The following is a 53,766-nucleotide window of genomic DNA, read 5'->3' on the forward strand; positions in this document are numbered from 1 at the left end:
AGGCCCTTCAGGTCCAGCGGGGGAACATCCTCCTCGCGCACATTCTCGATGAAGCGGGTGGCGAGATAGACCCCGAGCACGCCGATGGGCACGTTGATGAAGAAGATGAGCCGCCAGTCGAAATAGGTGGTGATGAAGCCGCCGATGGGCGGGCCGAACACCGGCCCGAGCAGGGCGGGAATGGTGAGCCACGCCAGCGCCGAGACCAGCTGCGACTTGGGCACCGAACGCAGGATGACGAGCCGGCCCACCGGCACCATCATGGCGCCGCCCATGCCCTGGATGATGCGGTAGAGCACGAAATCGACAAGGGAGGTGGAGAGCCCGCACAGCACCGAGCCCACCGTGAAGATGACGATGGCGGAGCGGAACACCGTGCGCGCGCCATAGCGATCCGCCGCCCAGCCGCTGGCCGGGATGAACACGGCAAGGGACAGAAGATAGGAGGTCAGCGCCAGCTTGAGCGCCACCGGGTCCTCGTGGAGATCGGCGGCGATGGCCGGCAGCGAGGTGGAGATGACGGTCGAATCCACCTGCTCCATGAACAGGGCGCAGGCGACGATGAGGGGGATGAGCACTTGCTGCGGCATTGCCCGAAAAGGCATGGCGTGTCCCGGAAGGCGCGCGCCGGGGCAGGAAAGCGCGTTCGGCCGTGCCCTGACTTACGTGCTCGCACCGCCGCAATCAACCGGATGCCCGTCAACCCGGCGGCACCACGGCGGCCGCTTGAAGCGCGAGGCGGCCTCCCCATATGAATTTGCGGGCCTCAAGGAGGGCTCGCAAAGCCATGGTCTACATTCTCGCCGCCTTGCTCCCGCCGCTCGGCCTCCTGGTGAACGGACAGCCGATTTCGGCGCTGGTGAATCTGGTGATGATCGTGCCGTGCGTGCTGCTCGGCCTGATCTTTCCGCTGTTCTTCCTGGTGCCCTCGGCCCATGCGGTGATTGCCGTGCACATGAAGCGCAGCGATCGGCGCCAGCGGGAGATCGTGGACGCCATCGAGCGCAGCGGCGCCCCGCCGCCGAACTGGCGGCCGTGAGGCCGTGCAACCGGCCGCGCGTCTGACGCCGCCGGTTGCGGAATGATGACGGCGCTCCCAAGGGGGCCGGCCGGAGAGGGCGGCCCTATGCCTGCTCCGGCACCGTGAGCACGATCTTGCCCACATGCGCGCTTGCATCCATCCGGGCATGGGCCGCCGGCGCCTCCGCAAGGGGGAAGGTGGTGTCCATCACCGGGCGGAAGCGGCCGGCCGTCACCAGGGGCCACACCTTTTCCACGATGGCGGCGGCGATGGCCGCCTTTTCCGCCACCGGGCGCGAGCGCAGGGTGGACCCGGTGTGGGTGAGGCGCTTCAGCATGAGGCGCATGAAGTCCACTTCGGCCTTCGCGCCTTCCTGGAAGGCGATCTGCACGATCCGCCCGTCCACCGCCGCGGCTTCGTAATTCTTCTGGATGTAGCGTCCGCCGATCACGTCGAGAATCACGTCGGCGCCCTTGCCGCCGGTGGCGCTCTTCACCTCGGCCACGAAATCCTGGGTGCGGTAGTTTACCGCCACGTCGGCGCCGAGGGCGCGGCAGGCCTCGCACTTCTCGTCCGATCCGGCGGTCACCACCACCCGGGCGCCGAACGCCTTGGCAAGCTGGATGGCGGTGGTGCCGATGCCGCCGGCCCCGCCGTGCAGCAGCAGGGTCTCGCCCGCCTGGAGGCGGCCGCGCTCGAACACGTTGCTCCACACCGTGAACACGGTCTCCGGCAGGGCCGCGGCCTCGGCGGCGGAAAGTCCGTCGGGAATGGGCAGGGCGGTGGATTCGTGGGTGGTGCAATATTGCGCATAGCCACCGCCGGTGACGAGGGCGCACACCCTGTCGCCGATGGCGAAGCGGCTCGCGCCGGTACCCAGCGCCACCACCGTCCCGGCGATTTCAAGGCCGGGAATGTCGGAGGCCCCGGGCGGGGGCGGATAAAGGCCCTTGCGCTGCATCACGTCCGGGCGGTTCACCCCGGCCGCCTCCACCTTCACCAGCAGTTCGCCCGGCGCGGGGACAGGAACGGGGCGTTCGCCCGGCACCAGAACGTCCGGCCCGCCGGGTGCGCTGATGAGGATGGCGGTCATGGTGGCGGGCAGGGCGGGGGAGGGCAACATGGAGGTCTCCGGAACGGGACAGCCAAAGGCGCCTTGAAGGCAGCCGGGCGTGGGTCTTTAAACCTTGGCCGGAACGCGCAAGATAGGGGCGGTGACCGCCCGCCGTGCGTGCCGTCCCCGGCGGTGGCGCCGGGTGCGCAATGGCGCGGGCAAGAATAAGGACAGGGACGGGAGAAGCCAATGGACGAGGAGCCGCCACCCCCACCGCGCGACGAGATCGCGCAAGCCGATCTCTCGCGCCTTTCCGTGGACGAGATCGAACACCGGATCGGCCGGCTGAAAGCGGAGATCGAGCGGCTGGAAACCGCGCTGGCGCAAAAACGTGCCTCCCGCGCGGCTGCGGACGCCGCCTTCAAGCTGTGAGCCTGGCCGCGGAGGTATGGCGTAACCCATTGATTTTACCGGGGCGGAATGGGGCGCCTAGCGTGCTTGCGTTAATGCGGCGTTAATATTTGCCTGCCACACTGCATGTGTCCGTCGGATTCGTTTCCTCCCCCGGACTTCTGGCAACTCTCCCTGTCGGACTTCGAGCCGCCGCAAGGCGGCTCTTTCTTGGGTCCCCGGGTGCCGTGCGCCTTTCCCGCTATCCCCAGCCCGATCCCGGCCCGGGCCCTTTACGGGCCGGCCCAAGGTCCGCTTCATGCGTCGCGGCGACAGGAGCGGGGCGTTGAGCGAGCACGGGGCAAGGGAGCGCGATTTCCATCTTCGCTTCCAGGACGCGATGGACACCCTGGCGGGGGCCGAGGCGCGCCTGTTCACGGCGCCGGCCGGCCTTGCGCCGCCGGAGCGGGAGGTTCTCGCCAGCCTGATTCTGGATGCGACTTCCGCCCTGCTGATGCTGCGCGCCCGGGCGGCGGGCGACATGGACCACGCCACATTCCAGCGGGAAGCCGGCCGCCTGCGCCTTGATCCGGTGCTGGAGCCGCAGCTTCTGGCCCGGCTGCCGCAGCCCGCGCGGATCGGCGCCCTCGCGCTCCATGACCTCGCATCGCGGCTGTCGGCCGGACTTGCTGCCTGCCTCGCGGCAGCGGACCAGGAGGGCAGGGCGTCGGCAGGGCGCACGCACGAAAAGCCGCGACGGCGGCAGGGCCGCCCGCGGCTGCATCTCGTGGCGCGGGGTGTTGCAGACAATCCTGCGTGATGGGACGGTGCCCGCCGCGCAACCTCTCCGCCGCCCTGCGACCGAGGCGCGCAGGGCCCACAGCGTCAGGCGCGGGCGCTCAGCCCTTCAGCAGCGCGCCGAACTTGTTCTTGAAGCGCGAAACGCGGCCACCGCGGTCCATGAGCTGCTGGCTGCCGCCAGTCCAGGCCGGATGGGTGCGCGGGTCGATATCGAGCTGGAGGGTGTCGCCCTCCTTGCCGTAGGTTGAGCGGGTCGTGTACTCCGAACCGTCCGTCATCAGCACCTTGATGAAGTGGTAATCGGGGTGAATGTCGCTCTTCATTGGTTCAATCCTTTTTCGCCACGCCAGCCCGGATCCCGGGACGGCAGCGCCAATTTCGGTTCCTGACGGAAGTGGCGGGTCTATAGCCGAGAGCATGCTTTGACACAAGCCGACACCTCATCTGCCCCCACCGCGCCGGCCGCCGGCCGCAAGCCGCGCCGCTCCCTTGCGCCTCTGCGGGGTCTCGCCCCCCATGTCGCGCGTTATCGCGGGCGGGTCGCTGCCGCCCTCGGTGCCATTCTCCTCGCCGCCCTGGCCACGCTGGCCCTGCCGGTGGCGGTGCGGCGCATGATCGATTTCGGCTTCGCCGCCGATCAATCCGCCCTCATCGACCGCTATTTCGCGGTGCTGGTGGGGGTGGTGGCGGTGCTCGCGCTGGCGTCCGCCGCGCGCTATTATCTGGTCACCACCCTCGGTGAGCGGATCGTGTCCGACCTGCGGAGCGCGGTTTTCGCCCGGCTGGTGACGCTGGATGGCGCCTTCTACGATTCGGCGCGCTCGGGCGAGCTCACCTCGCGGCTCACGGCCGATACCACCCAGATCAAGTCGGCGGTAGGCGCTTCCGCCTCCACGGCGCTGCGCAATCTCGTTTTGTGCGTCGGCGCCATCGCCATGATGGTGGTGACCAGCCCGCGCCTGTCCGGCCTGGTGCTGGTGGCCATTCCCCTCATCGTGCTGCCGCTGGTGGCCTCCGGCCGGCGGGTGCGCAGCCGCTCCCGCCATGCACAGGATACGCTGGCCGATGCGTCGGCCTATGCCGCGGAAGCCCTCAACGCCATGCGCGCGCTGCAGGCCTCCAGCGCCGAGGGGGCCGCGCGGGCGCGCTTCGACGGAGCGGTGGAGGATGCCTTCACCGCCGCGCGCGACGCCACCCGGGCGCGGGCGCTGCTCACCGGCGTTGCCATTTTCCTGGTGTTTGCCAGCATTGTCGCGGTGCTGTGGGCGGGTGCCCAGTCGGTGCTTTCCGGCACCATGAGTTCGGGCGCCCTCAGCCAGTTCGTGCTCTATGCGGTGCTGGCCGCCGCCTCCCTCGGCAATCTCTCGGAAACCTGGGGAGAGGTGTCGGCCGCCGCCGGCGCGGCGGAGCGGATCGGCGAGCTGCTCAAGGCCGAACCGCAGGTGCGCGTGCCGTCCCGCCCGGTGGCGCTGGCGGCGCGGGTGTCGGGCGCCATCCGGTTCGAGGAGGTGAGCTTCGCCTACCCGACCCGCGGCGACACCGCCGCCCTGCATGCGGTTTCCTTCGCCATCCGCCCCGGCGAGCGCGTGGCCCTGGTGGGCCCCTCCGGCGCCGGCAAGAGCACCGTCTTCCAACTGCTGGAGCGCTTCTACGATCCGCAGGCGGGGAGCATCCGCCTGGACGACGTGGACATCATGGGCGTGGACCCGGTGGACGTGCGCCGCCAGATCGCCCTCGTGCCGCAGGATGTCTCCATCTTCGCCGACACGGTGCGCGCCAACATCCGCCTCGGCCGGCCGGACGCCAGCGATGCGGAGGTGGAGGCGGCGGGCCGCGCTGCGCTGGTGGACGAGTTCGTCGCCCGCCTGCCCCAGGGGTGGGATACGCCGGTGGGCGAGCGGGGCGTCACCCTCTCGGGCGGGCAGCGCCAGCGCGTGGTCATTGCCCGCGCCATCCTGCGCGCGGCCCCCATCCTGCTGCTCGACGAGGCGACCAGCGCGCTGGATGCGGAGAGTGAAACCCTGGTGCAGACCGCGCTGGAGCGCTCCATGGAGGGCCGCACCACCCTCGTCATCGCCCACCGGCTGGCCACGGTGCTGGAGGCGGACCGCATTCTGGTGATGGAGGCGGGGCGCATCGTGGACGAGGGCACCCATGCGGAGCTGGTGGCGAAGGGCGGCCTTTATGCCCGCCTCGCCCAGCTGCAGTTCAGCCACGCGGCGTAGGGCCAAGGCAGCGTTTGCATCTTGCCAAGTGGAAGGTCTCAGGCAGGATGCGAGCGCGCGGATGGACCGCGCCTGTCTGGGGGGTGGGGTATGACGATCACCAAGGTGATCCTGTTCGCGTCCGCGCTGCTGTTCGCGGTGCCTGTGTCCGCCGGCGCTGCGGGTCTGGTCTGGCAGCCGGCAGAGGGCCGGCCATGCGACCAGGTGTGCGCCGGCCTCGGGCTGAAGCCTCTTTCGTCCGGTGTCCACGCGCCCGGCGGCAAGCCGACGCGGGATCCCTTCTACATCTGCGCGGCCAACTACAATGGCTTCCGGCCCGGCTACAATCTCCAGCCGAGCTGGAGCAAGGCGTGCTTCATCCCCTATGGCGGCAAGGAAGTGGCCGCCAAGGACTATCGCTGCGCCTGCCAGTGAGGGCCGGCGGCGCGACGACAGGTGCCTAGGGGTTCGACCGCGACAGATGGAACCCGTCTGTCGCGACCATGTCGAACCACAACGCCTTGCCACAACGCCTTGATCTGGTGGATCAACTTTTCGAAACGGATGGGAATCATCCGTTTCGGTTGATCCACTAGGGCCGCCATTCCATGCGGAAGGTGCGGCGGCCGGACATGGGGTTCTCGCCCTCGGAGACGATGGCGAGGCCCATCTTCTGGTAGAAGCGCACGGCGCGCGGATTGTCCTGGTTCACGTCCAGGGCCACGAGGGCCGGCGAAAGCCGGCGCGCCTCCGCCATCAGGGCCTCGGCCGCGCCCTTGCCCCAGAAGGCGGGGGCGACGGCAAGCTGGTCCAGATAGCCGGTTTGCGGGTGGATGACGACGAAGCCGGCCACCTCGCCCTCCGGCGCCAGCGCGACGCGCAGCTGCGCCCCGCCCGCCGCCAACTGGTCCAGATGGTTCTCCAGCCACGGCAACCGCGCTGCGAAGTCGATCTCCGGCAGCGTCTTCACCCAGCTTGCCACCCACAGCCCCGCCATGGCGGGGCGGTGGTCGGGCCGGGCGGGGGCGAGCGTGTAGGCGAGGGGCATGGCGTCGGGGCTCAGCGCTCGGTCAGCTTCAGCTCGATGCGCCGGTTGCGGGCGCGGGCCTCGTCGGTGATGCCGGTGTCGATGGGCTGGTACTCGCCGAAGCCGGCGGCGATGAGGTGGGCGGGGCTCACCCCCTTGGCGATGAGATATTGCACCACGGCAATGGCGCGCGCCGCCGAAAGCTCCCAGTTGGAGGGAAACTGCGCGGTGGCGATGGGCCGGCTGTCGGTGTGGCCGTCGATGCGCAGGGCCCAGGAGATGTCCGGCGGAATGTTCTTCTCCAGCTCCAGGATGGCGGCGGCGAGCTTGTCCAGCTCGGCCCTGGCCTCCGGGCGCGGGGTGGCCGAGCCGGGATCGAAGAACACTTCCGACTGGAACACGAAGCGGTCGCCGACCACCCGGATGTCCGGCCGGTTGCCGAGGATGTCGCGCAGGCGGCCGAAGAATTCGGAGCGGAACCGGGTCAGTTCCTGCACCCGCTGGGCCAGCGCCACGTTCAGCCGCCGGCCGAGGTCGGAGATCTTGGCCTGGCTTTCCACATCGCGCTTCTCGGACACGTTGAGGGCTTCCTCCAACGCCGCCATCTGCCGGCGCAGGGCTGCGATCTGCTGGTTGAGCAGCTCGATCTGGGCCGCGGCGCGGGCGGCGATGTCCTTCTGCAGGTCCATCTCGCGGGACAGGGCCTGGGCCTGTCCCCGGTCCGGGGCGACGGGGACGGCGGCGAGGTTGCCGCTGAGGCGCGTGCGCTCCGCCTCGCTCGCTTCCAGGGAGGCGCGCATGGCCAGAAGCTCCCCCTCGGTGGTCTGGCTGGTGGCCCGCTCCAGGGAAAGCAGCTCGGTGAGCTGGCGGATCTGGGCCTGCAGCCGCTGCATCACGTCATCCTTGCCCGACATCTCCTGGGTGAGGAAGAACTGGGTCAGCATGAACACGGAGAGCAGGAAGACGAAGACGAGCAGCAGCGTGGACAGGGCGTCCACGAAGCCGGGCCAGTAGTCGATGTGGCGGTCGCGGCCGCGCCTGCCGAGGGCCATGGGTCGATCGCTCCTGCTTGTGGGCGCTCAGATCTTGCGCTGGCCGCGCCCGTCCGACGCCTCGGTGCCGTCTTCCAGGCGCTTCAGGAGACGGCGCAATTCCTCCTGCTGGATGCCCTGGGCCTCGATCATCTGCTTCATCAGGGCCTGTTCCGAGCGCATGTGGGTGACGAGGCCCTGCAGGCTTTCCGCCAGTTGCGCCATGGCCGTGGTGACGCGCTGGGAGCCGGCCTCGGTCATGGATTTCTCCAGCCGCCCCATGGCGGCCACCAGCGGCGCGGTGTCGAGGGTGGGGGCCGGCGGCGGCAGGGCGAGGGGGGCGCTGGCCGGAACCGCCGGCGGCGGGGCGACGCGGGTCGCGCTCTCCCGCGGATCGCGCGCCGAGAGGCCGGCGCGGTCCTGGGCCGGCTGGTCGAGGTCGCGGACGGTGGTGGAGAGCCAGTCTTCCAGGTCGGTATAAAATCGATTCTGCGCCTGGCCCGCCTGCAGATCGAGGAAGCCGAGCACCAGCGAGCCGGACAGGCCGAAGAGCGAGGAGGAAAACGCCGTGCCCATGCCGCCCAGCGGCGCGGCAAGGCCGCTCTTCATGTCGTCGAAGATGGAGCCGGCATCCGGCCCCACCTGCAGCGAGCCGATGACGGTGCCGATGGAGGAGACGGTTTCCAGCAGGCCCCAGAAGGTGCCGAGCAGGCCGAGGAACACCAGCAGGCCGGTGAGATAGCGCCCCATGTCGCGGCTCTCGTCCAGGCGGGTGCCGATGGAATCAAGGATGGAGCGCATGGTGGCCTGCGAGATGGACATGCGGCCCACCCGGTCGCCCAGCAGCGCCGCCATGGGCGCCAGCAGGGTGGGCGGGCGCGACACGGCAAGTCCGGGATCGGCCAGGCGGAACGAATTCACCCAGTCCACCTCGGGGAACAGCCGCGCCACCTGCCGGATGGCGAGGATGATTCCCACCGCCAGCACCCCGAAGATGACGCCGTTGAGCCCTGGATTGTTGAGGAAGGCGCTCCAGATCTGCCGGTAGAGCACGGCCGCGAGCGCCGTGCACAAGGCCAGGAACACCATCATCCGCACCAGGAAGATGCGGGGGGACGACACCTTGAGGAAAGGATCGACGACGCGCGCCATGGATGCTCCTGAGGGTGTGCTTCCGGGGGACGAGGCGCCTCCACAATCCCCGGGCGGCTGCCGGAACGGACTATGGCACAGCCCCGCTGCCGGGCGAAGCCGTTCCGGCCTTGCGGAACACCACGGAGAGGTTGTTGGCCGGCATCTCCAGCACCTGCGCGCGGGCCAGCCCGCTGGCAGCGGCGCAGGCTTCCACGTCGGCGAGGTTGCGCAACCCCCAGCGCGGGTTGCTGCGCTTCAGCTCGGCGTCGAATGCCTCGTTGCTGGGGGCGGTGGGCACATGGTCCTGCCGGAAGGGGCCGTAGATGAACAGCAATCCCCCCTCCGGCAGCCGCGCCGCCGCGCCGCGCATGAGGCCGAGCGTCGCCTCCCAGGGGCTGATGTGGATCATGTTGACGCAGAGCACGGCATCCACCTGGCCGATGGGCCAGTCCTCGGCCGCGGCGTCGAGCGCCAGGGGCGGGCGCAGGTTGGGCAGGTGCTCGGCGGCGATCCAGGCGGCAATGGAGGCGCGCGCTTCCGGGGTGGGGTCGGAGGGCTGCCAGGTGAGGCGCGGGGTCTGGCGGGCGAAATGGACCGCATGCTCGCCGGTGCCGCTGGCGATCTCCAGCACCAGGCCGGAGGCCGGCAGCAGCGGCAGAAGCAATTCGCCGATGGGGCCGCGGTTGCGCGCGACGGCCGGAGCCGAGCGTCGCGCCTCAAGGGAGGGGGCAGGCACGTGAGTTTCTCCGAACACGCGGACAGGTCAGCGCCGGGGCGCAGGGCGGACGATCTTGAACCGCAGCCGGCATGGGCTCAACCATCGGCATCCCGCCGACGGGCGCAGGCGTCTTGATCCGGCAACAAAAGTGCCGCAAGCCTATGTGCGGCGCCGCATGGACGGCGATATAAGTGCGCACGCACCAGCCGAGACCGGACCAGACCGCAGATGACATCCACCCGAGACGCCGCCTTCCGCGAAGGTGCCTTTGCCAAGGCGCGGCCGGCGGCGCCCGACCGCGGCGCCCTGGTGCGGGCCTTCGACGACCTCTCCGCCTACATGAACGCCTGCATTCTCGGCCAGCCCGCCTTCGTGGAGCTGCTGCTCATCGCGGTGCTGGCGGACGGGCACCTTCTGGTGGAAGGCGCGCCGGGCCTCGCCAAGACCAAGGCCATCAAGGCGCTGGCCCGCGCCATCGACTGCAGCGACCAGCGCATCCAGTTCACGCCGGACCTCCTGCCGTCCGACCTCACCGGAACCGACGTGTTCCGCCCGGAGGACGGTTCCTTCCGCTTCCAGGCCGGCCCGGTGTTCCACAATTTCATCCTCGCCGACGAGATCAACCGCGCGCCCGCCAAGGTCCAGGCTGCGCTGCTGGAGGCCATGGCCGAGCGGCAGGTGACGGTGGGCGGGAAGACCTATCCGCTGCCCGAGCTGTTCCTCGTCATGGCGACGCAAAACCCCATCGAGCAGGAAGGCACCTATCCCCTGCCGGAAGCCCAGCTCGACCGTTTCCTGCTGCACGTGGCCATCGACTTTCCCGACATGGCCGCGGAGCGGGAGATCCTGCGGCTGGTGCGCGGCGAGGCGCAGGGCGAGGCCATCGACTTCGGCGCGCCGCTGCCGCAGGCGGTGGTGTTCGCCGCGCGGCGGGAGGCGCTTGCCGTCCATATGTCGGACGCGGTGGAGGAGTACCTGCTCCAGCTGGTCCAGGCCACGCGCCATCCCGAGCTCTACGGCGACGACCTCGTGGGGCTCGTCACCTACGGCGCCAGCCCGCGCGGCACCATCGCCCTCGACCGCTGCGCCCGGGCCCATGCCTGGCGGCGTAAGCGCGCCTATGTGGTGCCGGAGGACGTGCAGGTGATCGCCAAGGCGGTGCTGCGGCACCGCATCGTCATGACCTTCGAGGCGGAGGCGGACGGGGTGACCAGCGACGACTTCATCGAGCTGCTGCTGGCCCGGGTGCCGGTGGGGTGAGGCACGCCGGCACCATGGCCGAAGCGGACCCGATGAAGGGCGTCGTCGCCCGCCTCGACGAGCTGGTGGCGATCCGGCCGCGGGCCGGAGGCGGATTTGCGCCCGGCGGCAAGGTGCGCACCCACCAACTGGGCGGCCATCGCTCCGGCTTCCGCGGGCGCGGCATGGAATTCGACGAGGTGCGCGCCTATCAGCCCGGCGACGACATCCGCACCATCGACTGGCGGGTGACCGCCCGCACCGGACGCGCCCATACCAAACTGTTCCAGGAGGAGCGCGAACGCCCCGTCCTGGTGCTTGCGGACGCCCGCGCGGCCATGCGCTTCGGCACCCGCGGCTGCTTCAAGTCGGTGCTGGCGGCGCAGGCGGCGGCCATCCTCTCCTGGGTGGGCATCGCCGGCGGCGACCGGGTCGGCGGAGTGGTGATCGGCCCTGCCGGTGTGGCGACCTTCCGTCCCGAGCGCAGCCGGCGGCGCATCCTGAGCTTCGTCAAGTCCATCGCCGATGCCACGGCGGATGCCCCGCGGGCGGGCGAGCCCCCGCTCGCCGCCGCCATCGCCCACATCCGGGCGCTGGCCCGGCCGGGGTCGCTGATCTTCCTGGTGAGCGACTTCTTCGACCTCGACGACCACGCGGTGCGCGAGGTGGAGCGGCTGGCGCTGCAGAGCCACGTGACCAATCTGTTCGTCTTCGATCCGCTGGAGGCGGCCCTGCCGGGCGCGGGGAGCTTCCCCGTCACCGACGGGCGCATCGTGGCCCGGCTCGATGTGGACCGCCCCGCCGCCCGCGCCGTCTACGCCCAGCGCTTCCAGGCGCGGCGGGACGCGGTGGAGCGGATGTCGCGCGAGCGGGGCATGACCTTCCTGCCCCTGGACACCGGGCAGAACCCGGTGGACATCCTCCACCCCGAGCGGCTGGGCGCGAAGCCTTCCGCCGCCGCGCGGTCCGCCCGATGACGGAGCCTGAAACGGTGCCGGGCGATCCCCTCGCCGGCCTCGCCGACATCCGCCTGCCGCCCGACGTGCCCCTCTGGCCGCTGGCCCCGGGCTGGATCGGCCTCGCCGGCCTCCTGCTCCTTGTGCTTCTGGTGCTGGCGGTGCGCGAATGGCGCTGGCGGCGCACCGTGGCCTACCAGGCGTTGTGCGAGTTCGACACCCTCGCCCGCGACCCGCGCCACGGCGACGCGCAGGCCCTGGCGGCGGCGTGTGGCGGCCTGCTGCGCCGGCTTGCCCAGATGAAGCAGGCGACGGCGCCGGCCGGCGCTGCCCCCGCAGGGGTGGCGGTGATGACCGGCGATGCGTGGGCGGCCTACCTCGCCAGCGGCAAGGTTGCCTTCGAGGCACCGGTGGCGAGCTTCCTCGCCTGGGCGCCCTACCTGCCGCCGGGCACGGCGGAGGAGATGGACCGCGCCCGCATGGTCGCCGCGGTGCGCCGCTGGATCAGGGCGCAGGCATGATCACCCTCCAATGGCCGGCGATGCTCGGCCTCATCCCCCTGCCGCTGATCGTGTACCTGCTGCTGCCGCGCGTGCCGGAGCGGCGGGCGGGCGCCCTCACCTTGCCGTTCTTCGCGGCCCTTGCCGGGGCCGGGCTGGTGGCCGGCAGCCGGCCGCGCCGGCTCTGGGGCCGGCTGGCGGCGCTTGGCGCGATCTGGCTTCTGCTGGTGCTGGCTGCGGCCCGCCCGGTCCATGAGGGCGTGCCGGTGCCGGTCGCCGTCGAGGGGCGCGACGTGATGCTGGCGGTGGATCTCTCCGGCTCCATGACGCAGAAGGACATGCTTGAGAACGGCCGTCCCACCGACCGGATCGAGATGCTGAAGGCGGTGGTGAACCGTTTCATCGCCGGGCGGGCCGGCGACCGGGTGGGGCTGGTGCTGTTCGGCGCCGCCGCTTTCCTCCAGGCCCCGCTCACCCTCGACCACGACACCGTGCGGGCATTGCTCGACGAGGCGACGCCCAACAAGCGGGACCGCGGCAACGCCATTGGCGATGCCATCGCCCTCGGGGTGAAGGCGCTGCGGGTGCGCCCATCGGAGCAGCGCGTCCTGGTCCTCGCGGCCGACGGTGCCAGCAATTCCGGCATTCTGCGCCCGCTGCTGGCGGCGGAGGTGGCGCGCAACGAGCAGGTGCGGATTCATGCCATCGGCGTCGGCCCCGAGGCGCCGGGGGGCACATCCGACGGGATGCCGGGCGCATCGGCCCCCCTCGACGAGGAAACCCTGAAGGCCGTGGCGGCGCTGACCGGCGGACAGTATTTCCGCGCCCGCGACGGGGCGGAGCTGAAGGCGGCCTATGCGGCCATCGGACAGCTGGAGCCGGCCGCCGGCGCGCCCCTGTCGTTCCGCCCGGTGACGGTGCTGTTCCAGTGGCCCCTGGGCGCCGCGCTGGTGCTGAGCCTGCTTGTCGCTGCCATCCTCCTGCGACCACGCCGGATGCCGCCGCTGGAACCGGGGGAGGCGCCGTGATGCCCGCCGGCTTCCATTTCCTGCGCCCGGAATGGCTCCTCGCCTTCCTGCCCGCATGTCTGCTGTGCGCGATGCTGTGGCGGCGCCTGCGCACCGGCGGTTCGGACTGGGCGCGGGTGGTGGAACCCCACCTGCTGCGCCACCTTGCGGCCACCGGCGGGCAGCGGGGCGCGCGCTGGCCGGTGCCGGTGCTGCTCGCCGGCTGGGCGGCCGCCATCCTCGCCATGGCGGGTCCCGCCTATGAGCGGCTGCCGCAACCGGATGCCGGCCGCGCCGACCCGGTAGTGGCGGTGGTGAGCCTCTCGTCCTCCATGGCGGCGAAGGATGAAAGCCCGAGCCGCCTGGGCGCCGCGACCTTGAAGGTGGAAGACCTCGTGGAGCGGATGCGCGGCGTGGAGGTGGGGCTGGTGGTCTATGCCGACGTGCCCTTCGTCGCCACGCCGCTCACGGTGGACGGGCGCACCACGGCCCAGCTGCTGACCGATCTCGACACCGATCTCGTGCGCGCCGTCGCGGTACGGCCGGCCCCGGCGCTGCGCAAGGCGGTGGAGCTGATGAGGAATACCGGGGCGGTGCGCGGCCGCATCCTGCTGTTCGCCGATGAGCCGGGGGATGCCGCCGCGGCCGCCCATGCGGCGGCGGATGCCGCCGCCGCCGGCTTCACCGTGAGCGTGGTGGGCGTCGGCCGGGCCGACGGCGCGGCGGCGGGCTCGCCCCTGGATGCGGCGGGGCTTGCCGCCATCGCCGCCTCCGGCGGGGGCACCTACACCCACCTTTCCGCCGACGGCTCCGACCTCGATGCGGTGCTGGCCGCCACGCCGGTGCCTGCGGCGGAGGCCGGGGGAACCCTTCCCGCCGACATCTGGGCGGACCTCGGACCCGTCGTGCTGCTGGTCGCGCTGCTGCTGGCGCCGCTGGCGTTCCGCCGGGGCTGGATCATCATCCTGCTGCTGGCGGCCGTTCCGGGCCTCCTGCCGCCAAATCCCGCCGCGGCCGCTTCCCTCGGGCCGGTCGAGAGCTGGGCCGACCTGTGGGCGCGGCCGGACCAGCAGGGCGCCTCGGCCTTCGGCGAAGGGCGCTACGAGGCGGCGGCACAGCAATTCGAGGACCCCGCCTGGCGTGCCGCGGCGCTCTACCGGGCCGGGGACTATGCGGCGGCGGCGGAAGCCTTCGCCGCCATTGCCGGGGCGGATTACAATCGTGGCAACGCCCTGGCGCGGGCGGGGCAGCTTGAGGCGGCGGTCAGCGCCTATGACGCGGCCCTTGCCGCCGATCCCGGCGCTGCCGATGCGCGGGCCAACCGCGATCTCGTCCAGGGGCTGATCGACCGCCGCAAGGCGCAGGAGGAGCAGAAGAAGAAGGAGGCGGAGAAGAACGCCCCGGGTGGGGGCGGCGGCAATCCGCCCGGCGGCGACGACGGTGGCGGGACCCCACCGCCGGGTGGCGGCGATCAGGCGCCCGACAGCCGGAATGCGCCGCCGCCCCCGGCCAGCCCTTCCGCGGACACCGCGCAGCGCCCGCCGCCCGGCCCCGCGCCGCTGCCGCCCCGCCGTCCGCCCGAACTCGCCGCCGCGCCTGCCGCGCCGCCGCCGGCTGCACTTCCCCCCGCCGCTCCGCCGCCCGCGGCGCCGGCCGCCAAGGAGCCGCCTGCGCCGCCGCCATCCTCCAGCCCGCCGCCGGAGGAGCCGCGGCCGCCGCCATCGCGCATTGCACCCACCCAGTCGCTTGCGCCGCAGGCCGACAACACGCCCGACGTGACGCCGCCGCCATCCCTGAGCGAGGATGCGCAGAGCCGGGAGCAATTGCTGCGCTCCGTGCCCGATGCGCCCGGGGCATTGCTGGGGGCCCGAATCCGGTCGCATTATCGCGGCATGCCGGAACGGATGCTGGATGAAAAGTGAAGCCGTGCGCCGCCTGATCCCGACCCTTGCCCGCGTCCTCGCGCTCGCTTCCGGGCTGCTTTTCGCCATGGCCGGGCCGGCCGCCGCCGGGGCCCTGGTGGCGCGGGTGGAGCAGCCGCCGGTGACGCAGGGCGACACGTTCGACCTCGTGCTCTCCCTCGTCGGCCGCGACAGCCTGGAGCCGCCCAACGTCGCCGCGCTCAGCAAGGATTTCGACATTCTCGACCGCAGCAAGCGCAGCGGATCGGCAATGGCGGCCGGGCGCCCCGTGGAGGTGGCGGAATGGCTGCTGACACTGGCCCCGAAGCGGGCCGGGCGCCTCACCATTCCCGCCTTCACCGTGGCTGGGGAGACCTCTTCCCCCATCACCCTCGATGTGGCGCCGGGCACCTCCAGCGGCCCGCCGGACGACGGCCCCTTCTCCATCGACCTGAGCCTGGGCGGCAACCCGCCCTATTTCATGCACAGCGACGTGCCCATGCGGCTGCGCATCTTCGATCGGGTGGGCGCAACCCGGGTCAGCGACGAGCAGGGGGCGATCGCGGACGGGGCCCGCTTCACTCCCGATGGGGCGCCCCGCACCTATTGGCGCACCTTCGGCAACCAGCGCTACCTGGTGCGCGAGATCCGCTTTATGGTGCAGCCGCAGCGGCCCGGCACCATCTCCATGTCGCCGCTGGTGCTGACGGCCACCATCCCCGATCCTGCGTCGCCGGGCGGACGGCGCATCGAGGTGCGGTCCAATGGGGCGGAAGCCGTGGTGCGGCCGCGCCCCGAGGGGGTGGATGGCTGGTTCCTGCCGGCGCGCGCGGTGACGCTGACTCAGGCCTGGTCCGGTTCGCCCGCCGCGGCGAAGGTGGGCGTGGCGCTCACCCGCACGGTGCGCATCGAAGCCCGTGGCGCCGGCGCCAACCAGCTCCCGCCTTTGTCCCCGCCCGAGGCCGACGGCGTGCGCCAATATGCCGGCGAGGCCATGCCGCAGCGGGCGCTGGTGGATGGCGCGCCGGGCGCGATCCTGGAAACCGCCATCACCATCGTGCCCACGCGGGCCGGGACGCTCACCCTGCCGGCCATCTCGGTGCCGTGGTGGAACATGGCCACCGAGCAGCAGGACGTGGCCATCCTGCCAGCCGTGACGCTCACGGTCGCCCCGGCGGGCCGGCCGGCTCCCGCGCCGGCGGACGCCCGGCCGGTGGCGGCGGGCGCACCGGCCCGCAACGACGTGTCCGAGGTTTCCGGTGCGATGCGGCAGGTCCTGTCCGCCCTTCAGGAGCACGGCTGGATGGCGGGCATGGCGCTGGCCATTCTGGCCGTGGGGGCGGCGCTCATCGCCCTGCGCCCTCGCAATGGCCCGGCGGGCGCGATGGGCGGGCTGGGGCCGCAGCTCGCGGTGCCGGGGGGCGCCGGCGTGGCGCGTCCCAAGCGGCGTGGCACGGGTGCGGCCGGCGCGGCGCGCAGGCCCTCGAACGCGAAGGAAAAGCGCGCGGCCGCAGCCGGCAAGGCCGGACCGGCACGCGCCAGGGACGCCCGGGGGGAAGCGGCCGCCGTGCGGGCGCTCGATGCCGCCTGCCGCGGCGGTGATCCGCGGGCGGCCCACCGGGCCTATCTGGCCTGGAGCCGCACCACAGGCGCAGGGGCGCCCGCCGCGCCGGACATGGTGCGCGCCGTCGCCGATCTCGGCCGGCATCTTTATGCGGGCGGGGCGAAGGACTGGGACAGCCGCGCCTTCCGCAAGGCCTTCGCCGCCGAACAGCGCGCCCGCAAGCGCGGCAAGGCCGCCTCCGCCGCCCCCCGCCTCGCCCCCCTCTACCCAGGCGCACGTTGACGCAGGCTGCCGCCCGGACGACGCCGGGGGATGGCATGGCGGGGCAAAGGCCGGGGTAGATGGTTTCGTCGGGCGGACGCATTCCCTCACCCCCGCCACCGGGCGCCCGTGCGGCGTCTTGCTGGATCTGTCGGGATGAAGGGTGGAGCCGGGCGAAAATGCCGAAGGCCGGCGCCTTGCGTAGGAGAACCGGCGCGGCATCGGTCGAAGACACGAGGCCGATGGTTCAAGTGGCGCGGCGGCTATGGGCCAAAGGACACGACGATGTGTCCTGCGCCGTTCATGTTTTCAGGATGTTGATTGACTTCATTGGTGGAGCCGAGGTCCACCTAACTGATGGTCGCCGAGGTTCGCGGACGTTCGAATAGTTCGTTGTTTGTCAGTGCATTGCTTGGATTGTGTGTTGCCGGAGTTCGCCCAAATTCGCTACAATCCGCGTCGCCTGCTAGGGCAGATGCTGGGGCAGCGCTGGGGCAGAGATGGGACGCGAGACCAAGAGGCTGACCGCTCGCACGGTCGCGACACTGACGAAGCCGGGCCGCCACGCGGACGGCGGCAATCTCTATTTGTCCATCTCCGCGAATGGCGGGCGCCGGTGGATATTTCTCTTCCGCTGGGAAGGGAAGCAGCTGGAGATGGGGCTGGGCTCGGCCCGAGACGTGTCACTCGCCCGCGCCCGCGAGTTGGCTGACGCCGCGCGCGCGCGGCTTGCCGAGGGGATCAGCCCGCTGGATGCTCGCCGGGCCGAGCGTGTCACCATTCCGACCTTCGGGGATTTCGCAGACGGCCTCGTGCAGGACATCCAATCCGGGTTCCGCAATGAGAAGCACCGCTGGCAATGGCAGCACACCTTGGAGGTCTACGCGGCGGCGCTACGGCCTATTCAAATCGATCACGTAACTACCGAGGACGTGCTCGGCATCCTTCAACCCTTGTGGCAGACGAAGCAGGAAACGGCCTCCCGGCTGCGCGGGCGCATCGAGCGCGTGCTCGACGCAGCTAAGGCGAAGGGGCTGCGGAGTGGCGAGAACCCCGCCCGGTGGCGCGGCCACCTCGACGCCCTATTGCCCAAGCGCCAGAAGCTGCAACGCGGGCACCATCCGGCCTTGCCTCATGACAAAGTGCCAGCGTTCGTAGCAGATCTGCGAAAGCGCCAGGCAACCGCCGCGCTCGCCCTCGAATTTGCAATCCTGACGGCCGCGCGCAGTGGCGAGGTGCTGGGCGCGACATGGACGGAGATTGATCGATTCCGTTGAAAAAGTCGGCGTTGCTGTTGGGCCGAAGTCCTGATTCAGTTGTCCTTGCGGATGGAGGGACGAGGCGATGATGGGCGAGCGGACCGGGGTGCAGGAGGCTCTGTTCTACGAGTTCAGCCTGGAGCGCCATGTCCCTGCCGGCCACCTCGTGCGGGCCATCGACAGGTTTGTCGACCTTTGCGGCATCCGGGCGCACCTCAAGCCTTTCTACAGCGAGACCGGTCGGCCCTCGATCGACCCGGAACTGATGATCCGGATGCTCCTCGTCGGCTATTGCTTCGGCATCCGCTCGGAACGGCGGCTGTGCGAGGAAGTCCACCTGAACCTTGCTTATCGCTGGTTCTGTCGCCTCGGGCTCGATGGCCGCGTGCCGGACCACTCGACTTTCTCCAAGAACCGGCACGGCCGTTTCCGCGACAGCGATTTGCTCCGGCATCTGTTCGAGACCGTGCTGCAGCGTTGTATCGGGGAGGGCTTGGTTGGCGGAGAAGGCTTCGCTGTAGATGCCAGCCTGATCAAGGCCGAGGCCAGCCGTCAGAAGGGTGTCGAGGGCAAAGCGGGGCTATCGCCCGAGGCAGCCGGACGCGCGGTCGAGGAATATCTCGCCGTGCTCGACGATGCAGCTTTCGGCGCGGCCACCGAAGTCACGCCAAAATTCCTCTCGCCGGCAGATCCTGCTGCCCGCTGGACCGGCGCACATGGTGGCCAAGCCTTCTTCGCCTATTCCACCAACTATCTGATCGACGTGGAGAACGCGATCATCGTCGACGTAGAGGCGACGACGGCGATCCGTCAGGCCGAAGTCCTGGCAGCGAAACGCATGATCGAACGTTCGATGGACCGCTTCGACCTTTACCCGGCACGGCTGATGGGCGACAGCGCCTATGGCTCCGCCGAGATGCTTGCCTGGCTGGTCTATAAGCATGGCATCGAGCCGCACGTTCCGGTGTTCGACAAGTCGGGACGTCGCGACGGCACCTTCAGCCGAGCCGACTTCACCTATGACCGCGAGGCGGATGCCTATGTCTGTCCGGCCGGTAAGCTCTTGCGGCAGCGCCAGAAGTTCTACCGCACACCCAAGCCCCTGGTCGATGAGGATGGCATGATGCGCTATCGCGCCAGCAAGCTGGACTGCGATGCCTGTGCCCTGAAGCCTCGCTGCTGCCCGACCACGCCTGCCCGGAAAATACCCCGCTCGATCCACGAGGGCGCCCGCGACATGGCGCGGGCCATCGCCGGCACCGACGCCTATGTCACGTCGCGGCGGCAGCGGAAGAAGGTCGAGATGCTGTTCGCGCATCTCAAGCGCATCCTGAAGCTCGACCGCCTGCGCCTGCGAGGCCCGAACGGAGCTCGGGATGAGTTCCACCTCGCCGCAACCGCCCAGAACCTCCGGAAGCTCGCCAAGCTCCTCCCGAGCGCGCCGCAGATCAGCCCGGCATGACCGGAGAAGGCGTCCGCTGGCGAAATCCGGCTCCGTGCCAGCACGCCTCACAGGCCGACTTTTTCAACGGAATCGATCGGAAGGCGAAGCTCTGGACCGTTCCCGCGGTTCGGATGAAGGCCGGCAAGGAACATCGCGTGCCGCTTTCGGATCGGGCACTCGAAATTCTCGATGCCGCGTCGGAGGGGCGAACCGATGGCGGTTTCGTATTCCCCGGCCCTCGGAAGGGGAAGCCGCTTTCCAACATGGCTATGGCGATGCTGCTCAGGGTGCGCATGAAGCGCCCGGAAATCACCGTGCATGGCTTCCGCAGTTCTTTCCGGGACTGGGCGGGCGAGTGCACGTCCTTTCCGCGCGAGGTCGCCGAGGCCGCCTTGGCGCACACGGTGGGCGATGAGGTGGAGCGCGCCTATCGCCGGGCCGACGCACTCGAAAAGCGCCGGAAGCTGATGGACGCATGGGCCGGTTTCGTCACTGGTGGCGCGGGCGCGAAGGTCGTGCCGATGCAGAGTGCGAGGAAGCGATGACGCCCTGGGCGCGAACCGCCGCAGTTCGCGCGCGTGGGAGGTGCGAACCATCGGTGCGAACTTACTCAGTCAGATCGCTCTGCAATCGCCAAGGCGACCGGAGTTTTTCGGAGTGACTTGCGATGCGCGGCCCATCGCCCAATGGCCGACGGCGCTTTCGGAGCGGTCGTAATCCATGGCTGCGGTTTCAAATGCCGTCCGGGCTGAAACCTTCTGAAACCAGCCGGCCTGAAACCTCATTGCCGCCCTCTCGGAGATAGAGCTTCCTGACTCCTCAGACGCGAGAGGTGGTGCTAGCGTGCGCGCTCAACCTTGGGGGAGGATGGGATGGCCGTACTTTTGGTGACCTACGATTTGAACCGGGAAGTGGTCAGGCCAAATATCGTCAAGGCGATTAAGGACCTTGGCTCATGGGCCAAGTTATCGGAGTCGTCTTACGCCATCGACGTGAGCGACACTCCGCAGGGAGTGTTCAATAGGTTGTCGCCGCTCCTGGATGGAGACGATAATCTGTATGTAGTTACCCTTTCTCGCCCATATTTCGGTCGTGGTCCGAAGGAAGTGAACGAGTGGTTAGCGGCTCGGCTTTGACCGTAACATTACCAACCAAAGCCACTAGACGCTCCGCTTCCTCTTTTGTCTCAGGCTCTAGGAGGAAGTCGCTTCCAATTTGCACGAGTTTCATGAGAACTCTCCTATGAACGAGATTATAGCGCGCGTTTCAGAGCTGCGCAGGGATGGTCGATTCAATAATCTTGGAGAATTTCGCTTTGTTTCCAAGCCATCGTCCGGAGATCGGCTCGTGATCGGCGAGATGAGCGGAGACCTCGACATTTACGAGGTCGATCATATCGAGCATCATCTGGCACGGACAGGCCTCGTTCTTGCCGGTGACCCGTCTTTGACGGTGATCGTCCGCTATCACTCCTCATGGTCACCGGATGGCGACTAACGAGATCACTCGGAGAGTGACGGCGCCACCGATGCCCGCATCAGAGCATTCCGCAGATTGAGCGCCTGCCGAGGCGTGACCTTCATCGACCTTTCCAGCAACACGCTGGCAAGCTTCGGGTCCAACATCGCGTCCCGGAGAATGGCGTCGGCGTTCTTGATACCCGCGTTGCGCATGGCCCCGGCAATGCCGATGACAGCTGCGCCGGCAACGCCCGGCAGGAAGCCGCCAACGGCGCCGCCCGCGGCACCAACCGCCCCGGCCCTCATGAGGATCGATAGAATTGACTGAGGCTCACCCGTCGTCGCCCTGCCAGCGGCCCCAGTGTCGCCGGCGGTATTCGACTGGCCAGGAATGCGCGCCGCCGTGCTGGAGCGATTGGCCCGGTGCAGGTCATCGGCAATGCGGCTCATCATCTCCACCTCGGGATCGGTGAAGAGCGTGCGCAGGGTGTTCCGGCTGTCCTTCACGAACGACTGGAATTGACCCGCCCGGATCAGGTCCACATCGCTGGTGGCGCCTTCCGTATTGGAGATGAAGCGCTTCGTGATGTAGTCGGACACCGCTTTGCGGAGCCCCTGCCGAGCATCGGGATTGCCGGCCGTCTCGGAAACGAGCTTCCGCATCTGAGCAACCGCGTCCTGCCGGCCGAAGATGCCCCCCACCGTCTTCACCACGTCCTGCGGGTCATCCACGCCGATCAGCCTGCCGAAGACGCCGGACTGGTATCCGTCCAGAGCCTCCTTGCGGGCCTGGGCGAGGGTGGCGATGGCCTCGGATGCCGCGACGGGATCAGCGAGCTTCGCATCCACTTCGGGGAGGGCTCGGAGCGCCTCCTTGTGCCGGGCGCGCCACATCTCGACCCTCTTGGGATCGAGGGTGCCGGCGAGGTCGCCGCCCTTCATTTCGGCAAAATCACGAAGGCGGTTGATGGCGTAGTCCTCAAGGATCGTCTTGGCACGGTCGTCTCCCATGGCGCGGACGAAATTTGTCACGCTCTCATAGCCGCCGGGGCCAGAACGGAAGACCTTCCCGCCAACGTCCGCATCCAGCACCCCTTCGGGGATCAGGCGGGCATCATCCAGAAGGCGAGATGCCCGCTCTGCCGTGCCGATGCTCTTCAAGAAGTCCGGGAACGCGCGGATGGCGTCCGCATATTTTGCCCTCCACCGTCCATAGGCGTCGGGGTCCAGCGTGCCGTTCGGGCGCATTGCCGTGTCGCGCAGGTCGCGGACCGCGGCCTGCTGAAGCAAGTGAATGGCGGCGGCATCATCGCCCACGGCCTTCCGGAAGGCCTGCACGGCGTGGAAGCCCTCAAGGCCAGGGCGGAACAGTGCACGCGGAACGGCGCTTTCCGACATCCGGAAGCGATCAGCGGGGCCGGACGATTCCAGCACCCGACCGACAGGCCCGGTGTCGAACGTCTCGGCCCGCGCACGGGTTGCCGCATTTGCAGCCCTCATTCGGGCGAGGTCTTCTTCCCCAAAGCTGGCAGGAGCGACCACCCCAGGCGGCGGAACTCCCTCACCTCCCGGAGAACTCCCAGGTCCCCATCCCGCTTGCCCTCGTGTTCCAGCATCGCGAGGATAGCCTGCCATTCCTCCGGGGGGTATTTCAGCAGCAACCTCGCCAGCGCGCGGCCCCATACTCCCTCGTCCGGCTCCTGCCCCCTCAGTGGCGAATCCTTCGGCGGGTGATCTGCCATGCGACGACCGGACACGCGATTGGAGATTGGCCGCAATCGTATGCGGCGGCGCGTCACCATAAAGCGCAGCCTCTTGGTTCAGCAAGTCAAAGGCGACCTGTCGTGAACGTAGAGGAACACCCTGATCGGCGGCCAGCCGGGTGATGGTCGCGGCGATCCTCGCGGCCTCTTCACGTTCGGGACTGGCATGCATCGCGATCCACCAGTCGGGATCCCGCCCGTTGGCCGCCTCGGAAATCCAATCGAGAATCTGATTCTCGTCCGGCCGCTCGCGCATGCCACCGCGCTCGGCAATGGCCATGCCCATTTCGTCCACGCTCCGCCCCGCGGAACTGAGGATGCCGCCGTGCCGTCGGTCTGCGGCATCGAGAACAGACACAACGTTCGCATCCGGACGCACACCGCCGCGGGCCCCGATCCACCTGAGAAAGGACGGCGGACGATAGGGAGCGCGGCGCCCCAATGCGATGTCTGCCGCCTCCAGCAGGACGGCATCGGGCTTCCCAGCCGCCGAGCTGGCGCCACCTATGGGAGCCGCAGGACCACGCGCCGCAGCAGTGGGACCCGGCCACTCGCCGGCCCCACCACCCGAAGCAACGGCCTGCACCCGGCCGAGCAAGGTGTCTTCCAAAGCCACCACGCCGCTCGCGATCATCTGGGCTTCGTCCTCGGCCTGCCGCAGCACCGCCGTTTCAAGGTCGCGCTCGATTGCCGACTGAAGCCGCGCAAGACGGCCATACTTGACCGTCCGCCCCTTCGTCTGCCGCTCTTCCCATGCGGCATCACGCAGGCGACTGCGCAGCGCCGCAAGCTCTCGATAGGGGACGGCCTGACCTGCGTAGCCATTGGCCACGGCGAGGATAGCGACCTCTTCCCCCTCAATAGGACGGGCGGAGCTGGGCAGCGAGGCGCTGACCTCACGCGCCGTCCTTGTCGTCTCGCCCGCAGCCAGGTTAAGTCTGCCGCCGGGATCGACGGCATCATGAAGAACGCTTTCCCGCTGCTTCGCGACCTCGCGCGCATCGGCGAGCTTGTTCCGCAACCCCGCGCCGTAGAATTCACGTTCATCGAGGCCGCCCGCCGCGCGCATCGCCGCCTGAGCATCGGCTTCAGCGCCCTGGACGATAGGCCGCTCAATATCCCTCAGCGACGCGCCATAGGCTTCCGGGGGAAGATCCCCGCCCAAGGCCCGCGTGCCCTGCACAGCCCGCCCGGTAGCCTCATCCACCGCCTGCGCGGTCATCTGGTCGATGATATCGAGCTGTTCGCGAAGGGCGCGGCTGACAGCTTCAGGATAGCCGCCGGGCTCGATTGAGCCGAGGACTTCCCGCCGCGCGATGTTCTGTTCTGCGGTGCGCTGTTGGAACGCGTCCCGGTTTTTCGTCGCCACGCCGGCCTCAAGGCTTCCGAGGCCCATATCGCCTGTTGCCTGGAACGTGGTCGGACGGGAGCCGGGGATGATTTCCGTCGCTCCCTCGGCAAGAGCGTCCCGAACAGCATATGGATCGGTCGCCGCATCTCGGATCACTGCGCCAGCAGCCCGCTCCTGTGAGGCCCGCGTCGGGAGAAGATGGTCCATCGCCATCCGGCTCCCCTCGCTGACGGCGCGGGGGGCTACAGCCATGCCGGCGCCCGCCACGCCACCGAGGACATTACCTGCGAACTCGCCGAGAGGACGGAACTTCTCCCCGCCAGCTCCGGCGGCAATGTCGCCCCCAACCGTTCCGACACCGCCTGCCGCTCCGCCAATGGCAGCATTCGCGGCCATGGCGCGCGCGGACTCTTCGCCGACAAAGGGCGTGACCGCCTCCTGCGCCGCCTTGGACAGCACACCGGCCCGGTTGAGGACGCCCACCCCCATGGCCGGAACGATCATGCTCCCGACGCCCTCGCCGACGCCGCGCGCTATCCGCTCCTCCAGCGTGTTGGCCACGACATTCTCGGGATTATTGACGCCAATCCGCTCGAAAGCGCGCGTGATCGATCCCTTGCCGCCAATGGGGTCCGTGATTTCCTGAACCGTGGCGCCGGTTCGCTCCCGCACCTGACGCCCGGCCTCATTGATAACCCCGGCCGCGAGATCAACGGGACCGCCCGCGCCGGAATAGACCCAGTTGTTGACCCGGCTCGTCAGGTTATTCCAGATACCACCGACCTTGTCTTCGCCATCGTCCGGTGGAGGCGCATCGGGCTTTGGGGCCATCGGAACGCCCATCACGTCCCACTGAGCAGGCTCCTTGTGCTTCTGGCCCGACACCGTGTAGGGGCGAAGGCCTTCACGGAGGTTCTGCATCTTTAGGTCGTCAGCCGAAGGTGTCGCGCCTTCGACCTGAAGGGGAGAAGCGGCTTCCTTCTGCACGGGCTCATTGCCGGACCAGTCCATCTCCCAGGGCATCAGATCGGATTGATGCTGGGGAGCCGCAGCTTGCGGCGCAGCGTCCGGCCAATCCATCTCCCACGGCATACGCGTGTCCTGAGATGCGGACGCCATGGTGGGGCGCGGCGGGATCGGATCGGCACCGGGCACCGGACGAATGGCACCCTCGATAGCCTGCACACCGGCCGGGCGCGACGGCTCTCCGGTGAAAGCCATGGGGGCGCTGCCTCGCGGGATGAACTGGACCCCAGAAAGGCCTTGATTGGTATCCCGCGCTCCAAGATCACGCCCGATCGGAACGTCGAACCGGCCTTCCGGGGCGGTCTTGAATGCGCCCCCGGTATCGTGGACCACGACGGGAACATCCTTTAGCGTGTAGCGCTGGCCTCCGACCTGATAGGACACTTCGGGCATGGTGTACTGGCGCCCATAGAGGGACGGGTTCCCAGCCACCGTCACATAGGGGCTCGCGCCCGTGCGGAAGTCCTCAAGGGTGCGCACAACAGCCTGACCATCGGGGCCGGGACGTGCGGCCTCATAGCCGCCCTCCATCTGGTCCCCGCCGCGCTGAGGGGAATAGGTGGTGGCGCGGGGGACGGGGGGCTGGCGCTGAGGGGCGCCGCCATAGGCCGGGGAACCTTCTGTGTCCCAGTCCATTTCCCACGGCATCTCATTCATTGCTGGCGCCCCCAAGAGTTCGGATCCTTCGGATTGCCACCGCGATAGACGAAGCCCTTCACCACCGTGCCGGGGGCGATAGAGCCCGGCTTCTGGACGGGAGGCTGTGCCGCTCCGGCCTGGGACGTGGCAGTGGGTGCGGCTGGGCCATTTCCGCTGCCAGAGGGAGAGGCAGGCACCATGGCGCCCTGCGCGCGCAGCTTCGCGAGGCCGGTCGTCAGCGCGTCCTTAAACTCTCCGAGTGCCTGCTTATAGTCTTTGAGATTCTGCGCGGCATTCAGGCGGGCCATCGCGTTCTCGGCCTTGAGCCCCTCCACCTCAGTGATAGCGCCACCGCCCTTGAGCATCTGGTAGCCCTGGAGGAACACACCGCCCTGCAATTGGTCCATGCGCGCCTGAACGCGAGCCGCATCAGATGTGACGTTCGGCAAGCGCGACGCAAGCGGGCCAACCATGTCCGGCAGCTTCGGATCATTCGCCAAGTCATCGATGTGCTTGGTGACCTGCGCCGCCATCCCCTCGACGCCAGGGAGCTGCGCCTGAGCCTGCCCCGCTGCCGTTCCCACCGCCTTGTCGCGGGCTGCACCGGCAACGTCCTTCGGGATTGTGTTGATGGGCTGGCGGGTGATCGGATCCAGAAGCACGAAGTGGGTGCCGGCATCCAACTGGATCGGCTTCTGCGAGATGGTCACGCCCTGCGGCATCTGCGACTTCACCATCTGCCCGTTGGTGCCAGGCTGAAGCACGACCGGATTGCCGGCTTCGTCAGTGCCATAGAGCGGGTTGAGTCCGAACTTCGGCTGGGACAGGGCGTTATTCCCGCCGACGACCTCGACCTTGCCTGACGAGGACCGTTGCAACGGCACGCCGTCGAGCCCGATGGACTTGGCATCTGCCGCGGGCACGGTGCTCCATGTCTCTCGCCCGGCCAGCCCGTGCTGCACCTTCCATAGATCCTGATCCCGCTGCATGGCGAGTTCCGCAGACTTTTCCGGATACGCGTAGTTGATCAGCACGTTCTGCACGTCTGTCGGAGACGAGAACGACTGTGTGTAGGAGCGGCCATCGGCGCCGCGGAACGACGCCTGCCACGTCGGCTTCCCGTCCTTCCCGTCCACCTTCTGCACACCGCCGTAGACGTAGCCTTTAAATGGCGTGTTCTTCATATAATTATCGAAGGCGCCCATGGATGCATCCATGTCGCCACTCCGAACCGCCCCAAGTGCCGTGCCGAAGTTCGTCGCGACCGTCTTGGCGTGGTCGGTGTCGATATACTTCTGATAGAATGCCGCCCTCTCCGCATCTCCAGTCGAGAGCGCATTCTGGACCATCAGCGGTCCGGCATTCTTGGTCCAATAGCTGGCATAATCGATGTCTGGCGCGACCTTCCCCGCGGCCTTATCGGCCTCGAACGCCGACTTCGTGTCGGTATTGATCTTTTCTACAGCCGCCCGATCATCGCTTTTGCGCTGGGCGTCCTGCCACTTTTGGCCGAGCCCGATGCCCCCTGCAAAGCCCTGCGCAAAGGCCCCAAGGCCGAGACCGAAGCCTGCCATTAGTTCGCTCCCCGCTTCTTGGCCTGCTCCGCCTCGGCAAGGCTCCGAGCCACAGCACGACGAATGAACTCGGCGAATGTGATCCCCCGCTTACGCGCCTCCGCGCTGACGGTGGAATGGAAGCCCTCCGGGGCACGGAAGTTGAGCAGTTCAACGAGCTTCATCGGAATATCCTCAGTGCACCAGGCCATGTGTGTCCGGGACTTCACCGGGCAGCGGCTCCTCACCTTCGGCCTTCTCGGACATTGCATCGGCGGGCGGAGACGGCTGAGGAGCGGCAGCCGCCATGATGCCTATGAGCACATCGAGAGATTCCGACGCCGCGAGATAGCCGCAGACCACGAAGTGCTCGAATACCGAAGCATAGCGAATGGCCGTGCGGGGATCGGACGACATGCGCGCCGCTGCTTCGAGACACATGTGCCGAACTTTGATTTGGTTCACGGCCAACCCTCCAAGAAACCCGAGCTTAAAATTATACTGTTTGTCACACAGGATCAATTGATGTATACCCCGCCCCATTCCGCTATTTACATTCACCAATATTTTTCAAAATATTTCGGCATCCATCTTTGTCTGCGAATTTATTTTGCCCACGGAGCCGATGCAGGGATTTCGGAAGGCGCCGCCCCTCGATGCCACGACTGGTGGGCAGCTGTGGGCTTCGTCCGGGTAGACCATTGCGGACGAGTGAGGATTTCAGCATATTCAAGGAACATAACCTGAACGCGGAAGAGGGCGGCCAGTCCCGACTGGTGCTCTCGGGTGCGGCTTCGGAGAGCTTATGACCGACGAGCTGGATTTCACTTTCGAACTCATGCCGCTATCCGACGAGGAGCCCCTCAGCCTTTCGGAAGCAATGCAGTTTCTGCGTTACGGAGGCGTCCCAAGGATTCGATATGAGGGTGTCATACCGTCCCGTCAGATTGAAGGCGGCCGCCTGAGCATCGCAGACGATGGTCACTATGTTTTGCATCCGCTCTACTCTGATGCTCGCCTTCGAGGCCCCCATGCTCTCGATATCGCGAAGGTAGGCGGCGTGCTGTTCGGCGTCGCGAAGGATGATAGGCTCGATCCCGAGGCTCTTGAGAACGCCAATGCCTGCCAGGATCTTAGGCTCGCCCGCCATGATGGTGCGAAGCGCGACTTCGCAGAGAACAAGGCGCGGCGCGCCGATGCCGTCGAGCTGCACAGGCAGTGGCAAGTCTTGAGCGTCGAATTCGCCCAGCAGTTCAGGACGTGGGAGTCCGGTGGAAAGGTCGGCGCTAAGCCGGAATGCCCGGAGGAGCCGGCGATCCCCGACGAGCCAATGCCTCCAACTCCCCCGGCCGCTCTCGATACCACATGCCTGCCGAAAGCCTGGCAGGCGGAGAAGGAACGCCGCGAAGCCGCACTACAGGCCCACCTAAACGACGCTGCCAGATCTGGGAGGCTCAAGATATTGGGCGTGCAGGTCGACGATCCGCTTTGCCTTGAGCCCAGCCCGCCGCCGCGGCAACGGTGCCAGATCAGCGTTGAATACTTCAGCATCAGCCGCGACTTCGATCCAGACTATGAGCGGATCCACTTTGTAGACAGCAACAATAGCGCCGCGACGGAGGATTATCTCCTGGCCGCGCTAGCCGGGGAAACGATGCACTCGTACTCCAACGTGACATTGGATCGGGAGGGACTTTTGGCACTGGCGGCGGAGATTGCGCCGGCTTTGGCTCACACCGAGCAGAACGCGACCGGATCTGTCGCTGCCCAGGTTGCCACCCCAAAGAAGCGGGGACCTAAACCCAAGTACGATTGGGGGTCCTTCGACCGGCGACTACAGCTCGTGTTGGACGATGAAGGCGCGATTAATCCGAAGATCGATCCTGGCCCCAAGGGCCTTACCCAAGCCCGTCTAGAAGAAAAGATGACAGAGTGGTGCGAATCGAATTGGGGCACCGCTCCCGCAGAGAGCAGTATCCGCGATAGGGTCTCGGCCTTCCTTGCCAAGGCCGGTAATTGATGGAGGAATTGCCGGCCTAATTATCGGCTTTGTCGGCGGACACCACGGTTAGGCTACTGATATCTATCGTCATCCACTGAGCGCGAACGCCGCGCGCCAAAATATGGATGGCCGAAATGAACGATATTGCTGCCTTCGACATCGAGACCTTCTGCGCCCGCTACGGCATTGGCCGGTCCAAGACCTACCTTGAGATCAATGCCGGCCGCCTCAAGGCTGTGAAGGTCGGTCGCCGCGTGCTGATCCGCTATGCCGACGCCGAAGAGTGGCTCGCCTCCCTCACGCCGGTCACCAAGACCTACGCCGCCTGAAACGCAAACACCCGACGCTCTGATCAGCGCCGGGTGCGAATGTCTGCGTTCGAAATCCATTCCCGCCAAGGAAGAACTTCATGACCTTCGTAGCAAAGGCGCCGCCCAAGCGCAAGAAGAACCTGCCCACCCCCGGCTATTTCCCGGCCCAGGACAGCAACGCGCCCGCTCGGATCATCGCTCGGAAGGTCTCGGAGCGCATCGGCATCCCCTTCGCCGTCGCCCTCGCCCACATCGAGGCGGCCGGTCTCGGCAAGGAGGCGGCCCATGTCTGACATCACGAAATTGCGCGTCCGCATCGATGGTCCGGAAGGGCCGGAGCTGACCGTTAAGGGCCGCGTGGCTTGGACCCTCGCCCACCTCTTGCAGGCGGGTGAGCGCGGCTGCACTCCCATTGAGCGCCCGGCGCCGCGTTGGAGCGACTACGTTTTCAAATTGCGCCGGGCCGGCTTCACCGTCGAGACCATCGACGAGGCGCATGGCGGCAACTACAGCGGGACGCACGCACGGTACGTGCTGCGCACCCCCGTCGAGGTTATCGCGGAGGAGCGCAAGTGAGCCAGATCAAGCCTGCGGGCCACATTCCCTCCCCTTATGGCGTGCCGCTTGCGGTCTTCGAAGACCCCACGGAGCCTATGGACAGCGATAAGCGATATTTCCACGATATCGACGGCTGCATGACCGTTGCCGGCATCCACAATCCCGATAGCCGGGCGCGGTGCAAGGTGGCTCTGAAAGCCGCCATGGGCAAGGGCGGCGTGCCCTTCCAGATCTTCTTGGACCACGGCGGCCGGAGGATCCAGAAGGAGCCCCTTCCGCGCCCCGCCGAGCCGGTCTATCCGAGCCTCCCCAGCGACTGCGGCGTGGACATTCCTGTCGAGAACTGGATCACGCTCGCCCTGGACCACGCGGATTGGTGTGGCCGGGCGCGAGTCCTCCTCAAGATCATCGATGAGAACTTGGACCGTTCCGATGGGTTCGACCTCCCGCCCGAGATCATCGGCCTCAGCCTTCAGGCTCTCCTGACGGCGACCATCGAGCACGTCGGTGACAAAGAAATCGACTGCCTTGAGGCCGCGGCGCTCATTGTCTTGACCGCGCACCACGAGTGGACCGAGCCGGCCATTCGGTGGCTGGCGCCGATCCGCGACACGTGGTTCGCCGACTGGAAAGAAAGCCGTCCCGCGTACCGAGAGTTTGCCGGGATCTGCTGCAAGATCAATCCCAACCTGCCGGGGTGGCTGGCATGAAGGGGTCCAACATCATTGACATCGCGTCCCGGCGCGAAGCCATCCAGTCTGCACGCTGGGACGCCTACGCGGGCGCACTGCGGCGCGCCCAGGCCACCTTCGATATCCGCGACGGCATCGCCGCGGGGGAAGCATGGCGTGACTTCCTCGCCCTCTTCCTGCCGCCCCAGGGAGAGCTGTGCAAATTCCGGGGGCGCAAATGACCATCTCCGAATGTCACATCCACAATGTGGAGGCCGAGCAGGCATTGCTCGGCGCCATCTTCGTGAATAACGCGGCCCTCGGCGTCGTGAGCGGGATTGTCCGCCCGGAACATTTCTATGAGCCGATCCACTCGCGGATTTTTGAGCTCTGCGAGGACGCCATCCTTGACGGCCGCGTGGCGACGCCGATCACGCTGAAGCCGAAGCTTCCGGGCGACCTGGACATCGCCGGCCTCAGCCCTGTTCAATACATGGGGCGGCTGGCGGCGGAGGCGACGACGGTCCTGTGCGCGCCGGACTATGCACGCACCGTGCGCGACACTTGGGCGGCGAGGTGCGTCGCCGAAGCTGCGGCGGCGGTTATCGGTGAAGTCGCCGATCCGTCCACCAACATCAAGACCGTGATTTCCGTCCTTCTCGGTCGTCTGGATGGCATTCGCGCCAGCGTCGATGACAAGCATCGCTCCTGCCGCCCCGTGGCGGACGGCATGTCGGCGCTGCTTCAGCGCATCGACGCAATCCAGGCGGGGCACATTCCGCCGAGTGCCACCACCGGCCTCTCCGACCTCGACCAGATGATCGGGCGCCTTCAGGGCGGACGCCTCATCATCGTCGCCGGGCGGCCGGGAATGGGGAAGACCATCGTCGGTGCGAACATCGCGCGCGCAACCGCGCAGGCTGGGAATGGTTGTCTCCTCTTCTCCCTGGAGATGCCCGACGAAGAAATCAACGCGCGCCTTGCCGCCGATCAGGCTTTCACCTCGAAAACGGCGGGGCCGCCGATCACGGCGAAAATGATTTCAGAAGGCACGCTGGCGCCGGCACAGATCAAGCGAGTTGAAGAAGCCGCAGAGGCGGCCAGTCACCTGCCGCTGATCATAGACACCTCCGCCGGCCTGTCAGTCAGCGAGATCCTCGCAAAGACGCGCAATCGGGCCGACGAAATGCGAGCGCGTGGCGTGACGCTTCGTGTCGTCATCGTGGACTACTTGAAATTCGTCCGCGCCTCCGATCGGTACCGGGGTCAGCGGGTCTATGAGGTCGGCGAAATCACTGCGGGCCTGAAGGCCATGGCCAAGGATCTCGGCGTCGCCGTCGTGCTCTTGTGCCAGCTTAACCGGGTGGTTGAGCAGCGCACCGACAAGCGGCCTGAGCTGTCGGACCTGCGCGACTCCGGCGACATCGAGGCCGACGCCGACGTGGTGCTCCTCCTGTTCCGCGAGGCATATTATCTCGCCGACAAAACGGACCCCGATTCTTTGGCGCGCATGGATGCCGTCCGGAATCGGCTGGAGATCATCGTTGCGAAGTCGCGGATGGGGGCGACGGGCGTTGTGCAGGCCTTTTGTCACCCTGGCGCGTCCGCCCTCCGAGACGGGGGCTTCTGATGAGCGCGCCCTGGATGAAGTTCTATCCGAGGGACTGGCGTGGCGACCATGCCTTGCGAGCGGTCAGCATGGCCGCCCGCGGGCTTTGGATGGAATGCCTCTGCATCATGCACGAGGCAAAGCCCTACGGGCATCTCCTCATCAACGGCGTGGCCGTGGAGGGAGACGTATTGGCGCGCATGGTAGGGGCGTCGGCGGACGATGTTTCGGTCCTGATGGCCGAGCTTCAAAAAGCCGGTGTCCTGAGCGTGACGCGTGCAGGCGTCGTCTTCTCCCGCCGAATGGTGAATGACTATGGGAGAGCCCAAAAGGGTTCGAAAGCAGCGCGCAAGCGGTGGTCGCAAGGTGCTGAGAATTCAGACGAAAACGACAGACCTAATGGGTACCCCAATGGGACACCTATTACTCATATGCCAGAAGGCAGAGATAATATTAGGGAAAAATCGAGTGCAGGTTCTACCGGTTTGGAACCTCGAAAGCCGAGGAAGGTCGGCTGTTTGTGTCCTGGGGACTGGATGCCGAAGACGACGCATTTCGATCTGGCCAAGACCCTCGGAAGGCCTCCAGCGTGGGTTTCGGAGCAGGCCGAGCTTATGCGCAATTGGTCCCACGCGAATGCCCATGAGCCGAAGGCCCGCAAGGCGAATTGGGATGCCGCGCTCTCCAACTGGCTGCGCTCCACCAAAGAAAACGAAGATAAGCGGTTTGGAGGCCGGCCACCGGTTGTGCCGTTCGTTCCCGCCGAGGCTCCAACCTCCACCGACTGGACGGACCACGTCAGACGGTTCGCGAATGGTGACACATGGCCCCGCGTCCTGGGGCCGGCTCCCGGCTATTCCGGTTGCCGGGTTCCGCCGCCCGTCCTGGCGGAGTTTGGTTTCGGGGCATCCCCCGGCTCCGGAGGTGAGGCATGATCGGCCACCCGGCCCCGACCTCGCGTGCACCCGCACGCCCGCGTGTGCGACCCCGTTCGGCAAGGGTCGCCAGCGCTCACGCCTCCAGCCGCACGGGCAGCCGCATCGCGAACGTGAAGGTCTCGAACGCCTGCCTTGCGCGGCGCTCCATCTCCGGCTCGTCCGCGGCCTCCATCACGTCGATCAGCGGCTCGGTGTGCTCGGCGATGGAAAGGGTGCGCAGGAAGCCCACGGCCTCATCGATGGAATTCAAGACGACGGTCGGCTGGATGGCGCGGACCTGCATCGGGCGGGTTTCGAGGCTCTGCATGGTTCGGTTCTCCTGCGTGATCGGCCGCCCCCTTCATCGCGATCCTGGCGGCGAAACGCGTCCCCACTTTGGGGGACATGTGACAATTCCGGGGAAAGCGGCCGAGGCCGTCATTTGTCGTCACCACTCAGCAACATCCGTGCCGTTGCCAGCCTGTCCAAGTTGGACATTTAGAAATTGGCGCTCCCCGTCCAACTCCGTCCCCGTGAGGCCCTGATGGCAACGCTTGATCTGGACAAGCTCCGCAAGGTCCGCGGCCTCATGACCGGCGGTGCGACCGAGGGCGAGCGCTCCGCTGCCCGGTCCCGCGCCGAGAGCATCGCGAAGGCTGCCGGCATGTCGCTGAAGGTCGCTCTGTCCAAGTTGGACACCCCACCGCCGCCGACCGCCCGCAACATGTTCGAGGGCTTCGACGATTGGATGGAGGCGAAGCAGCCCGGCTACAAGGCCGGAGAGGCAGCGAAGCGGGCGGAGCGGGAAGCCCGCAATGCGCGGCGCCGTGCGGAAGTGCTGGCCGCTTATGGCTCGGAAGCCGCCCTGTTCGCCTGCACCGAGCGCGAGGTGCTGCTGGATGCCGCCATCGCGCCAATCGCGACCTGGGACCAATGGATCGACGAGGCCGGCACGGTGCACCGCTTCGCGAAGATGCTCGATGGCCAGGGCGGCGACTTCTGGAACGTGAAGGACATCACGCCCGCTATCCGTAAGGCTGTGATGGGCGCCTATCCGTGGCCAGAGACGCTCGCCGATGCCCTCACTGAGGTCAGGGACTGGGAACGCCTTCGGCGGGATCGAGGGCTATTCTGCCGACAAGGTGAATGGAACCACTATTGCGAGGTCGGATGCCGCGTGGTGATGCTGGAGCACACGCTGGAAAGCAGTCAGCCTGCGGCGACCTGGGATGACGTGCAGGCCCGTTTTGACTGGAAAAGATACGAATGGGAACGGCAGTGGATTGAGCCCACCCAGCGGGATGATCCGTTCCTTGATCGCCTGGAAGCCGACTTCGCCTTCCTCAGGACGAATGTGCAGCCCGCCGGGACGGAGGCGAGCGTCACAAACGGTTCATCAGGATCGGCTACCCCACAGCCCACCACCCGCCGCACCAATGCCGCCAAGCGTGCCGACGTGCTGTCCATGTTGGACAGCCATCCCGAGCTATCGGACCGAGAGATTGCACGGCGCGTGGGGGTGTCGCCCCAGACCGTGAGCACGCACCGCCAGCAGGCAAGGAAACGCCAAGGTGGCTAGTTGGGCCCATCCTCAGGCGGAGGGCGGCCGATGGGGCCCCGCGCGCGTTGGGGCTGCGTACCGGGGAGCGTACCTGACTCACACGCACGTGCCCGTGAGAGAGAGCGCCGGAGGCGAAGCCGCTTCGCCTCTTCGGAGAGGGAGGCGACTTTCATGGCGCGGCGGGCGTCATCACGGTCGATACCAAACTCTCTGGCGGCTTCGCTGATGCCCCCCCCCTGTTGCCGCGCCCCCCCTTGGAAACCTGCGCAACTTGCGCAGGTTTATTCTCGCCAACTTCGTCCACTAGGCTGATCCACATCGCAACGTGGTTATCCCGTTGCAGTTGTGTCAGATCGGCGCGGTGAAGGTTCTCCGAGATTTCCCACATGCGGAGGGGCACGGCATCCGACACAGGCAAAGTCCGCAGCTGATGGCATCAACTCCTTTTAGGGGATGCAAAAAACACTTGCCCCATGCTGCCTGGCATAATTCCCATTTGATTTCCGTTTGATTCCCAGACGCGTGTGCTGGTCACGCGTAACGCCGAACCGCTTTCGCTACCGACGGCGCTTCGGCGACCGGGCAGGGCGCGCTCGGTGGAGCAGCTGCCGAGGTGCCTCTCCATCCTCACGCACCTCCAGTCTCATGCAATCGGGATCGAGACATTCCCAGAAATCGCCGTAGGGTTCGGGGCCGGCGGTTCTGGATACCGCCCGCATTCCTCCGCCACAAACTGGGCAATGTCGTGTAAACTGCATCGCCCATGCTTTCGACAAGCCCGGCGCAAGGTTTCGACTTGGATCCGGCGGCGCCAAGGCTGCTCTATCCTCAGCTGCATCCGCAGCCCGACGAGCGGAGTTCGCAGGGGGCCGAGCACACGAGCGGAGCCAAGCTGTGATGCCGCCCGAGACTGCGCCTACCAAAAGGGCCAGCCACGGCGCTGATGAGGGGCGGACGCCGCCGTGATGCGAGCACGCGCCTTGCGTCCCGATAGATGAGGAATACCATCCGTCGCGGCAACGGGCCGGCCCATCCACCCTCAAAATCATACCCCACGAGATAGCGAAGGCCAGGAAGCCAACGAGTCAAGGTGAAGCCGGCATCTTAGCTCCATCGACAGATCAGAAACCTCCAGGGCAAGCCGGGCGGCCAATGGGGTAGACCGCCCGGCTCCCGTCCGCCCCGGTCAGGGCTGGGACAAACAGGCAATTGTACCATGGATGCGAGAGCGGCGGCGCCCGGTTTCCCTGACGCGGGCCGCTGTGCCTCAGGCCGTCTCCACCTCGCGGATTGCGCCCGCCATGGCCTGCGTCGGGTGGCACCCGCGCCGCCGCATTGGCGACGCCAAATGCCGTGCAGCGCGCCGCAACTGTGAGCCGCGACGACTTGGCGCGGGCTATCATGATGGAGGGCAATCGGTATCGACGACTTCGGAAGGGACGCGTGCGACACGTTCGTTCTCGATGGTACTGTCATGTATCTTGGCTTTGGAAAGGCGAACCCGCCGACTTCCCAGTGTCGCACGCGGCGACCTTTTAATGGGTGGTGACGGTTCGAGATTCAAGGCCGTGGGCACACTGTAGCGCTTTCATTTTTGGCGCCATGCGAGAGCGGCAAGCGGCAAATAGGCAGATCCAATCTTTTCCCTTGAAAAATGCCTTGAAACCATCAATATGATGGTTCATGAAGCTGATCGCGAGGCCGCATGAGCGCCGACGTCGTACCATTGACGCTGACACCACACGCGGCACTGCGCATGATCAGGGAAATCGCGGAAAATACCGCGAATATAGTCGTTCTTGATCATGCAAAGAAGCAATGCAATCGGCGTGGAATTTCGCGTCGGCAAATAGAGATGTGCGTTCAAAGGGGAACTATTCAAGAGGGGCCGTTCTTGAATTCGCACGGGCAATGGCAGGTGACTCTTTTCCGGCATGCTGCCGGAGACGAATTGTGTTGCCCGGTGGCAATCGACTGGCCGAACAAGGTTCTCGTTATTACGGCGTTCTAGGAGGGAGAGATGGCTTATCACTATACCGAAAGCGGTCTCGATAACGTGTATCTGGAGAATGGCTACCAGATCCATGAGACCCCCTACGGCAAGGGTGTTTCTATTCAAGACACCGAGGAGCTTCACAAGGCGATTGCCGAATGGTTGGTCAGCCTTCCGAACAAGCTCACCGGCGCTGAGTTGCGGTTTCTTCGGATCGAAATGGACCTCTCTCAGCGGAACCTCGCAGCTATAATCGGCGGTGAGGAGCAAAATGTATTCCGTTGGGAGAAGGCTAGGAAAAAGCCTATTCCTGGGCCGGCCGATAGGCTTATTCGCAGTCTCTATATCGAGTACTCTGGAGGCGATGGATCAATCCGACGTATGTGCGAACGCCTGAGCGAACTAGATCAAATTGAAGCGCCCGTTTTGCATATCCGCGATACTGAAAGCGGGTGGAAAGTTGAGTGCGCTGCCTAGATCCATGAATGCGCATAGAGCCGACCAATTTCGCCGACTAGCCTAATTCTGTCGCATCTTGCCTCGGTCCACGAGCTGCAATTCGTAGTTCGTGGGCCGGGAGCGGCTCGACGGCGGGGGCAGGCTTCTCCTTGTTGCGGGCCATGGGGCTACACGCCGCGCCGCAACTTTTGGAGAGCCAGTTCGCAGGCTTTCACGGATTTCGCTACCGTCAACGGTAAAGCGCGCCCAGAGCGTGTCTCCGCGCCAGTATGTGAATTTCGGCGCACCGGGTTGGGCTGCACGGTACGTTCCTCGATCCATTTGCGCAGGGCCGTTTCGCTGAACGTCCACACCCCGCCAATCTTGGCTGCCCCCGGAAGTTCCCCGCGCAACGCCATGGATTGGACAGCGCGGGAGCTAATGCCAAGGATCGAAGCCGCCTTCTCAACTCGGATGCGTTCTGGCTGAAGCCGTTCGGAGCCCATCTGCGTGTCTCCCTGAAAGGAGAGGTCAATGTGGGCGGCGATCATGGCCGCCGAACGACGCTGGCCGGCTGGCTGTGTCCGGTCGTGCGCTGCCGGTGCTGATGGACGGCAACGCTTCGATGCGCCGAACCTGCTCACCCGCCCTTCCTCAACCTCACGCCCGGCCCCTCGCCGTTCTCGGCGACGAAGATGACGCCGGCGGCTTCGAGGGCGGCGCGGATGGCCTGCCCATCACGGTCCCGCTCCCGCAGCAGCAGCCTCGCGCCCGTGTGTGCCAGCTCGGAGTAGCAGATCACTGCCAGCCTCATCCCATGTTCGGGCAACACCGCGCGTCGCCGCTCGTCATAGAGCCGGCGCTGCTCGCCGCGCGGGATGCCAGCCGCGGTAATCCGGCGGTCGAAGAATGGCACGGGCTCGCCGTGCTGGCGCTCGTGATACTCCACCACAAGACCAAGCTCGGAATAGAAGGCATCCACCGGAAGCCGGACGCATCTCCCGTTCCGGCCGGGATCGCCCAGGAGAAACGGGAATCGCCATTGCCTTTGCGCCTTCATCTCAAGGATACGGTCGCACAAGTCGATCACATAGGCTTCGTCGCTGTGGGCTCGGGATGCCATGGCTATTTCCGCTTGCGGAGCTTTGCCACGGCGGCCTCCCAGCCCGCGCCGAGCGCCTTCCGATTGTGCCTTGACCAGATCGCATCGGCCGTTCGCCCGCTTAGCGAATCCCGGAGGCGCTCGAATTCAGCTCTGTCCTTCGCGGTCGCCTCGTGCGGATATAGCACGCGCTGAAGCGCTAGTTTTGCTTCTCGCGTCGCGCGCACCGACCGGCTCTCCGCGTACATACACGAAAGGACCACCATCGCCGGGGGGTAGCCCATGGCCTTTGAGAGCCAGAACTTGGCCTGCGGCCGGGAATTGCGGGAAAGATGCCAACCCGCCAGCCTGACACATGCGGCGTGGTCCCCGTGCCGGGCGGCGCGCTCGAACCAAATCATGGCGGCCCGGACATTGGGCTTCCCGCCGACCCCATGCTCGACGAAAGAAGCGTAGAGGCTCAGCCCAGGAAGGTGATCGGCATCGGCCGCTTCGCGCATCAGCCGGCGCGCGCTTTGGATATCGCCAGCACTGAGGTGGGCCATCGCCCTTGCGAACGCGCTTGGTCCGCCGGAATCGATACGCATCGTCCTTCCCTTGTCCGCCACCAGAAATGGCAGGGTTGGGGATCGCGGGCGAGACTTGATACCCGCTGCTGGCTTTCGTGCTCGGATGCGTCCACCCGGTTGCCGCCAGACCGACTTCCTGCGTTCCCTGTCCGTCCAAGGATGCCGCGATCCCCAATGAGGAAAGGACTATCGAAGCACCCTAACGTCAAGGTCGCTTCAACCTCACCCCCGGCTGCCCGTGGTTCAGGAACTCGACGCCGGCTTCTTCAAGGGCAATCTGCACCTTGCGAACCGTCATGGCGCCGCTCGTGATCGGTTCGGCGCCTCGCGCCTCCATGTTTCGGATTGTGTTGATGCTGACCCCCGACTTGTCGGCGAGCCATTTCTGTTCGACGCCTGCAAGGGCTCGTGCGGCGCGCAGCTGGTTTCCGGTGCTCAAGCTCATGTTGGGTGTGGTACCTAATTTTGTGGTTGACAGCAACATGAAATAAGCGCTTAGGTACTAACGCCAGATTAATGGCGCTGGTACCTAATCAAAGGCGCCCACCATGCCCAACCTCTCCCACATCATGCGCCGCGCCTGGTCGCTCCTGCGGCAGTCCATGGCGCCCTACAGCCGGCCCGCCTTCGCTGCCCACCTGCGGCAGGCGTGGCACGAGGCCCGCAACGCCCCGGTGACGCCGTGGGACGTGCTGCAGCGCTATATCGTCGTGTCGCGCGGCGCCCACCGGGCCGAAGCGATCGGCAAGCTGGAAGACGCCTTGGCCGTCGCCCGGTCCCGCTCGGCGCAATACAGCCGGGCTGGCGCGCCTGCCTCATGGTCAGGCAGCAAGCACCGCTCCGCCGACCTGATGCGCCTCGCCAACGTCGAAGCCATCCTTCGCACCGAGAAGGCCGCTGCCGGCATCGCCGCCACCTACACCGCCAAGCGTGATGGCGCCGGCTTTGTCCTGAAGCGCAACGGTGTCCAGTTTGGACGCCTGACCGGACCGGCCGGCGCGCTCACCTTCATCACCGACGATGACGCCCTCGCCGAGCGGGTGCGCACCGCCGTCGTGCCGTGGGGCGGTGTCCCAGCGGCGCTGGCCAAGGTCCGGGCCGCAGACGAAGCCCTGCGCCTCGCTCGCATCGCCTGACTTTCCCCCAAACTGAAGGAGAAGCACTCCATGGAACAGGCTAGTCGAGCCCACATCACAGACGACGCGCGCGGGGGATACTCCGACCAGCGAATTGGCGACATGTCGGTCAACGAGCTTGCCGCATTCTATGACGCGGTGGTGGCGGCGGCCGAGGCCTACGGTGCCCACATGCTGGATTTCCGGATTACTGACGGCGCCTCTCTCGATGCGATGCTCGATTTCAAGAGCCACATCGGCGGGCTCACCGACCGGATATCGGACGCGATGAGGTCCCGCACCCCTGTCGGCCTTTGGGAGCGTCGGAACCGCAGCGAAGTCCTGATCCGCCACGAGCTGCGTTGCGGCTCCTCCATGGCGGCTATCGCGGCCCTCGCTGCATCGCTCGCCATCGAGCGCACCAGCTAGACCCTTCCGGCGCACCGCGCGCGCCGGCCTCACTTCACCATCACACCCCTGGAGCCTACCCATGCCGAAGCCCACCGCGGCGGCAAACGCCGCCCCCATGTCCAAATCCTCGCACCGCATGATGCTGCTAGCCTACGCCGAGTGGCTCCATAACGAGCGCGCCATGCTGTGCCACCTCATGGGCTGGGATGACCGCCTCGTCGCCTTCACCGAGGCGCGCCGGTTCCACTATCCGAGAGGCGGTGGAAGCTGGCAGGACGTGCCGCCGCCCTCCACCCGCGCCATTGCGGTCATGGACGCGGCCGGCGTGGATCTCGCCGCGGTTCGAGCCTGGGCGCAACGCGCCGCTCGCACCGGCAATCCGCAGGACGGCTTCGTGGTGGAGGCGACCAATGCGTGAGCATCCCACCACCCGCCGCGCCCTTCTCAAGGCCACCGGTGCGCTTGGCACCATCGCCGCCCTCGCGGTGCCCGTTGCCGTCCTGCCGAAGGCAGAGGCGGCCGAGATGGCGGACGCCGAGTTGCTCGCTATGGGGCGGGAACTCGAAGCCCGGTGGGCGCGCGAGCGCGAGCTTGTCACTGCGGCGGCCAAGTTGGACGAGGTTGCCCATCGCGACCGGCCGGCGCCATCGGCGGCGCTGCTCGCCTATAACAACGAGGGCGCCCCCCTCTTCCAGTTCAGAGCCGGCGCATACCGGCTGAACACTCACGTGATGGTGCGCTTCCACGACTATGAACGGGCCTGGCGCATCACCGGCTTTCGCGAAAGCCCATGCCCTGAGGCAGACTTGCTTGCCGATCTGGCGACCTGGAAAGGCGAGGGCAAGCTCGCGCGAGAGGCTTGCGGTGCTACCGCCGCCGGGCGTGAGGTGGAGCGCGCTGCTGCCGCGTGCGGTGAGCTGGCGGGGCGCATTGTCGATATGCAGGCCAAAACACCGGCCGGCCTCGCCGTGAAGCTCCGGGCGCTCACAATCTGCCGTGCGGATGATCCGGAGGACGATTGGATAGGCGAAGTCATCACCAGCCCCGGCTACTCGACAGACGAGCGCATGGCGTTCAGCGTCCTTCGCGACGCGCTCACCATTCTCGGTGTGGGAGGTGCCCATGTCTGAGCACCGCACCAGCCGCCGCGGCCTCCTGGCGGGAGCCGCTGCTGTCGCGCTCTTCCGCCCCGCCACCGCCCACGCCGCCGACCCGCTCGTGGCTCTCATCGCCGCCTATCGCACTGAATGCGAACAGCTCAACGCGACCGTGGGCGACATCCCGGACGACACCCCCATGCCGGTATGGCAGGCCCTCAACGAAGGCCGCATCCCAGCCGCTACAAGCAAGGAAGGTGCGATTGCCGCCCTGCAGCTCGCCGTGGAGATGTCCGAGGACTTCGCCGGCGCCGATACCGTGCCGAACCTCATGCAGGCTGCCCTGAGCTTTCTGGCAGGAGCCACAGCATGACCCGCCGCACGTCCGCCGGCCGGCCCGGCCGCGCCCTCGCCACGAAGCCGCAGCTCCCGGCTGTCCAATTTGAGCACCAGCCCGAGCTGCGCGCCCTGATGATGCTCCCGACCCTCCCGCCGGGGCACATGACGTTCCCGGTGGAGGATGACGTTTTCCACCCGCACCTGCGCCGGGGCGAGTTCGCCGTGGTGGACCTGGCCGACTACCAGCCAGCGCAGGGCGAGCTGTTCCTGATCGCCTATTCCGACCCACGGGTCGAATGCGGCCGTACCTTCGCCCTGTGCCAGATGGTGGGGCGGATGCGCTATCGACGGCCGGGCGGCGGGTGGGTGGAGCAGTCGGAGGCGGGCGCCGAGCCCGCGACGTGCTGGATGGCCCGGCACTGGATCCCGCCGGTCGATCCGCGGGACCGCGAGGCGGCCCTGCGTTCAGGTCGCGTCGGCACCAGCGAAGGCCCGTTCACCACCGAGCACGCGGCCGAGAAGCTGGTGGGGCGGGTCGTGGGTGTGTGGGTGCCATCGGCGTGGTAGGAAAGGCGCATCCAATCCGATGCCGGCATTGGGTGATTATTCAATCCACATTATATCGAATCGAACATGAGCCGAGGGCTCTCTATCTTTATCAACTCTAAGAACCCTTAAATTTAAGTATGTCCGGAATGTTTGATTTACATAAACAACATATTCGTCAGTGAATTGCGGGTTGTCGTTCGCGGGAGATCTGGTTTGGACGAATACTGCTGCAGGTAAATCTCCCAATATTCCATGCCCATCGATATGAACCTGAAACTGAAAGTATTTTGCAGGCCGAATGTCGACAGAAAAAATATGAACTCCCGGAGATACAAACTTATATCTCTGTGGAACAACTATGCCTTTATCTTCAAGCGCGATCCCGTCTACTAGATTATCTTCACCCATGGCCTTCCCCCCGTCCGCCCAGGCAATCCGTTATGCCTAAAAGGTTGCAGAAATCGTGAGTTCGGGCAAGAGATCACATTCCGCGGCGAACACCGGGTCGGCGTCGGCGTTTTGCAAGGAGGATGTCGCGCCCCTCCATGCGCCACTCTCACGGCGAGTCACCAGGTTTTGGTTACGGCCGCTGTCCCGCCTCCTCCCGCGTGGTCCCGGCAAATCCCGTTTGTGTCCACCGTGGACCACCACGAGCTAACGCACGTGCTGGGGCAGATGCTGGGGCGGGAATTCCCCGCGCCGCAAATTGTCTTTAAATTTCAGATGTTTAGGGCATTTCATTGGTGGAGCCGAGGGGAATCGAACCCCTGACCTCTGCAGTGCGATTGCAGCGCTCTCCCATCTGAGCTACGGCCCCGAACCAAGGGAGGCGCCATTTATGATTTGGTGCCCCCCCCTGTCAAGCAGGGATGATGCCGAATTTCGGCCTCATCCCGCCCTTTCCGCCAATGGCTCCGCTTCAGCCTGCCGGGGCCACCTTTTTTCCCCGCAGCACCACGTAGATGGCCGGGATCACCAGCACCGTGAGGGCGGTGGAGGAGGCGAGGCCGAACAGCAGCGAGATGGCGAGGCCCTGGAAGATGGGGTCGGTGAGAATCACCGCGGCGCCGATCATGGCCGCAAGTGCGGTCAGGAGGATCGGCTTGAAGCGGATGGCGCCGGCCTCCAGCAGCACCTCCTGCAGGGTGCGGCCCGGGGTGCGGGCGTGGCGGATGAAGTCCACCAGCAGGATGGAATTGCGCACGATGATGCCGGCCAGCGCGATGAAGCCGATCATCGAGGTGGCCGAGAAGGGGGCGCCGAACAGCCAGTGCCCCGCCATGATGCCGATGAAGGTGAGCGGAATGGGCGTCAGGATCACCAGCGGCAGCTTGAACGAGCCGAACTGCGCCACCACCAGGATGTAGATGCCCAGGATCGCCACCCCGAACGCCGCGCCCATGTCGCGGAAGGTCACCCAGGTCACCTCCCATTCCCCGTCCCACAGCAGGGTGGGGCGGGTCTCGTCCGTGGGCTGGCCGTGCAGGGCGACGACCGGCTTGGGCAGGTCGCCGAAATCCTGCGCCTCCAGGGCCCGGCTCACCGCCAGCATGCCGTAGACCGGCGCCTCATAAGCCCCGGCGAGGTCGGCGGTGATCATCTCGGCCGGCCGGCCGTTGTGGCGGAAGATGGGGAAGGAGGCCGGCTCGCGGATCACCCGCACCACGTCGCCCAGCTCCACCACGCCCCGCCCGCCGGGCAGCGCATTGGCCGGCACCGGGGTGGAGAGGGTGCGCGCGTCCACCACCTTCTCGCCCTTGGGCAGGGCGAGGCGGATGGGGATGGGCGGGCGCCCGCCGCCGCGATGGGAATAGCCAAGGGTGGCCCCGGCATAGACGGCGCGGATGGCGTCGTACACGTCGGACTGCTCCACCTTGTAGAATTCCAGATTGTCCTGGTCGATGGCGAGGCGCACCCGCTCGCCGGGCGTGCCGAAGCTGTCGTCCACATCCACGATGAAGGGCACGCTCTCGAACGCCTGGCGCACCTTGCGGGCCACCGCGCGCCGCGTTTCGGCGTCGGGTCCGTAGATCTCGGCCAGCAGGGTCGCCAGCACCGGCGGTCCCGGCGGCGGCTCCACCACCTTCAGGGCGCTGCCCGGGGGCAGGGGAATGGCCTTCAGCCGCTCGCGCACGTCCAGGGCCACCGCATGGCTCGGGCGGCTGCGTTCGCCCTTCTCCACGAGGTTGATCTGGATATCGCCTTGCCGCGGCGCGGCGCGCAGGCCGTAATGGCGCACCAGGCCGTTGAAATTGAACGGCGCGGCCGTCCCCGCATGGGTCTGGAACGACACCGCCTCCGGCAGGTCCGCCAGCGCGTCCACCATGTCCTGCAAGGTGCGGTTGGTGGCCTCCACCGAGGTGTCGGCCGGCAGGTCGAGAATCACCGCCAGCTCGGTCTTGTTGTCGAACGGCAGCAGCTTCACCGTGACGCCATGGGTGTAGAACAGGCTCAGCGACGCCAGCGTCGCCACCCCCACGGCGGCCAGAAAGGCCCCCGAGCGGGCGCGCGAGGCGAGGATGGGCCGCGCCACCCGCACATAGAGCCGCCCCAGCCGCCCGCCGTCGGCGGCTTCCGCATGGGTGGCGTGCGCGCCGTCGCGGCCGGCGATCTTCAGCATCAGCCACGGGGTGAGCATGACCGCGACGAAGAAGGAAAACACCATGGCCGCCGAGGCGTTGGCCGGAATGGGGCTCATGTAGGGGCCCATCATGCCGGACACGAACAGCATGGGCAGCAGGGCCGCCACCACGGTCAAGGTGGCGACGATGGTGGGGTTGCCCACCTCCGCCACCGCGTCGATGGCCGCCTGCGCCCGGGGCCGCCCGTCCTTCATGGCCCAGTGGCGGGCGATGTTCTCGATGACGACGATGGCGTCGTCCACCAGGATGCCGATGGAGAAGATGAGCGCGAACAGGCTCACCCGGTTGAGGGTGTAGCCCATGAGCCGGGCGGCGAAGAGGGTCAGCAGGATGGTGGTGGGGATGACCACCGCCACCACCAGCGCCTCGCGCCAGCCGATGGAGAAGCCCACCAGCACCACGATGGAGACCGTGGCGAGGCCGAGATGCAGCAGCAGCTCGTTGGCCTTCTCGTTGGCGCTCTCGCCGTAATTGCGGGTGACCGCCACCTCCACGTCCGCCGGGATGGTGCCGCCATGGGCGGCCTCAAGCTGGGCCAGCACCTCCTCGGCGATCACCACCGCATTGGTGCCCGGCCGCTTGGCCACCGCCAGCGACACGGCGGGGCGGCGGGACAGGCCATCGGCCGTGCGCTCCACATGGTACATGCGGGTTTCGGCCGGCTCGGTCACCAGCGAGACGGTGGCCACGTCGCGCACATAGACCGGGCGTCCGTCCCGGGCGGTGACGAGGATATTGCCGATCTCCGCCGGGGTCTGCAGGGTCTGGCCGGCCACCAGCGTGCGCTGGGCGCCCGCCTCGCGCACCGAGCCGGTCTCGAAGGTGCGGTTGGCGCCTTCCAGCTTGCCGGCGAGCTGGGCCAGCGTGATACCGTAGAGCGAGAGGCGTTCCGGGTCCGGAGCGACGCGGATCTGCTCCGGCTGGTCGCCGACGATATAGGTGAGGCCGATGTCCGGCAGCTTGGCGATGTCCGCCTGAAGCTCCCGGGCGACGCGGGTCAGGCCATTGGCGGTCCAGCGCTCCGCCGCCTCGGGCTTGGGCGTGAGGGTGAGAACGAGGATGGCCACGTCGTCGATGGAGCGCCCGACGATGAGCGGCTCGGTGATTCCCACCGGAATGCGGTCGAGATTGGCCCGCACCTTCTCGTGCACGCGCAGGATGGCGGCGTCCGGGCTGGTGCCGGTGAGGAAGCGGGCGGTGACGATGACGCCGTCGTCCTGGGTGGTGGAATAGACGTGCTCCACCCCGTCGATGGCCTTGACGATGGTTTCCAGCGGCTCGGTGACGAGCTTCACCGCATCTTCCGCCTTCAGGCCCTGGGCGGAGACGCGGATGTCCACCATGGGTACGGAGATCTGCGGCTCTTCCTCGCGCGGCAGGGTGATGAGGGCGATGACGCCGAAGGCGAAGGCGGCGATCAGCAGCAGAGGGGTGAGGGGCGAGGCGATGAAGGCGCGCGTCAGCACGCCGGCGATGCCGAGGGGGCGGTTCTCCGTGGTCATGTCAGTGCCCCGGGTCCAGCAGGTGGTCGCCGTCCTTCAGGCCGGTGAGCACTTCCACCCGCTCGCCGCCCTCGCCATGGAAGCGGGCGCCGAGGATGACGGGCACCTCCAGCACGCCGCGCGGGGCGGCGATGCGCACATAATCTATGCCGTGGCGCGTGAGCACCAGGGCCGGGGGCACGGCGAGGACCGGCCGGCGGCCGATCTCGATCCACACCAGCGTGCGTTCGTTGACGAAATAGTCGCCGAGCCCGCCCACCTCCACGTCGGCCACCACGCGGCCGGCAGTGATCTCCGGGTACACCTTCACGATGCGTCCCGGCCGGGCGGCGGCCGGGGTGCCGGCCACATCCTCGGTGATGCCGCGGTTGCCGATGCGCACCGTGCCGCCTTCGCGGATGTTGGCGGCATGACGCTCCGGCAGGCTGAGGCGCAGGTAATAGGGGCCCGAGGCGATGCGGGCGATCTCGTCGCCGGCGAGCACGACGCTGCCGGGGGTGACGGGAACGGTCAGCACCCTCCCGTCGGCCGGCGCCACCACCGCGCCTTCCCGGGCGCGCTGCAGCACCACGGCGCGGTCGGCCTGCGCCGCCGTCACCTGGTTGGTGGCCACGTCGAACTGGGTCTTTGCCGTATCCACCCGGCTCTGGCTGGCGACGCCGCGGGCCAGCAATTGCTGGGCGCGGTCCAGCTCGGTGCGGGCGTTGTCGAGCTGGGAGGTGAGTTCCTTGATCTTGGCGTCGGCGGCGTTGAGGCTGAGGGCGAGCTTGTCGTCCACCACGAGGGCGATCTCGTCGCCCTCCTTCACCTGCGAGCCTTCCGAGACGCGCACCTGGCGCACGGTGCCGCCGATCCGGGCGCGGGCGGGCACCACGGTGCGGCTTTCCACCTCGCCGAACACGGCCTTCAGCTCCGGCACCTCCTGGCGGCGGACCACGAAGTCTTCCGCATGGGCGGCAGAGGCGCAGCAGGCGGCAACCAGTGCCGCAATGACGGTGAGGGGACGCAAGGGCATGGATCTCTCTTCACGCCCGGCGCGGGCGGGCAGGACGGTCCGTGCACGGCTGCCGGGCCGGGCACGCGGGGGCGGGTCAGGAGAATGCGACGCCGGGCTTCAGGCCCAGCATCTTGAACACGATGGCCGCCGGGCAGAAGCCGGTGACGGAAGCCTGCATGAGGTTCACCCCCACGAAGGCGGTGAGCCAGAGCCAGTAGGGCGAGGCATAGATGCCCAGCGCCAGGGACAGGAGAACCATGAACCCGGCAAACAGCATGACGGCGCGATCGACCGACATTATCCTGATCCTTGAAATCACGCCGGCCCCGTGCCGGCTTCACCCCATTGCACATAACATTCAAATATCATAAATTCAATACTATGAATGTAGATGACATGATGCCGGCCTCCGAGCGGGCCGCAGACCTGATGCGCAGCCTCTCCCATCCGCAGCGGCTGCTGGTGCTGTGCGCGCTGGGCGGGGAGGAGAAGTCCGTGGCGCAGCTTCGGGACGAACTGGGCATCGAGCAGGTGCCCATGTCGCAGCAATTGATGCGGCTTCGCGCCGACGGGCTGGTGGAGGCGCGGCGGGAGGGAACGAGCGTGTTCTACCGCATCGCCAGCGCCGAGGTCCTGCTGGTCATCGAGGCGCTGCACACGGCCTTCTGCGGCCAGGCAAAGGCGGGCTGCTGAGGCGCCCGCACCCTGCACCCGCCGCCCGGCCGGCCCGCCGGGGGCGGGGCGTCACCCCTGCGCGCCGAGGGTTTCCAGGAAGCGGATCGGGGCGCCGGTGGACGGGCCGGTCAGCTCGCCCTCCCACATCACCCGCGTGCCGCGCACGAAGGTGCCCACGGGCCAGCCGGTCACCTGCTTGCCGTCATAGGGGGTCCATTGGGCGCGGGAGGCGATCCAGCCGTTGGTGATGGTGGCCCGCCGCTTGAGATCCACCACCGTGAAGTCGGCGTCGTAGCCCACCACGATGCGTCCCTTGCGGGCGATGCCGAACAGCCGGGCCGGGCCGGCACTGGCAAGGTCGATGAAGCGTTCCAGCGTCAGCCGGCCGGCGGCCACATGGTCCAGCATCAGCGGCACCAGGGTCTGCACCCCGGTCATGCCGGAAGGGCTTTCGGGATAGGGCTTGGCCTTCTCCTCCAGCGTGTGGGGGGCGTGGTCGGAGCCGAGAACGTCCACCACGCCCGCCGCCAGGGCCGCCCACAAGGCGTCGCGGTGGCGGCCGTCGCGCACCGGCGGGTTCATCTGCGCCAGCGTGCCGAGGCGCTCGTAGCAGTCCGGCGCCGCCATGGTCAGATGGTGCGGCGTCACCTCCACCGAGGCCACGTCGCGGGCGTCGGCGAGGAATTCCATCTCTTCGGCCGAGGTCACATGCAGCACGTGCACCCGCGCCCCGGTCTCCCGCGCCAGGTTCACCAGGCGGCGGGTCGCGGTGAGGGCGGCGATCTCGTCGCGCCAGACGGGATGGGAGGCGGCATCCCCCGGCACGCGCAGCCCCTTGCGCTCCAGGAGCCGCGGCTCATCCTCGCAGTGGAAGGCGGCGCGGCGGCGGATCGCCTTCAGGATTTCGCGCACGCCGGCATCGTCGGCCACCAGCAGGGAGCCGGTGGAGGAGCCGATGAACACCTTGACACCGGCGGCGCCGGGCAGGCGCTCCAGCTCCGGCAGGTCCTTCACGTTGTCGTGCGTGCCGCCCACGTAGAAGGCGAAATCGCAATGCATCCGCGCCGTGCCGCGGGTGATCTTGTCCTCCAGCGCGGCGGCGGAGGTGGTCTGCGGAATGGTGTTGGGCATCTCGAAGACGCCGGTCACCCCGCCCATGACGGCGGCGCGGGACCCGGTTTCGAGATCCTCCTTCTGCTCCAGCCCCGGCTCGCGGAAATGCACCTGGGTGTCGATGACGCCGGGCAGCACATGCAGGCCGGTGGCGTCCACCACCTCGCCGGCGCTCGCGGCCCCAAGCTGGCCGATGGCGCGGATGCGCCCGCCCGTCACCCCGATGTCGGCGACGGCAATGCCGGCGGGGGTCGCGACCGCGCCGCCCTTCAGCAGCAGATCGAAAGTGACAGGCATGGGGAAGCTCGCTCTTGAGGGGACAGGCTTGCGGCCTTAAATCTGTTTTTTATTTTTCTGACAAGGACGGCCCCCATGCCCGTCATTCATTTGACCGATCGTACGCTCATTCGTGCTTCCGGCCCCGAAGCCTCCAAGTTCCTCCACGGTGTGATCACCTGCAACGTGCAGACCATGGCGCCGGGGGATTCCCGCTACGGCGCGCTGCTGACGCCCCAGGGAAAGATCATCTCCGACTTCCTGTTCTACTGCGAGGATGCGGACACCTTCCTGTTCGACGTGCCGGCGGAGCGGGCGGAGGACCTGCTGAAGCGCCTGGTGTTCCACCGCCTGCGGGCCAAGGTGAATTTCGAGAGGCTGGAAGGCTTTGCCGTCGCCGCGGTGTTCGGCGCGGCGGGGCCGGTGCCGGCCGGGCCGCTTTATGCGGACCCGCGCCTGCCGGCTCTGGGCGGCCGGCTGGTGCTGCCGCTCGACGCCGCCGCGGCCCTTTCGTCCGATCCCGCCGCCTATGAGGCGCATCGCATCGCGCTGGGGATTCCCAAGGGCGGGCCGGACTTCGCCTATGGCGACACCTTCCCCCATGAGGCGGACATGGACCAGCTGGGAGGGGTGGATTTCAAGAAGGGCTGCTATGTGGGCCAGGAGGTGGTGAGCCGGATGGAGCACCGCTCCACGCCGCGTAACCGATTGGTGGAAGCGCTGTTTTCCGCACCGCTGACGGTCGGGCAGGAGATTTTCGCCGGCGACAGGAGCGTGGGCCAGCTCACCTCCGTCACCGATGGCCGGGGCATCGCCACCGTCCGCCTCGACCGGGCCACCGATGCCCGGACGGAGGGGGTTGCGCTGCGGGCCGGCGAGGTGGAGGTGGAGTTGCGGCGGCCGGACTGGGCCACTTTCTCCATGGACTGGGAGAAGAAGGTCAGCGAGCTCGACCGCAAGTTCAAGCCAAGCTGAAAGGGCGTTCCGGCATGTCTGATGTCGTCGTGAAGGCGGAGCGGGCCGCAACACTACACCACCCGGATGGACGAACCCGCTGCTTCTGGTGTGGTACGGACCCGCTCTACATGGCCTATCACGACGACGAATGGGGCGTGCCGGAACATGACAGCCGGGCGCTGTTTGAAAAGCTGCTGCTGGACGGGTTCCAGGCCGGCCTGTCCTGGATCACCATCCTGCGCAAACGGGAGAATTTCCGCCGCGCCTTCGACGGTTTCGAGCCCGGCCTGATGGCCCGCTACGACGCCGCGCGGGTCGAGGCGCTGATGCAGGATGCCGGAATCGTGCGCAACCGGGCCAAGGTGGAGGGGGCCGTGGCCTCCGCCCGCGCCTATCTTGAACTTCAAGAACGGGGCATCACCTTCGCCGACATCATGTGGGACGCGGTGGACGGGCAGACCCTCGCGAACCGGCCCCAGCGCATTGCCGACATCCCGGCCGAGACGGCGCGCTCGCGGGCCCTGTCCAAGAGGCTCAAGGGGTTCGGCTTCAAATTTGTCGGGCCCACCATCGTCTATGCCGCCATGCAGGCCTGCGGGCTGGTGGACGACCACCTCGCCGGCTGCCATCGCGCCAGGGGGTGACCCACCGCAGCGGGAGCCGCGGGGGTGGGTGATGGTTTTAAATTACCGGGCGACGGCTCGTGCCCGCTTGTCCGCCTGAGCTGCGTCCGCCTGCGCCTCCACCGCCGCGTCGGCGCGGGTGGGCGGGGCCGGGGGCGCCTCGGCCTCCAGAAGGGTGCGGATGCGGGTGGCAAGGCTGCCGGGCCCGCCGTCCGCCACGAAAGCGGGAACCGGGGAGGCGTCGCCTTCCATGCGGGTGGCGAGGGCCACCAGCCGGGCCGCCACCTCGGCGAGGCTCTCGCGCAGGGCGGTGACGGTTTCGGGGGTGAGGAGCTCGCCGGCCGGCGTTTCGGTGTCGCGCCGCGGCCGGCGCACCGCCTCTTCCATCAGGGCGTGGTCCGCCTTCAGCATGTGCAGGGTGTCGGCCAGGCGCCGGTTCTCCGCCTCCGCGGTGGCGAATTCGGTGGCGCGGCGCTGCTCGAAGGCATGCACCACGGCGCGGTTCGAGTCGAGGTCGGCGCGGGCGGTGGCAAGGTCGGCCGCCAGCTGGTCGCGCGCGGCTTCCAGCGCGGCGATGGCCTCGGCCCGCGCGTCGCTCTCGCCGGCCTTGTGGGCAAGGGCCGCCTGGGCTTCCGAAAGGTCGGTGGCGAGGCGGGTGGCGGCGGTGGCGGCGGTGGCCCGCGCCTCGGCGGCGGCGGCGCGCTCGGCCTCCAGCATGGCGCTGGTTTCATCCAGCTGCCGGGCGGTGCCGGCGAGGCTGGCAGTCAAGGCGGCGCGCTCGGCCTCCAGGGCGGCGATGCGCGCGCGGTCGCCGGCCAGGGTGGCCTCCAGGGTCTTCAGCGTCGCCGCAAGCTCCTGCGCCTGCGCCTGCAGGCGGCGGTGGGCCTCCTCCAGGGCGGCGAGGGCCGCGCCGCGCTCGGCGAAGGCGGCCTCCAGCTGCTCCATGGCGGCGGTGCGATCGGCCAATTGGTCTTGGATCTCCCCCAGCACCACGTCGCGTTCGGCGCCGGTGGCCTGCGCCAGGTCATGGCGCGTGCGCAGCTCGGCCAGGTCGCCTTCCAGCTCGAAGATACGCTGGCGCTGGGTTTCGATGGTGGCGGCATGGGCCACCACGGCATCGCGCATGGCGTCGGTCTGCAGCTCCAGGCGCCGCTGGTTCAGGGCGAAGAAGGCGCGTTGCTGGTCCTTGTCCGCCTGCACCTCGAAGATGGAGATGGGAACGGCCGCCTCCACGCGCCGCGTGGTGAGGCGCACGGCGCGGTGCCAGACCGCGGGCAGCACCAGGAGGGCCACGAGCGTCGCCAGCAGCACGCCCAGACTGAAATACATGATCTGCTCGATCACGCGCCAAATCGCCCTTTGCCGGTTCGCCCTTCGCCCGTGGCCGGTGGGGCCGCCGGAGCGATGCGCAAGGGCCGCCGCCGGCCGCTTCCGCCATTCCGGGGCGGGCGCCCGGCCAAAACGGCTGGTGCGCCTCGGAATGTTCTTTCATTCATGCCACGGCGCAGCCGCCGGCACCAGCGCCCCCGGCGCGGCGCGTCGGCCGGCTTGCAGGGGGCGCCGGGTCCGCTGCGCCTTCAGGCCGGCCTTGCGGCGTCAGAAGGGGTTCCAGGTGGGGGCGGGCGTGAACTTGAGATAGCCCAGATTGGCCCCGAGCCGCACCCCCACGCCGGAGCGGATGGGCACCACCACGATGCCGTCCGCCCCCAGGGCGGTCATGCCGAAGCCCGCCACCAGATAGGCCGAGCCGGAAATGCCGCCGAAGCGGCGGAAGATGTCTTCCACGCTGCGCATGTTGTAGACGAGAATCATGGTGCGCGCGCCGTCGCCGCCGAAGTCCCAGCCCACCGAGGGGCCCTGCCAATACACCTTCAGGTCGCCGGCATTGCGGGTGTAGAGCACGCCCTCGCCATATCGCAGGCCGCCGATGAAGGCCCCCGCCCCCTCCTGGCCGAGGATGTAGCCGTTGGGCTGGCCCCACTGGCTCACCGCCTTTTCGATGGAAAGGGCAAGCCCGCGCGAGACGCTGCCGAAGAAGGAGTGTCCCTTGCTCACCAGTTCGTTGGTGGAATAATTCTGCGGTGCCGGCTGGCCCGCCCCCTGGCCCGCTCCCTGGGCTCCCGCCGGGGCCGCGGCGAACATGGCCGCAAGGGCGAGGGCGAAGGCCGCTACCGGCCCGGCCATGCGGCGGCGCAGGCCGGTGGCGGGCAGGGCGCTGGCGGAAGGGAAGCCGGCAGACAGGAAGCGCGCGGTCTTTTGGAAGGTCGCAGTGAAGCGCATGGGGAATCTCGCTGGGGGCTTCGACACGGCGGGCGCCTCGAATCGCCTCGATTATGGCGATCAGTGTGACGCGGCGAAGGCGCGCCGCAGCTTGTGCCGCAGCGTTGCGCGGCAATCACCATCGCCAATGCGGATTATCTCGCGGTTAATGCCGGC

At 67.5% G+C, this 53,766-nt stretch carries 58 protein-coding genes, 1 tRNA gene and 2 pseudogenes (1 of these 61 cut by a window edge); 36 read left to right on the plus strand and 25 right to left on the minus strand.

The features are described 5' to 3' along the window. Window positions 1-605: the 5' end (the start) of an MFS transporter gene (locus ACI7BZ_RS12055; RefSeq protein ID WP_414117392.1), read on the minus strand. 835 nt of this gene lie to the left of the window's left edge; 605 of the gene's 1,440 nt are visible here — the first part of the coding sequence; it begins with the start codon at window positions 603-605; its stop codon lies beyond the left edge, outside the window. A 182-nt stretch (window positions 606-787) separates the two neighbouring features. On the opposite strand from ACI7BZ_RS12055, the gene ACI7BZ_RS12060 reads away from it, so the two are divergent. Next, a complete protein-coding gene (locus ACI7BZ_RS12060; RefSeq protein WP_414117393.1) occupies window positions 788-1,039 on the plus strand; it encodes a hypothetical protein in 252 nt (83 codons plus the stop codon). 85 nt (window positions 1,040-1,124) lie between these two features. Here ACI7BZ_RS12060 and ACI7BZ_RS12065 read toward each other — a convergent pair whose 3' ends face one another. Continuing rightward, window positions 1,125-2,144, minus strand: coding sequence for an NAD(P)H-quinone oxidoreductase (locus ACI7BZ_RS12065; RefSeq protein WP_414117394.1), 1,020 nt, complete (start codon window positions 2,142-2,144; stop codon window positions 1,125-1,127). A 180-nt stretch (window positions 2,145-2,324) separates the two neighbouring features. On the opposite strand from ACI7BZ_RS12065, the gene ACI7BZ_RS12070 reads away from it, so the two are divergent. Together ACI7BZ_RS12070 and ACI7BZ_RS12075 are read left to right on the plus strand one after the other, a co-directional pair. Beyond that, window positions 2,325-2,507, plus strand: a complete 183-nt coding sequence (locus ACI7BZ_RS12070) for a DUF1192 family protein (RefSeq protein WP_414117395.1) — start codon at window positions 2,325-2,327, stop codon at window positions 2,505-2,507. 304 nt (window positions 2,508-2,811) lie between these two features. Continuing rightward, window positions 2,812-3,285: a hypothetical protein gene (locus tag ACI7BZ_RS12075; protein ID WP_414117396.1), complete on the plus strand. Its 474-nt coding sequence runs from the start codon at window positions 2,812-2,814 to the stop codon at window positions 3,283-3,285. A 79-nt stretch (window positions 3,286-3,364) separates the two neighbouring features. Here the strand turns inward: ACI7BZ_RS12075 and rpmE are convergent, their stop codons facing one another. Continuing rightward, the gene (gene rpmE / locus ACI7BZ_RS12080; protein ID WP_414117397.1) at window positions 3,365-3,589 is read right to left on the minus strand and encodes a 50S ribosomal protein L31; all 225 of its coding nucleotides are present in this window, start codon (window positions 3,587-3,589) and stop codon (window positions 3,365-3,367) included. Window positions 3,590-3,688: 99 nt separating this feature from the next. Here rpmE and ACI7BZ_RS12085 point away from each other — a divergent pair, with 99 nt between their 5' ends. Beyond that, window positions 3,689-5,491, plus strand: a complete 1,803-nt coding sequence (locus ACI7BZ_RS12085; RefSeq protein ID WP_414117398.1) for an ABC transporter transmembrane domain-containing protein — start codon at window positions 3,689-3,691, stop codon at window positions 5,489-5,491. A gap of 90 nt (window positions 5,492-5,581) precedes the next feature. Beyond that, complete coding sequence (locus ACI7BZ_RS12090; protein ID WP_414117399.1) at window positions 5,582-5,905, plus strand: hypothetical protein; 324 nt, start codon at window positions 5,582-5,584, stop codon at window positions 5,903-5,905. 157 nt (window positions 5,906-6,062) lie between these two features. On the opposite strand, the gene ACI7BZ_RS12095 is transcribed toward ACI7BZ_RS12090, so the two are convergent. The 4 genes from ACI7BZ_RS12095 to ACI7BZ_RS12110 form a co-directional block, all read right to left on the minus strand. Beyond that, window positions 6,063-6,518 (minus strand): GNAT family N-acetyltransferase, encoded by a 456-nt coding sequence (locus ACI7BZ_RS12095; RefSeq protein ID WP_414117400.1) that lies wholly within the window; start codon window positions 6,516-6,518, stop codon window positions 6,063-6,065. A gap of 11 nt (window positions 6,519-6,529) precedes the next feature. Beyond that, window positions 6,530-7,549: a peptidoglycan -binding protein gene (locus tag ACI7BZ_RS12100; RefSeq protein ID WP_414117401.1), complete on the minus strand. Its 1,020-nt coding sequence runs from the start codon at window positions 7,547-7,549 to the stop codon at window positions 6,530-6,532. 27 nt (window positions 7,550-7,576) lie between these two features. Continuing rightward, window positions 7,577-8,680, minus strand: coding sequence for a flagellar motor protein MotA (locus tag ACI7BZ_RS12105; protein ID WP_414117402.1), 1,104 nt, complete (start codon window positions 8,678-8,680; stop codon window positions 7,577-7,579). A gap of 70 nt (window positions 8,681-8,750) precedes the next feature. Next, the gene (locus tag ACI7BZ_RS12110; protein WP_414117403.1) at window positions 8,751-9,398 is read right to left on the minus strand and encodes a DUF938 domain-containing protein; all 648 of its coding nucleotides are present in this window, start codon (window positions 9,396-9,398) and stop codon (window positions 8,751-8,753) included. Window positions 9,399-9,689: 291 nt separating this feature from the next. Between ACI7BZ_RS12110 and ACI7BZ_RS12115 the strand changes: the two genes are divergently transcribed. The 9 genes and pseudogenes from ACI7BZ_RS12115 to ACI7BZ_RS12155 form a co-directional block, all read left to right on the plus strand. Then, the gene (locus ACI7BZ_RS12115) at window positions 9,690-10,640 is read left to right on the plus strand and encodes an AAA family ATPase (RefSeq protein WP_510803979.1); all 951 of its coding nucleotides are present in this window, start codon (window positions 9,690-9,692) and stop codon (window positions 10,638-10,640) included. Between the two features lie 14 nt (window positions 10,641-10,654). Next, entirely contained in the window at window positions 10,655-11,596 is a 942-nt protein-coding gene (locus tag ACI7BZ_RS12120) for a DUF58 domain-containing protein (RefSeq protein ID WP_414117404.1), read from the plus strand. Next, window positions 11,593-12,096, plus strand: coding sequence for a DUF4381 domain-containing protein (locus tag ACI7BZ_RS12125; protein WP_414117405.1), 504 nt, complete (start codon window positions 11,593-11,595; stop codon window positions 12,094-12,096). Before ACI7BZ_RS12120 ends, ACI7BZ_RS12125 begins: the two co-directional genes overlap by 4 nt. Further along, on the plus strand, window positions 12,093-13,103 hold the full coding sequence (locus tag ACI7BZ_RS12130) for a VWA domain-containing protein (RefSeq protein WP_414117406.1): 1,011 nt from the start codon (window positions 12,093-12,095) through the stop codon (window positions 13,101-13,103). The genes ACI7BZ_RS12125 and ACI7BZ_RS12130 overlap by 4 nt, the downstream gene beginning before the upstream one ends. Then, window positions 13,103-15,004: a vWA domain-containing protein gene (locus ACI7BZ_RS12135; RefSeq protein ID WP_414117407.1), complete on the plus strand. Its 1,902-nt coding sequence runs from the start codon at window positions 13,103-13,105 to the stop codon at window positions 15,002-15,004. The genes ACI7BZ_RS12130 and ACI7BZ_RS12135 overlap by 1 nt, the downstream gene beginning before the upstream one ends. Beyond that, a complete protein-coding gene (locus tag ACI7BZ_RS12140; protein ID WP_414117408.1) occupies window positions 14,994-16,829 on the plus strand; it encodes a BatD family protein in 1,836 nt (611 codons plus the stop codon). Before ACI7BZ_RS12135 ends, ACI7BZ_RS12140 begins: the two co-directional genes overlap by 11 nt. Before the next feature lie 479 nt (window positions 16,830-17,308). Then, a complete protein-coding gene (locus ACI7BZ_RS12145) occupies window positions 17,309-18,085 on the plus strand; it encodes a tyrosine-type recombinase/integrase (RefSeq protein ID WP_414117409.1) in 777 nt (258 codons plus the stop codon). A 67-nt stretch (window positions 18,086-18,152) separates the two neighbouring features. Further along, on the plus strand, window positions 18,153-19,529 hold the full coding sequence (locus tag ACI7BZ_RS12150; protein WP_414115758.1) for a transposase: 1,377 nt from the start codon (window positions 18,153-18,155) through the stop codon (window positions 19,527-19,529). 71 nt (window positions 19,530-19,600) lie between these two features. Next, a pseudogene (locus ACI7BZ_RS12155) lies at window positions 19,601-20,056 on the plus strand (tyrosine-type recombinase/integrase); the annotation flags it as partial. A gap of 69 nt (window positions 20,057-20,125) precedes the next feature. Here the strand turns inward: ACI7BZ_RS12155 and ACI7BZ_RS12160 are convergent. Next, window positions 20,126-20,296 (minus strand): hypothetical protein, encoded by a 171-nt coding sequence (locus ACI7BZ_RS12160; protein ID WP_414117410.1) that lies wholly within the window; start codon window positions 20,294-20,296, stop codon window positions 20,126-20,128. Between the two features lie 87 nt (window positions 20,297-20,383). On the opposite strand from ACI7BZ_RS12160, the gene ACI7BZ_RS12165 reads away from it, so the two are divergent. Together ACI7BZ_RS12165 and ACI7BZ_RS12170 are read left to right on the plus strand one after the other, a co-directional pair. Beyond that, window positions 20,384-20,647, plus strand: a complete 264-nt coding sequence (locus tag ACI7BZ_RS12165) for a hypothetical protein (RefSeq protein WP_414117411.1) — start codon at window positions 20,384-20,386, stop codon at window positions 20,645-20,647. A gap of 106 nt (window positions 20,648-20,753) precedes the next feature. Further along, window positions 20,754-21,008 (plus strand): hypothetical protein, encoded by a 255-nt coding sequence (locus ACI7BZ_RS12170; protein WP_414117412.1) that lies wholly within the window; start codon window positions 20,754-20,756, stop codon window positions 21,006-21,008. Between the two features lie 5 nt (window positions 21,009-21,013). On the opposite strand, the gene ACI7BZ_RS12175 is transcribed toward ACI7BZ_RS12170, so the two are convergent. From ACI7BZ_RS12175 to ACI7BZ_RS12190, 4 genes are read right to left on the minus strand one after another with little or no spacing between them, the layout of a single operon-like run. Then, complete coding sequence (locus tag ACI7BZ_RS12175; protein ID WP_414117413.1) at window positions 21,014-25,768, minus strand: serine/threonine-protein kinase; 4,755 nt, start codon at window positions 25,766-25,768, stop codon at window positions 21,014-21,016. After that, window positions 25,765-27,324: a hypothetical protein gene (locus ACI7BZ_RS12180; protein ID WP_414117414.1), complete on the minus strand. Its 1,560-nt coding sequence runs from the start codon at window positions 27,322-27,324 to the stop codon at window positions 25,765-25,767. Before ACI7BZ_RS12180 ends, ACI7BZ_RS12175 begins: the two co-directional genes overlap by 4 nt. After that, window positions 27,324-27,488, minus strand: a complete 165-nt coding sequence (locus tag ACI7BZ_RS12185; RefSeq protein ID WP_414117415.1) for a hypothetical protein — start codon at window positions 27,486-27,488, stop codon at window positions 27,324-27,326. The genes ACI7BZ_RS12180 and ACI7BZ_RS12185 overlap by 1 nt, the downstream gene beginning before the upstream one ends. A 10-nt stretch (window positions 27,489-27,498) precedes the next feature. Further along, window positions 27,499-27,768, minus strand: a complete 270-nt coding sequence (locus ACI7BZ_RS12190) for a hypothetical protein (protein ID WP_414117416.1) — start codon at window positions 27,766-27,768, stop codon at window positions 27,499-27,501. A 340-nt stretch (window positions 27,769-28,108) separates the two neighbouring features. Between ACI7BZ_RS12190 and ACI7BZ_RS12195 the strand changes: the two genes are divergently transcribed. From ACI7BZ_RS12195 to ACI7BZ_RS12230, 8 genes are all read left to right on the plus strand, one after another. Further along, a complete protein-coding gene (locus ACI7BZ_RS12195) occupies window positions 28,109-29,323 on the plus strand; it encodes a hypothetical protein (protein WP_414117417.1) in 1,215 nt (404 codons plus the stop codon). Between the two features lie 116 nt (window positions 29,324-29,439). Further along, entirely contained in the window at window positions 29,440-29,634 is a 195-nt protein-coding gene (locus ACI7BZ_RS12200) for an excisionase family DNA-binding protein (protein WP_414117418.1), read from the plus strand. Between the two features lie 80 nt (window positions 29,635-29,714). After that, window positions 29,715-29,909, plus strand: a complete 195-nt coding sequence (locus ACI7BZ_RS12205) for a hypothetical protein (RefSeq protein ID WP_414117419.1) — start codon at window positions 29,715-29,717, stop codon at window positions 29,907-29,909. Further along, a complete protein-coding gene (locus ACI7BZ_RS12210) occupies window positions 29,902-30,192 on the plus strand; it encodes a winged helix domain-containing protein (RefSeq protein ID WP_414117420.1) in 291 nt (96 codons plus the stop codon). Before ACI7BZ_RS12205 ends, ACI7BZ_RS12210 begins: the two co-directional genes overlap by 8 nt. Next, window positions 30,189-30,884 carry a hypothetical protein gene (locus ACI7BZ_RS12215; RefSeq protein ID WP_414117421.1) on the plus strand — a complete coding sequence of 232 codons (696 nt, stop codon included), beginning with the start codon at window positions 30,189-30,191 and terminating at the stop codon, window positions 30,882-30,884. The genes ACI7BZ_RS12210 and ACI7BZ_RS12215 overlap by 4 nt, the downstream gene beginning before the upstream one ends. Continuing rightward, window positions 30,881-31,087: a hypothetical protein gene (locus ACI7BZ_RS12220; RefSeq protein ID WP_414117422.1), complete on the plus strand. Its 207-nt coding sequence runs from the start codon at window positions 30,881-30,883 to the stop codon at window positions 31,085-31,087. Before ACI7BZ_RS12215 ends, ACI7BZ_RS12220 begins: the two co-directional genes overlap by 4 nt. Then, window positions 31,084-32,475 carry a replicative DNA helicase gene (locus ACI7BZ_RS12225; RefSeq protein WP_414117423.1) on the plus strand — a complete coding sequence of 464 codons (1,392 nt, stop codon included), beginning with the start codon at window positions 31,084-31,086 and terminating at the stop codon, window positions 32,473-32,475. Before ACI7BZ_RS12220 ends, ACI7BZ_RS12225 begins: the two co-directional genes overlap by 4 nt. Beyond that, a complete protein-coding gene (locus ACI7BZ_RS12230) occupies window positions 32,475-33,389 on the plus strand; it encodes a hypothetical protein (RefSeq protein WP_414117424.1) in 915 nt (304 codons plus the stop codon). Before ACI7BZ_RS12225 ends, ACI7BZ_RS12230 begins: the two co-directional genes overlap by 1 nt. A gap of 76 nt (window positions 33,390-33,465) precedes the next feature. Here the strand turns inward: ACI7BZ_RS12230 and ACI7BZ_RS12235 are convergent, their stop codons facing one another. Beyond that, a complete protein-coding gene (locus ACI7BZ_RS12235) occupies window positions 33,466-33,699 on the minus strand; it encodes a hypothetical protein (protein ID WP_414117425.1) in 234 nt (77 codons plus the stop codon). Between the two features lie 216 nt (window positions 33,700-33,915). Here ACI7BZ_RS12235 and ACI7BZ_RS12240 point away from each other — a divergent pair, with 216 nt between their 5' ends. Then, window positions 33,916-34,950: a winged helix-turn-helix domain-containing protein gene (locus tag ACI7BZ_RS12240; protein ID WP_414117426.1), complete on the plus strand. Its 1,035-nt coding sequence runs from the start codon at window positions 33,916-33,918 to the stop codon at window positions 34,948-34,950. A 539-nt stretch (window positions 34,951-35,489) separates the two neighbouring features. Here ACI7BZ_RS12240 and ACI7BZ_RS22100 read toward each other — a convergent pair. Next, window positions 35,490-35,981 (minus strand): DUF3761 domain-containing protein, encoded by a 492-nt coding sequence (locus ACI7BZ_RS22100; protein WP_510803410.1) that lies wholly within the window; start codon window positions 35,979-35,981, stop codon window positions 35,490-35,492. 656 nt (window positions 35,982-36,637) lie between these two features. On the opposite strand from ACI7BZ_RS22100, the gene ACI7BZ_RS12245 reads away from it, so the two are divergent. Beyond that, window positions 36,638-36,943, plus strand: a complete 306-nt coding sequence (locus tag ACI7BZ_RS12245) for a DUF4258 domain-containing protein (RefSeq protein WP_414117427.1) — start codon at window positions 36,638-36,640, stop codon at window positions 36,941-36,943. A gap of 9 nt (window positions 36,944-36,952) precedes the next feature. Beyond that, window positions 36,953-37,402 carry a helix-turn-helix domain-containing protein gene (locus tag ACI7BZ_RS12250; RefSeq protein ID WP_414117428.1) on the plus strand — a complete coding sequence of 150 codons (450 nt, stop codon included), beginning with the start codon at window positions 36,953-36,955 and terminating at the stop codon, window positions 37,400-37,402. Between the two features lie 149 nt (window positions 37,403-37,551). Here ACI7BZ_RS12250 and ACI7BZ_RS12255 read toward each other — a convergent pair whose 3' ends face one another. The 4 genes and pseudogenes from ACI7BZ_RS12255 to ACI7BZ_RS12270 all read right to left on the minus strand — a co-directional run bounded on the left by ACI7BZ_RS12255 (window position 37,552) and on the right by ACI7BZ_RS12270 (window position 39,479). Continuing rightward, window positions 37,552-38,007, minus strand: coding sequence for a helix-turn-helix domain-containing protein (locus ACI7BZ_RS12255; protein ID WP_414117429.1), 456 nt, complete (start codon window positions 38,005-38,007; stop codon window positions 37,552-37,554). Beyond that, window positions 38,004-38,093, minus strand: a pseudogene (locus ACI7BZ_RS12260) (transcriptional regulator); the annotation flags it as partial. The pseudogene ACI7BZ_RS12260 and the gene ACI7BZ_RS12255, both read right to left, overlap by 4 nt. Window positions 38,094-38,488: 395 nt before the next feature. Then, window positions 38,489-39,052, minus strand: coding sequence for a tetratricopeptide repeat protein (locus tag ACI7BZ_RS12265; protein WP_414117430.1), 564 nt, complete (start codon window positions 39,050-39,052; stop codon window positions 38,489-38,491). A 187-nt stretch (window positions 39,053-39,239) separates the two neighbouring features. Then, window positions 39,240-39,479 (minus strand): helix-turn-helix transcriptional regulator, encoded by a 240-nt coding sequence (locus tag ACI7BZ_RS12270; protein WP_414117431.1) that lies wholly within the window; start codon window positions 39,477-39,479, stop codon window positions 39,240-39,242. 103 nt (window positions 39,480-39,582) lie between these two features. Here ACI7BZ_RS12270 and ACI7BZ_RS12275 point away from each other — a divergent pair, with 103 nt between their 5' ends. The 6 genes from ACI7BZ_RS12275 (at window position 39,583) to ACI7BZ_RS12300 (ending at window position 42,563) form a co-directional block, all read left to right on the plus strand. Further along, window positions 39,583-40,170 carry a hypothetical protein gene (locus tag ACI7BZ_RS12275; protein WP_414117432.1) on the plus strand — a complete coding sequence of 196 codons (588 nt, stop codon included), beginning with the start codon at window positions 39,583-39,585 and terminating at the stop codon, window positions 40,168-40,170. A 102-nt stretch (window positions 40,171-40,272) separates the two neighbouring features. Next, entirely contained in the window at window positions 40,273-40,578 is a 306-nt protein-coding gene (locus ACI7BZ_RS12280; protein ID WP_414117433.1) for a hypothetical protein, read from the plus strand. A gap of 61 nt (window positions 40,579-40,639) precedes the next feature. Continuing rightward, window positions 40,640-40,978 carry a hypothetical protein gene (locus ACI7BZ_RS12285; protein ID WP_414117434.1) on the plus strand — a complete coding sequence of 113 codons (339 nt, stop codon included), beginning with the start codon at window positions 40,640-40,642 and terminating at the stop codon, window positions 40,976-40,978. Beyond that, complete coding sequence (locus ACI7BZ_RS12290; RefSeq protein WP_414117435.1) at window positions 40,971-41,690, plus strand: hypothetical protein; 720 nt, start codon at window positions 40,971-40,973, stop codon at window positions 41,688-41,690. Before ACI7BZ_RS12285 ends, ACI7BZ_RS12290 begins: the two co-directional genes overlap by 8 nt. Further along, a complete protein-coding gene (locus tag ACI7BZ_RS12295) occupies window positions 41,683-42,030 on the plus strand; it encodes a hypothetical protein (RefSeq protein ID WP_414117437.1) in 348 nt (115 codons plus the stop codon). The genes ACI7BZ_RS12290 and ACI7BZ_RS12295 overlap by 8 nt, the downstream gene beginning before the upstream one ends. Beyond that, complete coding sequence (locus ACI7BZ_RS12300) at window positions 42,027-42,563, plus strand: hypothetical protein (RefSeq protein WP_414117438.1); 537 nt, start codon at window positions 42,027-42,029, stop codon at window positions 42,561-42,563. Before ACI7BZ_RS12295 ends, ACI7BZ_RS12300 begins: the two co-directional genes overlap by 4 nt. A 723-nt stretch (window positions 42,564-43,286) precedes the next feature. Here the strand turns inward: ACI7BZ_RS12300 and ACI7BZ_RS12305 are convergent. The 4 genes from ACI7BZ_RS12305 to ACI7BZ_RS12320 form a co-directional block, all read right to left on the minus strand. Next, window positions 43,287-43,362 (minus strand) — tRNA-Ala (locus ACI7BZ_RS12305). A 102-nt stretch (window positions 43,363-43,464) separates the two neighbouring features. Continuing rightward, window positions 43,465-46,689, minus strand: coding sequence for an efflux RND transporter permease subunit (locus tag ACI7BZ_RS12310; RefSeq protein ID WP_414117439.1), 3,225 nt, complete (start codon window positions 46,687-46,689; stop codon window positions 43,465-43,467). Between the two features lies 1 nt (window position 46,690). Continuing rightward, window positions 46,691-47,704: an efflux RND transporter periplasmic adaptor subunit gene (locus tag ACI7BZ_RS12315; protein ID WP_414117440.1), complete on the minus strand. Its 1,014-nt coding sequence runs from the start codon at window positions 47,702-47,704 to the stop codon at window positions 46,691-46,693. A gap of 76 nt (window positions 47,705-47,780) precedes the next feature. Continuing rightward, entirely contained in the window at window positions 47,781-47,984 is a 204-nt protein-coding gene (locus tag ACI7BZ_RS12320) for a YgaP family membrane protein (protein WP_414117441.1), read from the minus strand. Between the two features lie 98 nt (window positions 47,985-48,082). Between ACI7BZ_RS12320 and ACI7BZ_RS12325 the strand changes: the two genes are divergently transcribed. Beyond that, entirely contained in the window at window positions 48,083-48,379 is a 297-nt protein-coding gene (locus ACI7BZ_RS12325; RefSeq protein WP_414117442.1) for an ArsR/SmtB family transcription factor, read from the plus strand. A gap of 51 nt (window positions 48,380-48,430) precedes the next feature. Here ACI7BZ_RS12325 and ACI7BZ_RS12330 read toward each other — a convergent pair whose 3' ends face one another. Next, window positions 48,431-49,771: a dihydroorotase gene (locus tag ACI7BZ_RS12330; protein ID WP_414117443.1), complete on the minus strand. Its 1,341-nt coding sequence runs from the start codon at window positions 49,769-49,771 to the stop codon at window positions 48,431-48,433. Window positions 49,772-49,846: 75 nt separating this feature from the next. On the opposite strand from ACI7BZ_RS12330, the gene ygfZ reads away from it, so the two are divergent. Both ygfZ and ACI7BZ_RS12340 read left to right on the plus strand, forming a co-directional pair. After that, complete coding sequence (gene ygfZ / locus ACI7BZ_RS12335; protein ID WP_414117444.1) at window positions 49,847-50,725, plus strand: CAF17-like 4Fe-4S cluster assembly/insertion protein YgfZ; 879 nt, start codon at window positions 49,847-49,849, stop codon at window positions 50,723-50,725. A 14-nt stretch (window positions 50,726-50,739) separates the two neighbouring features. Further along, window positions 50,740-51,351, plus strand: a complete 612-nt coding sequence (locus tag ACI7BZ_RS12340; protein WP_414117445.1) for a DNA-3-methyladenine glycosylase I — start codon at window positions 50,740-50,742, stop codon at window positions 51,349-51,351. A gap of 42 nt (window positions 51,352-51,393) precedes the next feature. Here ACI7BZ_RS12340 and ACI7BZ_RS12345 read toward each other — a convergent pair whose 3' ends face one another. Both ACI7BZ_RS12345 and ACI7BZ_RS12350 read right to left on the minus strand, forming a co-directional pair. Next, on the minus strand, window positions 51,394-52,674 hold the full coding sequence (locus ACI7BZ_RS12345; protein WP_414117446.1) for a coiled-coil domain-containing protein: 1,281 nt from the start codon (window positions 52,672-52,674) through the stop codon (window positions 51,394-51,396). A 252-nt stretch (window positions 52,675-52,926) separates the two neighbouring features. Continuing rightward, window positions 52,927-53,514 carry a DUF1134 domain-containing protein gene (locus ACI7BZ_RS12350; protein ID WP_414119156.1) on the minus strand — a complete coding sequence of 196 codons (588 nt, stop codon included), beginning with the start codon at window positions 53,512-53,514 and terminating at the stop codon, window positions 52,927-52,929. Window positions 53,515-53,766: the final 252 nt, after the last annotated feature.

It is taken from the genome of Xanthobacter sp. AM11 (genome assembly GCF_047444035.1).
Lineage (GTDB): Bacteria > Pseudomonadota > Alphaproteobacteria > Rhizobiales > Xanthobacteraceae > Xanthobacter.

Bases quoted from the DNA above. Each gene is read 5' to 3' on its own strand.
- ACI7BZ_RS12325 (WP_414117442.1), top strand. From the start codon at position 48,083: ATGATGCCGGCCTCCGAGCGGGCCGCAGACCTGATGCGCAGCCTCTCC.
- ACI7BZ_RS12120 (WP_414117404.1), top strand. From the start codon at position 10,655: ATGGCCGAAGCGGACCCGATGAAGGGCGTCGTCGCCCGCCTCGACGAG.
- ACI7BZ_RS12330 (WP_414117443.1), bottom strand. From the start codon at position 49,771: ATGCCTGTCACTTTCGATCTGCTGCTGAAGGGCGGCGCGGTCGCGACC.
- ACI7BZ_RS12240 (WP_414117426.1), top strand. From the start codon at position 33,916: ATGGCAACGCTTGATCTGGACAAGCTCCGCAAGGTCCGCGGCCTCATG.
- ACI7BZ_RS12070 (WP_414117395.1), top strand. From the start codon at position 2,325: ATGGACGAGGAGCCGCCACCCCCACCGCGCGACGAGATCGCGCAAGCC.
- ACI7BZ_RS12310 (WP_414117439.1), bottom strand. From the start codon at position 46,689: ATGACCACGGAGAACCGCCCCCTCGGCATCGCCGGCGTGCTGACGCGC.
- ACI7BZ_RS12150 (WP_414115758.1), top strand. From the start codon at position 18,153: ATGATGGGCGAGCGGACCGGGGTGCAGGAGGCTCTGTTCTACGAGTTC.
- ACI7BZ_RS12315 (WP_414117440.1), bottom strand. From the start codon at position 47,704: ATGCCCTTGCGTCCCCTCACCGTCATTGCGGCACTGGTTGCCGCCTGC.
- ACI7BZ_RS12285 (WP_414117434.1), top strand. From the start codon at position 40,640: ATGCCGAAGCCCACCGCGGCGGCAAACGCCGCCCCCATGTCCAAATCC.
- ACI7BZ_RS12250 (WP_414117428.1), top strand. From the start codon at position 36,953: ATGGCTTATCACTATACCGAAAGCGGTCTCGATAACGTGTATCTGGAG.
- ACI7BZ_RS12060 (WP_414117393.1), top strand. From the start codon at position 788: ATGGTCTACATTCTCGCCGCCTTGCTCCCGCCGCTCGGCCTCCTGGTG.
- ACI7BZ_RS12295 (WP_414117437.1), top strand. From the start codon at position 41,683: ATGTCTGAGCACCGCACCAGCCGCCGCGGCCTCCTGGCGGGAGCCGCT.
- ACI7BZ_RS12340 (WP_414117445.1), top strand. From the start codon at position 50,740: ATGTCTGATGTCGTCGTGAAGGCGGAGCGGGCCGCAACACTACACCAC.
- ACI7BZ_RS12245 (WP_414117427.1), top strand. From the start codon at position 36,638: ATGAGCGCCGACGTCGTACCATTGACGCTGACACCACACGCGGCACTG.
- ACI7BZ_RS12220 (WP_414117422.1), top strand. From the start codon at position 30,881: ATGAAGGGGTCCAACATCATTGACATCGCGTCCCGGCGCGAAGCCATC.
- ACI7BZ_RS12205 (WP_414117419.1), top strand. From the start codon at position 29,715: ATGACCTTCGTAGCAAAGGCGCCGCCCAAGCGCAAGAAGAACCTGCCC.
- ACI7BZ_RS12130 (WP_414117406.1), top strand. From the start codon at position 12,093: ATGATCACCCTCCAATGGCCGGCGATGCTCGGCCTCATCCCCCTGCCG.
- ACI7BZ_RS12290 (WP_414117435.1), top strand. From the start codon at position 40,971: ATGCGTGAGCATCCCACCACCCGCCGCGCCCTTCTCAAGGCCACCGGT.
- ACI7BZ_RS12275 (WP_414117432.1), top strand. From the start codon at position 39,583: ATGCCCAACCTCTCCCACATCATGCGCCGCGCCTGGTCGCTCCTGCGG.
- ACI7BZ_RS12160 (WP_414117410.1), bottom strand. From the start codon at position 20,296: ATGAGGTTTCAGGCCGGCTGGTTTCAGAAGGTTTCAGCCCGGACGGCA.
- ACI7BZ_RS12065 (WP_414117394.1), bottom strand. From the start codon at position 2,144: ATGTTGCCCTCCCCCGCCCTGCCCGCCACCATGACCGCCATCCTCATC.
- ACI7BZ_RS12320 (WP_414117441.1), bottom strand. From the start codon at position 47,984: ATGTCGGTCGATCGCGCCGTCATGCTGTTTGCCGGGTTCATGGTTCTC.
- ACI7BZ_RS12125 (WP_414117405.1), top strand. From the start codon at position 11,593: ATGACGGAGCCTGAAACGGTGCCGGGCGATCCCCTCGCCGGCCTCGCC.
- ACI7BZ_RS12145 (WP_414117409.1), top strand. From the start codon at position 17,309: ATGGGACGCGAGACCAAGAGGCTGACCGCTCGCACGGTCGCGACACTG.
- ACI7BZ_RS12175 (WP_414117413.1), bottom strand. From the start codon at position 25,768: ATGAATGAGATGCCGTGGGAAATGGACTGGGACACAGAAGGTTCCCCG.
- ACI7BZ_RS12165 (WP_414117411.1), top strand. From the start codon at position 20,384: ATGGCCGTACTTTTGGTGACCTACGATTTGAACCGGGAAGTGGTCAGG.
- rpmE (WP_414117397.1), bottom strand. From the start codon at position 3,589: ATGAAGAGCGACATTCACCCCGATTACCACTTCATCAAGGTGCTGATG.
- ACI7BZ_RS12180 (WP_414117414.1), bottom strand. From the start codon at position 27,324: ATGGCAGGCTTCGGTCTCGGCCTTGGGGCCTTTGCGCAGGGCTTTGCA.
- ACI7BZ_RS12135 (WP_414117407.1), top strand. From the start codon at position 13,103: ATGCCCGCCGGCTTCCATTTCCTGCGCCCGGAATGGCTCCTCGCCTTC.
- ACI7BZ_RS12200 (WP_414117418.1), top strand. From the start codon at position 29,440: ATGAACGATATTGCTGCCTTCGACATCGAGACCTTCTGCGCCCGCTAC.
- ACI7BZ_RS12230 (WP_414117424.1), top strand. From the start codon at position 32,475: ATGAGCGCGCCCTGGATGAAGTTCTATCCGAGGGACTGGCGTGGCGAC.
- ACI7BZ_RS12270 (WP_414117431.1), bottom strand. From the start codon at position 39,479: ATGAGCTTGAGCACCGGAAACCAGCTGCGCGCCGCACGAGCCCTTGCA.
- ACI7BZ_RS12105 (WP_414117402.1), bottom strand. From the start codon at position 8,680: ATGGCGCGCGTCGTCGATCCTTTCCTCAAGGTGTCGTCCCCCCGCATC.
- ygfZ (WP_414117444.1), top strand. From the start codon at position 49,847: ATGCCCGTCATTCATTTGACCGATCGTACGCTCATTCGTGCTTCCGGC.
- ACI7BZ_RS12100 (WP_414117401.1), bottom strand. From the start codon at position 7,549: ATGGCCCTCGGCAGGCGCGGCCGCGACCGCCACATCGACTACTGGCCC.
- ACI7BZ_RS22100 (WP_510803410.1), bottom strand. From the start codon at position 35,981: ATGATTTTGAGGGTGGATGGGCCGGCCCGTTGCCGCGACGGATGGTAT.
- ACI7BZ_RS12170 (WP_414117412.1), top strand. From the start codon at position 20,754: ATGAACGAGATTATAGCGCGCGTTTCAGAGCTGCGCAGGGATGGTCGA.
- ACI7BZ_RS12185 (WP_414117415.1), bottom strand. From the start codon at position 27,488: ATGAAGCTCGTTGAACTGCTCAACTTCCGTGCCCCGGAGGGCTTCCAT.
- ACI7BZ_RS12350 (WP_414119156.1), bottom strand. From the start codon at position 53,514: ATGGCCGGGCCGGTAGCGGCCTTCGCCCTCGCCCTTGCGGCCATGTTC.
- ACI7BZ_RS12280 (WP_414117433.1), top strand. From the start codon at position 40,273: ATGTCGGTCAACGAGCTTGCCGCATTCTATGACGCGGTGGTGGCGGCG.
- ACI7BZ_RS12265 (WP_414117430.1), bottom strand. From the start codon at position 39,052: ATGCGTATCGATTCCGGCGGACCAAGCGCGTTCGCAAGGGCGATGGCC.
- ACI7BZ_RS12090 (WP_414117399.1), top strand. From the start codon at position 5,582: ATGACGATCACCAAGGTGATCCTGTTCGCGTCCGCGCTGCTGTTCGCG.
- ACI7BZ_RS12140 (WP_414117408.1), top strand. From the start codon at position 14,994: ATGAAAAGTGAAGCCGTGCGCCGCCTGATCCCGACCCTTGCCCGCGTC.
- ACI7BZ_RS12195 (WP_414117417.1), top strand. From the start codon at position 28,109: ATGACCGACGAGCTGGATTTCACTTTCGAACTCATGCCGCTATCCGAC.
- ACI7BZ_RS12235 (WP_414117425.1), bottom strand. From the start codon at position 33,699: ATGCAGAGCCTCGAAACCCGCCCGATGCAGGTCCGCGCCATCCAGCCG.
- ACI7BZ_RS12095 (WP_414117400.1), bottom strand. From the start codon at position 6,518: ATGCCCCTCGCCTACACGCTCGCCCCCGCCCGGCCCGACCACCGCCCC.
- ACI7BZ_RS12210 (WP_414117420.1), top strand. From the start codon at position 29,902: ATGTCTGACATCACGAAATTGCGCGTCCGCATCGATGGTCCGGAAGGG.
- ACI7BZ_RS12225 (WP_414117423.1), top strand. From the start codon at position 31,084: ATGACCATCTCCGAATGTCACATCCACAATGTGGAGGCCGAGCAGGCA.
- ACI7BZ_RS12300 (WP_414117438.1), top strand. From the start codon at position 42,027: ATGACCCGCCGCACGTCCGCCGGCCGGCCCGGCCGCGCCCTCGCCACG.